The 57,671-nt window shown below is 41.8% G+C and carries 39 protein-coding genes (2 of these 39 cut by a window edge); 20 read left to right on the plus strand and 19 right to left on the minus strand.

Going from position 1 to position 57,671, the window contains the following annotated elements:
* The 7 genes from BW976_RS05935 to BW976_RS05965 form a co-directional block, all read left to right on the plus strand.
* Positions 1-541 carry the 3' portion of a site-specific integrase gene (locus BW976_RS05935; protein ID WP_076371389.1) on the plus strand. 683 nt of this gene lie to the left of the window's left edge, so the window shows 541 of its 1,224 coding nt (coding positions 684-1,224); its start codon lies beyond the left edge, outside the window; the stop codon is at positions 539-541.
* A 320-nt stretch (positions 542-861) separates the two neighbouring features.
* Positions 862-1,344, plus strand: a complete 483-nt coding sequence (locus tag BW976_RS05940) for a hypothetical protein (RefSeq protein ID WP_076371391.1) — start codon at positions 862-864, stop codon at positions 1,342-1,344.
* A 134-nt stretch (positions 1,345-1,478) separates the two neighbouring features.
* Entirely contained in the window at positions 1,479-2,384 is a 906-nt protein-coding gene (locus tag BW976_RS05945) for a hypothetical protein (protein ID WP_076371885.1), read from the plus strand.
* Entirely contained in the window at positions 2,375-3,130 is a 756-nt protein-coding gene (locus tag BW976_RS05950; RefSeq protein ID WP_076371393.1) for a potassium channel family protein, read from the plus strand. The genes BW976_RS05945 and BW976_RS05950 overlap by 10 nt, the downstream gene beginning before the upstream one ends.
* A gap of 210 nt (positions 3,131-3,340) precedes the next feature.
* The gene (locus BW976_RS05955) at positions 3,341-4,516 is read left to right on the plus strand and encodes a DNA cytosine methyltransferase (RefSeq protein ID WP_076371395.1); all 1,176 of its coding nucleotides are present in this window, start codon (positions 3,341-3,343) and stop codon (positions 4,514-4,516) included.
* On the plus strand, positions 4,480-5,463 hold the full coding sequence (locus tag BW976_RS05960) for an HNH endonuclease (RefSeq protein WP_076371397.1): 984 nt from the start codon (positions 4,480-4,482) through the stop codon (positions 5,461-5,463). The genes BW976_RS05955 and BW976_RS05960 overlap by 37 nt, the downstream gene beginning before the upstream one ends.
* A gap of 183 nt (positions 5,464-5,646) precedes the next feature.
* Positions 5,647-6,078: a very short patch repair endonuclease gene (locus BW976_RS05965; protein WP_076371399.1), complete on the plus strand. Its 432-nt coding sequence runs from the start codon at positions 5,647-5,649 to the stop codon at positions 6,076-6,078.
* Positions 6,079-6,111: 33 nt separating this feature from the next.
* On the opposite strand, the gene drmB is transcribed toward BW976_RS05965, so the two are convergent.
* The 6 genes from drmB to BW976_RS05995 are packed head-to-tail and all read right to left on the minus strand — an operon-like array spanning position 6,112 to position 20,164.
* Entirely contained in the window at positions 6,112-8,184 is a 2,073-nt protein-coding gene (drmB, locus tag BW976_RS05970; RefSeq protein WP_076371401.1) for a DUF1998 domain-containing protein, read from the minus strand.
* Entirely contained in the window at positions 8,185-11,961 is a 3,777-nt protein-coding gene (locus BW976_RS05975; protein ID WP_076371403.1) for a helicase-related protein, read from the minus strand.
* A 3-nt stretch (positions 11,962-11,964) separates the two neighbouring features.
* Positions 11,965-13,710: a nuclease-related domain-containing DEAD/DEAH box helicase gene (locus BW976_RS05980; protein WP_076371405.1), complete on the minus strand. Its 1,746-nt coding sequence runs from the start codon at positions 13,708-13,710 to the stop codon at positions 11,965-11,967.
* Position 13,711: 1 nt separating this feature from the next.
* A complete protein-coding gene (locus BW976_RS05985; RefSeq protein ID WP_076371407.1) occupies positions 13,712-16,279 on the minus strand; it encodes a hypothetical protein in 2,568 nt (855 codons plus the stop codon).
* On the minus strand, positions 16,269-17,849 hold the full coding sequence (locus tag BW976_RS05990) for a DNA cytosine methyltransferase (RefSeq protein ID WP_076371409.1): 1,581 nt from the start codon (positions 17,847-17,849) through the stop codon (positions 16,269-16,271). Before BW976_RS05990 ends, BW976_RS05985 begins: the two co-directional genes overlap by 11 nt.
* A gap of 38 nt (positions 17,850-17,887) precedes the next feature.
* Positions 17,888-20,164 carry a DUF262 domain-containing protein gene (locus BW976_RS05995; protein WP_076371411.1) on the minus strand — a complete coding sequence of 759 codons (2,277 nt, stop codon included), beginning with the start codon at positions 20,162-20,164 and terminating at the stop codon, positions 17,888-17,890.
* 747 nt (positions 20,165-20,911) lie between these two features.
* On the opposite strand from BW976_RS05995, the gene BW976_RS06005 reads away from it, so the two are divergent.
* Positions 20,912-24,325 (plus strand): ABC transporter permease, encoded by a 3,414-nt coding sequence (locus BW976_RS06005; protein WP_139332211.1) that lies wholly within the window; start codon positions 20,912-20,914, stop codon positions 24,323-24,325.
* 75 nt (positions 24,326-24,400) lie between these two features.
* Here the strand turns inward: BW976_RS06005 and BW976_RS06010 are convergent, their stop codons facing one another.
* Both BW976_RS06010 and BW976_RS06015 read right to left on the minus strand, forming a co-directional pair.
* A complete protein-coding gene (locus tag BW976_RS06010; RefSeq protein ID WP_076371413.1) occupies positions 24,401-24,898 on the minus strand; it encodes a hypothetical protein in 498 nt (165 codons plus the stop codon).
* A 167-nt stretch (positions 24,899-25,065) separates the two neighbouring features.
* Entirely contained in the window at positions 25,066-26,286 is a 1,221-nt protein-coding gene (locus BW976_RS06015) for a glycosyltransferase WbsX family protein (RefSeq protein ID WP_139332212.1), read from the minus strand.
* Between the two features lie 293 nt (positions 26,287-26,579).
* Here BW976_RS06015 and BW976_RS06020 point away from each other — a divergent pair, with 293 nt between their 5' ends.
* The 11 genes from BW976_RS06020 (at position 26,580) to BW976_RS06065 (ending at position 38,361) form a co-directional block, all read left to right on the plus strand.
* On the plus strand, positions 26,580-27,983 hold the full coding sequence (locus BW976_RS06020; protein WP_076371415.1) for a S41 family peptidase: 1,404 nt from the start codon (positions 26,580-26,582) through the stop codon (positions 27,981-27,983).
* Between the two features lie 76 nt (positions 27,984-28,059).
* The gene (locus BW976_RS06025) at positions 28,060-28,665 is read left to right on the plus strand and encodes an RNA polymerase sigma factor (protein WP_076371417.1); all 606 of its coding nucleotides are present in this window, start codon (positions 28,060-28,062) and stop codon (positions 28,663-28,665) included.
* A 481-nt stretch (positions 28,666-29,146) separates the two neighbouring features.
* Positions 29,147-30,175 (plus strand): FecR family protein, encoded by a 1,029-nt coding sequence (locus tag BW976_RS06030; RefSeq protein ID WP_139332213.1) that lies wholly within the window; start codon positions 29,147-29,149, stop codon positions 30,173-30,175.
* A 141-nt stretch (positions 30,176-30,316) separates the two neighbouring features.
* Positions 30,317-33,583: a TonB-dependent receptor domain-containing protein gene (locus BW976_RS06035; protein WP_076371421.1), complete on the plus strand. Its 3,267-nt coding sequence runs from the start codon at positions 30,317-30,319 to the stop codon at positions 33,581-33,583.
* 401 nt (positions 33,584-33,984) lie between these two features.
* Positions 33,985-35,316, plus strand: coding sequence for a hypothetical protein (locus tag BW976_RS06040; RefSeq protein ID WP_076371423.1), 1,332 nt, complete (start codon positions 33,985-33,987; stop codon positions 35,314-35,316).
* Between the two features lie 84 nt (positions 35,317-35,400).
* On the plus strand, positions 35,401-36,195 hold the full coding sequence (locus BW976_RS06045) for a hypothetical protein (RefSeq protein ID WP_076371425.1): 795 nt from the start codon (positions 35,401-35,403) through the stop codon (positions 36,193-36,195).
* 67 nt (positions 36,196-36,262) lie between these two features.
* The gene (locus tag BW976_RS29250) at positions 36,263-36,430 is read left to right on the plus strand and encodes a hypothetical protein (RefSeq protein ID WP_175614052.1); all 168 of its coding nucleotides are present in this window, start codon (positions 36,263-36,265) and stop codon (positions 36,428-36,430) included.
* A gap of 193 nt (positions 36,431-36,623) precedes the next feature.
* Positions 36,624-37,076 (plus strand): SRPBCC family protein, encoded by a 453-nt coding sequence (locus tag BW976_RS06050; RefSeq protein WP_076371427.1) that lies wholly within the window; start codon positions 36,624-36,626, stop codon positions 37,074-37,076.
* Positions 37,057-37,383, plus strand: coding sequence for an ArsR/SmtB family transcription factor (locus tag BW976_RS06055; RefSeq protein ID WP_076371429.1), 327 nt, complete (start codon positions 37,057-37,059; stop codon positions 37,381-37,383). The genes BW976_RS06050 and BW976_RS06055 overlap by 20 nt, the downstream gene beginning before the upstream one ends.
* Before the next feature lie 13 nt (positions 37,384-37,396).
* Positions 37,397-37,882 (plus strand): SRPBCC family protein, encoded by a 486-nt coding sequence (locus tag BW976_RS06060; protein WP_076371891.1) that lies wholly within the window; start codon positions 37,397-37,399, stop codon positions 37,880-37,882.
* 20 nt (positions 37,883-37,902) lie between these two features.
* Positions 37,903-38,361, plus strand: a complete 459-nt coding sequence (locus BW976_RS06065; protein ID WP_076371431.1) for an SRPBCC family protein — start codon at positions 37,903-37,905, stop codon at positions 38,359-38,361.
* 96 nt (positions 38,362-38,457) lie between these two features.
* Here BW976_RS06065 and BW976_RS06070 read toward each other — a convergent pair whose 3' ends face one another.
* From BW976_RS06070 to BW976_RS06120, 11 genes are all read right to left on the minus strand, one after another.
* On the minus strand, positions 38,458-40,284 hold the full coding sequence (locus BW976_RS06070) for a beta-N-acetylhexosaminidase (protein ID WP_076371433.1): 1,827 nt from the start codon (positions 40,282-40,284) through the stop codon (positions 38,458-38,460).
* Positions 40,285-40,361: 77 nt separating this feature from the next.
* Positions 40,362-41,864 (minus strand): alpha-L-fucosidase, encoded by a 1,503-nt coding sequence (locus BW976_RS06075; protein WP_076371435.1) that lies wholly within the window; start codon positions 41,862-41,864, stop codon positions 40,362-40,364.
* Between the two features lie 36 nt (positions 41,865-41,900).
* Complete coding sequence (locus BW976_RS06080; protein ID WP_076371437.1) at positions 41,901-43,763, minus strand: beta-N-acetylhexosaminidase; 1,863 nt, start codon at positions 43,761-43,763, stop codon at positions 41,901-41,903.
* Positions 43,760-45,322: a putative Ig domain-containing protein gene (locus tag BW976_RS06085; protein WP_076371439.1), complete on the minus strand. Its 1,563-nt coding sequence runs from the start codon at positions 45,320-45,322 to the stop codon at positions 43,760-43,762. The genes BW976_RS06080 and BW976_RS06085 overlap by 4 nt, the downstream gene beginning before the upstream one ends.
* A 155-nt stretch (positions 45,323-45,477) precedes the next feature.
* Positions 45,478-47,190, minus strand: coding sequence for an EndoS/ChiA family endoglycosidase (locus BW976_RS06090; RefSeq protein ID WP_076371441.1), 1,713 nt, complete (start codon positions 47,188-47,190; stop codon positions 45,478-45,480).
* A 172-nt stretch (positions 47,191-47,362) separates the two neighbouring features.
* Complete coding sequence (locus BW976_RS06095; RefSeq protein ID WP_076371443.1) at positions 47,363-49,132, minus strand: RagB/SusD family nutrient uptake outer membrane protein; 1,770 nt, start codon at positions 49,130-49,132, stop codon at positions 47,363-47,365.
* A 19-nt stretch (positions 49,133-49,151) separates the two neighbouring features.
* Positions 49,152-52,583, minus strand: coding sequence for a TonB-dependent receptor (locus BW976_RS06100; RefSeq protein ID WP_175614053.1), 3,432 nt, complete (start codon positions 52,581-52,583; stop codon positions 49,152-49,154).
* A gap of 276 nt (positions 52,584-52,859) precedes the next feature.
* Complete coding sequence (locus BW976_RS06105) at positions 52,860-54,035, minus strand: FecR family protein (RefSeq protein WP_076371447.1); 1,176 nt, start codon at positions 54,033-54,035, stop codon at positions 52,860-52,862.
* Positions 54,036-54,189: 154 nt separating this feature from the next.
* Positions 54,190-54,774 carry an RNA polymerase sigma factor gene (locus BW976_RS06110; protein WP_139332214.1) on the minus strand — a complete coding sequence of 195 codons (585 nt, stop codon included), beginning with the start codon at positions 54,772-54,774 and terminating at the stop codon, positions 54,190-54,192.
* Positions 54,775-55,117: 343 nt separating this feature from the next.
* Positions 55,118-56,320, minus strand: a complete 1,203-nt coding sequence (locus tag BW976_RS06115) for a DUF2252 domain-containing protein (protein ID WP_076371893.1) — start codon at positions 56,318-56,320, stop codon at positions 55,118-55,120.
* A gap of 63 nt (positions 56,321-56,383) precedes the next feature.
* A complete protein-coding gene (locus BW976_RS06120) occupies positions 56,384-57,046 on the minus strand; it encodes an MgtC/SapB family protein (protein WP_076371451.1) in 663 nt (220 codons plus the stop codon).
* A gap of 472 nt (positions 57,047-57,518) precedes the next feature.
* Between BW976_RS06120 and BW976_RS06125 the strand changes: the two genes are divergently transcribed.
* Positions 57,519-57,671, plus strand: the start of a protein-coding gene (locus BW976_RS06125; RefSeq protein WP_245834646.1) for a Pls/PosA family non-ribosomal peptide synthetase. It continues 3,831 nt past the right edge of the window; 153 of the gene's 3,984 nt are visible here — the first part of the coding sequence; the start codon lies at positions 57,519-57,521; its stop codon lies beyond the right edge, outside the window.

The raw sequence follows: 57,671 nt of genomic DNA on the forward strand, positions 1-57,671 counted from the left end.
GTTAGACAGAATCATCACCAGGGAAATAGAATCACAACGTGTGGAACAAGTTCGGGATATCTTCGTCTTTTGTTGTTATACAGGATTGTCTTATGCAGATGTGAAAAAGCTAAGCAGAAATGAGATCGTGCCTGGCATTGACGGAGAACAGTGGATAATGACCACCAGGAAAAAGACAGAGACCTCGTCAAAGATACCCTTATTAAAGCCAGCCTTAGTTATTATTGAAAAGTATAAAGATCACCCACGTTGTGAAAATGATGGTATTGTGCTACCGGTGTTAAGCAATCAAAAAATGAATAGCTATCTGAAGGAGATAGCTAAGGAATGCGACATCACTCAGAACCTTACTTTCCATCTCGCCCGGCATACCTTTGCAACAACAGTAACTTTAACAAATGGTGTTCCCATAGAAAGTGTGAGTAAAATGCTCGGGCATCTGGATATAAAAACTACGCAGCATTATGCTAAGGTTATTGATCTGAAAATAAGTAAGGATATGCAAGCACTTCGAAAAATACTTGACGAGCAAGTAGATTAATCAAACTCAACTATTTTACAAAATAGTTGAGTTTATAGGACTCATAATTCTTTTGGTACCTGGTTCGAGCCCAGGTGGGCGCACAAATTGGAAAGAGTAATCCTTTCCAAGCAAATAAGTCGTTTCTCCGGGAGGAGAGCGGCTTTTTTGTATCAAAAACGCAGTTTTTTTCTCGCGGCATCTGACGGGTGATTACCACAGGTTCAGTCAGATCTTACATAATATCTTGTTTAAAGATTTAAGTTATGGCAAGAGTCAGCGCCGTGATTCTTAAACACCACGAATTGAAGGACGGGGACCTTTAATGTCAAGATCCGAGGATGCGCCCTTATACGCCAAGCGGAAGAATGAGCCGAGGCACTGCCCCCACATATCAATCAGGCAGAATATTTTATGCCGGAATTTTCGCTGGAGATGAACTTGGAACATTATATAGACAATTTACTAAACCAGCATTTACAGGGAAAGGAAACGGCTTCATTCCGAAAAAAAATGGAAAAAGCGATGATCAATGGCATCGCATTCGGGATGCAGATGAATCATTTGGCCGTATAGCTTTCAAACGCCCGCTTGCCGAGATCCTTGGTCAGCCAAGCGGTATTAGCGCTATTCGTAATACGATCACTAACAAGGTATTGCCTGAGCTGACCGGCGGCGGCAAGATCCTGAATAATAATATTCCTGAAAAGATACTCATTGATGCCGGACTGAAACCGGACCAATATTTAAAACTCGACACACCAGATAATAACAAGCAAAGAAAACCTTGGGAAGGTGGCGATGAGCATCGGACAAGGGTTTGAAACTATGAGTTGCACCTTGGTTTGTCCGTTTATCCGTGCGAATCTTATGAGTTCTATAATTATAACAGGAAGATTTAATGATCCTTAATGATTACCGTAGTATAATACCTATTTTTAGTCAACAAACCTCAGTTATGTCACTTAGAAATATTATAGAAAGAAACCAAACTGATATTGCATTCATTGTCGGCAATGGTATCAATAGATTCCCTAATAATCCGGATGCAATTTCATGGGATCATCTTCTCCTTAAACTGTGGCAAAAGTTCGCACCTGATGTTTTCAAAGGGGACAGGGTTCCGAAGGGTATTACGTTAACAGAATTTTACGACCTCTTAGATCTTTCTAATGCCCAACTTGAACCTACACAAAATTATGCCATTCAAAAAGAAGCTGCATCGATAATGAATGACTGGAATTTTCGCCCGCATCACGGGGTGTTTATTTTAAAAGCCATTGAGCTTAACGCACCTGTGTTAACGACGAATTTTGATATGATATTGCCTGCCGCAGGCAACTTGGAGCAATATTATATGTCCAGTAAATCTTTTACAGACTTTTATCCCTGGACGACTTATTATGGTTTAGAACAGCATGCGTCACCGACTGACGGTTTCGGTGTCTGGTACATTAACGGGTTTGTAAAGTATTATCGCAGTATCAGATTAGGGTTGACACATTATATGGGATGTGTGGAACGGGCGCGTGAGTTTTTGCATAAGGGTGAAAACAATCCTTTCAATGGAAAAAATCAGCAGGAATGGCGGGGATTTAACACATGGCTCCATATTATTTTCAATAAGAACCTTTGCATTTTAGGGTTATCGCTGGAAGAGAACGAAGTTTTTATACGTTGGTTGCTTATTGAGCGAGCACGATACTTTAAGAAATTTCCTGACCGGGCTAAAAAAGGTTGGTACGTTGCATCGGCAAATCCTGACGATGCATTGGAAGGAAAAAAAATGTTTATGCGGAGCGTTGGGTTAGAATTTATAGAAACTGAGAACTATGACGAAATTTACGATACACCATGGAGATAAGAAAGCCTAACCCATTTCGTGAGAAGCAAAAAGAATATCGTGATGTTGTTTTTGACAACAAAAACCAGGTGGCGTTTGGTGTTGAATGGGTAATTCGTGTTATATTGATTTACACGCCATGGTGGTTTTTTCCTGGAAATTGGATCAAGGCAGCAACAGATCGCCCCCACATTTTTGTGCGCCGGATACTTATTGATATTTATGTAATTGCTAAAGTTGTAATTTCCTGGGGGCTTATTACGCATCAGTATGCCGACAACTGGTATGTGACACTAATACTCGTTTGGCTTGCAATAGAAACGATTTATGCTTTGCTGGGTGGTGTCTTTCTCCGGGACGTTTGGAGTGAGCCGTTCAGTTATCAGCGGAACCTGACCTTAATGTTGATCAACTATATTGAAATATGTCTGTGCTTTGCTGCGTTCTACACTTTTAAAGAACATCAGGTCAATAATGCAGGACGTTCTTTATTTGTGATTAATGACAGTTTGATCAGTGCAGACAAGCATTTGACATCGTCTCAGGCTATTTATTTCAGTTTTGTTACCGCAGCAACGATAGGATACGGAGATATCAGCCCTAAAGATGAATCCATTCAGCATATCGTAATCTTGCAGATCATGCTTTCGTTGTCTTTTATTGTAATGTTCATCGCTAATGTTTCAGGAAAACTAGGAACAGGGGCTTTTGCAGCTGCATCCCAAAATGCCAGCCAAACTACTCCAACCGAAGGCCCCGACGGTTAATTAATGAAATTTTCAACACAAATTATTTATGTCAATAAATTACTAAAATAATTAGTATTTTCGTGCGTTTATCTTGAATTGTATTTGCCTCAGACATGCAAGGCATTAATGCTTTTCAAAGCATTTCAATGAAATAGTTGTATAGTATTTGGGGTCTTTTAGCCGATTATAATCGGATTTGTTTAGTTTTGATTTGGGATAAAGAGGTTTATGAAACTTAAAATTATCGATTTATTTGCAGGTGCAGGAGGTTTTACCCTTGGGTTTAAACAGTTTAAGGCTGGAGATAAAGCAGTGTTCGATTCCGTATGGGCCAACGACTTTAATAAAGATGCGACGGAGACCTATAACGCCAATTTTGGCGTACATTGTACGCATGGTGATATTGTCAGCATTCTGGAAGACCCTGAAACGGTTATTCCTCAGGCTGATGTGGTTATAGGAGGGCCGCCCTGCCAGGGATTCAGCTTGCTAAACCGTAACCGCGAACTTGATCCGAGAAAAGCTTTATGGCTGCCTTTTATGGATATTGTACAGCGGTCAGGAGCTTCTGTCTTCATTATGGAGAATGTACCGGAGTTGCTTACTTCAGAAGAATTTAAGGAAATAGAAAGAGTTGCTAACGATCTTGGATTTACAATCAGAGCATCAAAACTGATCGCGGCTAATTACGGCGTTGCCCAGGTCAGGACAAGAGCTTTTATCATGGGGTCAAAATTAGCTGACCCTGAGAATGTGTTCCCGCCTTTGCGCACGCACCGTGATCCCCGGGATAAAAAGGCGCTGGATCTGAAATTATATAAACCGAATGCGCAGCCGTGGACGACATTACGCGAGGCCATTGGTGACCTTGATCAGCCTGTTGGGACGGAGATTAGAGGTGAAAAAGGCACAAATGTACTACATTTCGGAAGAAATCCGACTCCGATGAGCATCCAGCGGTATAAAGCCATACCGGAACAGGGAATGAACAGGTTTGACCTATTCCGTCTTGCTCCGGAATTAACACCTCAGTGCTGGATCAATAAAAAAAGTGGGGGTACCGATCTTTTCGGCAGATTATGGTGGGACAGACCATCGGTAACGATACGGACAGAATTTTTTAAACCGGAAAAAGGAAGATATTTACATCCTGAACAGAACCGGCCTATCACACACCGCGAAGCGGCCAGGATACAGGCTTTTCCGGATGATTTTGTATTTAAGGGAAGTAAAACCGAAATTGCAAGACAAATCGGTAATGCAGTTGCTGTCGGTATGGCAAAAACAATTGCAGCTACCGTATACGAACACTTTTTATTAACACAACCGGAACAAACACCTGTCACAAATAAAAGACTTAACTGCGAATGGCAAAAAAGAAACCATCAGCCTTTGATCTCCTGAAAACTAAAGAAGAACTTACTTCTTTGTTGGATAATTTTTCTGATCTGGTATCGTCAGGTACCGCCGACGTAAGGGCACAGGTGCTGGAACTTATTCCTGCTTTCTATTTATTAAGAAAACTTGGAACAAATATTCTTCCTGAAGGCGATGCTGTGGGTGCCAGGGAGCGGATACTGATATATCTGCAGAGATATCCGGAAAAGATTATCAGCAGCGATGAGCTGCTGGTCGTTTCAGGTATAACAGATTATCAGCGACGAATCAGAGAGTTGCGCTCGGAAATGGGGTGGCCGGTGTTGAGCGGTAATACTATCAAAAGTATGCTGAAGGAAGGTGACTGGGATAATGTAGTGGCAGACGTATCCGCTATTAAACCGGCTCAATACATTTTCCTGAAATCCGGTCAGGATAAGGAAGCGGCTTACCGCTGGAAACTGAGCAACGTGATTCGCAGAAAGAACATTTCCATCAAAGATAAATTACTGGAGTTTTTCAAAAATAATATAGGCCGAAGCATTACAGGTGAAGAGTTGAGTTACCTGGCAAAAGATGCTACAGAGTGGGCTCGGCGGGTTCGAGAACTCAGGACGGAAGAAGGTTGGCCGGTTAAAACAAGGAATACAGGACGGCCGGAATTGCCGGTCGGTGTATATGTTTTCGAAGAAGATAAGCAGGCTGAGCAGCATGACCGTAAGATTGAAGACAGTACAAGAATAAAAGTACTGGAAAGGGATCATTTCAGTTGCCGTAAATGCGGCTGGAATCTGAATATGATCAGGCAGGAAGATCCGCGTCAGTTCCTGGAACTGCATCATCTGGAATACCATGCTCATAAGGGAGAAAATTCAGAAGAGAATCTGATCACGATTTGTAATGTGCACCATGACTATATTCATAAACACAAAATGAAGAAGGATCAGGTGCTGGAATGGGTGGAAGAAAAATAGAAACTGTTCACTTTTAAATTACATGATTGTCTTCTCCCTGTCCTAAAAGTATTTCCAAGCTCCTTAAGGATTGTTCATTAGCGTGATGCAGGAAATATTTCTTGTATAAACAGGGGTGGATAAATATATACCATCGCCTTAGCTGGTGTAGTATTCTGGCACACAGGTTGCAGCTTATTTTTTATGGCAGACGTCCACTCGAAGCAAACAAGAAGTTACAATATGTCGCGGATCCGCGGCAAGGATACCAAGCCGGAAATGCTCGTCCGCAAATATTTATTTTCACGTGGCTTCCGCTTTCGTCTGCATGTTAAAGATCTTGCCGGTAAACCTGATATTGTTCTGCCAAAATATAAAACCGTCGTATTTATTCATGGCTGTTTCTGGCATGGCCATGAAGGATGCCGTTATTATACTATCCCAAAAACGAGAACTGAATGGTGGCTTAATAAGATTACCGGAAATACAGTTAATGATAACAAGGCATTCGCTACGTTGACAGAAAAAGGCTGGAGAATAATAACAGTATGGGAGTGTGAGCTTAAAAAGCAGGTAATTGAAAATACCATGACTGAGTTAGAACAGCTTATTCTAAATAGCCACCGATTATCCTAGTGATGATAACGGATGGTCTGAGCAAGTATATTGTTAGTGATTGAACAAGCCGATTTCTTCCTGCGTAAGTGTCCCTACAATAGCTGCTCTGTCCAAATATTGATTCATTCGCTCGCAACTCGTTTCAGGGAGTAGAACACACGAATAACAAGCCGCCAGATTCAGGCCCATAAAGCCCTGCCCACTGTCAGCTGATATGCAAAGTGGATCTGATGAACACCAACGGGCTTTATCGACTCCTTTAACCATAATATCCCTCAGATTTTCGGGCAGACCCTTTTCGACGAGGCCACCGAGCGAGCCTTCAGCGTCAGATGTGGTTGTATATATGAGAATGCCATTCATTTCTTCATTTGTCCCGATTTTCGCATCCTCACTGCAATAGATAATTTCTGCCAGTGACGAAAGACTATATCCACAGTCTTCTGACAATTCTTTTAGCAAAATGTGCGAAAGCGTATGAAGAAACAGATAACGTTTGCTGGTCATTTTTTTGTTTTGACCGAAATCGGCATTCGCCTGTCGCTGATTGTTATTAATCACATCCAGGCGCCTGTCGGGATATGCTTTTGTCCACTCATTCAGCAAAGTATCACTGAACCTAATAAGTATTCCTTCGCCTTTAACTTCAAATGCAGGTAACTCCCTGGTGTGAACAGGATCTTTTCTTGAATCCTGAATCCGCTCAAATTCCTCAAGTTGCTTGCCCTGTAGGTTGTCGGCCAAGTCTGCGAAAACAAGCTCTTCACCCATCAAAGGTTTAACTCTTGTAAATCCCCGATAGACTTTCAGTGCCGAAATCTTTTCAAGGAGAACCACTTCGGAAAGCATTGCTGAAGGCAAGCCACTATTATATACTGCACCATTGATCGCTCTCTTTTTGAACCATACCTTTTCGTCATCGTTTATTTCACCGGTGAAGGCTTTGAACTCCTGGAGACGTAGTAACTCAGAGCGTTCAGCCGCGCGTTCAGCCGGGGAGTCACCAAAGAAATTGGAAATAAATTGTATGATCTGTGCCAAAGAATATCCTAACCGAAGTAACCCGTGGTTGGGGTTTCGATTCACCACTTTTAAAATATAAGTTTTCCACTCCTCGTTGATCATTGACGCGTATTCATCAGGCGCATCATCAATCCTTTCGGTCATAAGAGTCTGTATTTTTTGCTGTACTTCAGGCGGGCATTGCTGGTCATAAGTGGATTCAGGCAATAATATTCCGCTATAAACTATCGGAAATATAACATTTCCGGCACCTTTTTGAAGTGTCCTAGGGAATCGTCGTTTAGCAGTATCAGTTAATTCGTCTCCGTTCCAGATTGTGCTTTCATCCGGAACCGTCACCACTTCTGAGATAAAGGAGTTATCATTGTGCCATCCTTTCCATGGTTTAGGCAGAAAGCCATTTACGTATTGAAGATAATTACCCTCGCCCGCTGTTCTTTCCGCAAAAATCTCCTGATCAAAAATTTTGCTCAGGTCCCGCACGGCGACGAAGGTATTGTCTTCCTTCCTGCTTTCAATCTGTATATCCGCCAAGCTGGCAGAACCACCCTTTGACTTATAGTAAAGCTTATTTCCCTTATTACGTTCATCCGGTTTGTTTTTGTGAACATACCAATCCCAAGGAAAATCGTCAAGAAATCCTTCTTCCGTAGCTATAACAAATCTCATGGGAATAACGGCGGGACCTTTGGAAGTCTGATGGTTAAAGCATGCCGGACAATGAACCGGTTTCATTTCTGTATTATAACTTCTACCCCGTGGCGTTGGCATCATTCCTGATGTCCTGTTAGTCAGATGCATAAGGCCACACTGTGGACAGTAATTCATTCTCGGAAAACGGATAGCCCAGGTACTGAGCGCGCTGATGCCATCCCTCGCAGGAGGAAGAATAAAAGCATCAACCTTAAATGCTTCTGCCAGTCTGGCGTCATTTACAGTGTTTCTGGAATTTGGCTGATTTTGTCCTGCCGGGTCCGGATTTCCCCAGTCATTGTACTGATGATCATGATTGAGCATAATCAATGATAACTGTGGAAAGTCAATCATTGAACCGGCAGGCCAGGTATGTATAACTTGAGATTGTCTGATATCGTAACTCATTTATTGATTTTTAATAGATACAGCGGAAGACACTTCAACATTTCTAAGGGTTTGCATTGTCGGTATGTGGTCAGACAGAACACTTTCAACAAACTGTGCTGGGGCATTGTATACTGCGGTATGATGTTGCAGTGTCGGCATAAATCCACCCCCAAGCGGGTCCGGTTGAAGAAAATCCATGTACTTTGCGAGTCTTCTGTTTCCCTGAAGATCTTCTGTTTTGCCGAGAAACTCCTCTTTGATGTCGTTAACAGTGCGCGCGATTTCCGGTCCCGCGGCCTGACCGTATATCCCGGTTCCCCGGTTAATAATATCCAGCATGATGTCATCAACAAAAGCACGAAAATCGCTTCCTGAACCATCAAAGATGCCGTCATTACCATCCAAAAAGAGACTTTTGGTCAGCGCAATTAATACCGTAGGTAAGACCTTTTCCAGCGCCGGGCGTGAAAAAGGGGTTACCGAACTTGATTCTACATATGAATAATAGGCCTGATGGAAGGCTTTGAATTTTTCATAATGAGATCTGTCCCTGTTTTTTGTCGGTGAAAGAAAAGTAAAAACGATACCAGGCCTTTCTCTTCCCACACGTGAACTTGCCTGAATGTATTCCGCGGAAGTTTTTGGTTGCCCATTGATAATCATTGTATTAAGCCTTGGTATGTCCATGCCAACAGAAATCATGTTGGTGGCGGGAGCGATCTGAACTGGTTCGTCTTCTCCCGGCATAAGCCTAGTAACCAACGCCATTAACTCACTGTAGTTTTTCTTGCTGTCATCCGTAAATTCCAAGCCTATATCCTTGAAAAACTTTTCTGTCAATAATTCATCGTTCCAGCGCGAACCTTTTGCAGACCGTAGTGCGGGAAAACTACGAATACCGGATCTATAAAGAAATTGAACAAGTGGATGATTCTGATCGGCTCCCCCCGGGAGTGTGGTTTTTTCCAGTTTATCAAGGCCTGTGGTAATTTCGTCAGAGGTCATTACACTTGACAATTCACACAGCATATGCTGATCAAAAGGCCTGATAAACGTTTTGAATTCGTTTGCAAGTAATTTCCTGTAAGCGACAATGTCATCTGTTAGAAAAGTCCGGAATCTGCCAAGCTCCTTTAATGCGTTAAAATATACAATTAGCGTATAGTAATTATCCAGATCTTTATTTGATTCGGGAATGGCGGGAATTCTTTCCATAAGCACAGACACAAGACGAATGAGAGCGGTACTGGTTGTAGTTCCTGATGGCATCAGGCCTATATATAGTCTGTTCTTTGGATCATCCCCCTTGATTTTTTTGGCGTAGAAAGAGTCGTCAGCATCAGTACCCGGGGGCGGGAACTGCATGAATCCTTTCCGACCGTAAAGGCGGTGGCACTGTTGCGCCGCATTTCTTACGGTTGCAGTTGCTCCGACTACTTTTGCAATATTTCCTCCTGCTTCACGACACATGCGGTCAACCACTATTTCGTAGACACCGTAAATTGTTCCCAGCGCCGAACTGATAAGATGTAGTTCATCCTGAATAATCAAATCGGGTGACGGGTAAATCCGCTGAATGTTGCCGTTTGTAAAAGCAGTGTTAAAAATGTTAAAGCAGGTGCTATTCCATGCTAACTGGACGAATTTATCTACAGTTGAAAATAACAGGGATGGTCTTTCTTCGTAAATGACCTCATCCACTTCGTATACAGGAAGCGTATGATCAGCTCTGGAGTTCAGAGTAGAACTACTCACATGAAAGTGGCACAGGGTATTCGTACACCCAATAAGATATGCCCCGGTTTCTACGTTTCTGGAATTTTTCTTTCTGAAATACCCCCATCTGCCGGTGACGCTCCCTGCTAAGTTTTCTTTGACAAGCCGGTTCCCGCAGCAGGGGCAGGAAAGAAGTGGCGGAGATGTCCGGTGGCCATCCGGTAAACGGCCGCTATTGATCTGTGTGATAAAATTCCCGTAATCACTAACCTGAGTCGCAATCTTGTTAGGTGTCATCGAACTGCCCATCCATATGCCATTCGAAATCCTTTTGGAGCCATAATTTTCTGGCTCATTTCTTCTGATCAGGTCGCAGGCGCAAATCATAATTGAGGCCCTTTCAAATTGTTGCTTGTTGAGCAAACGAAGGGTATAACGCATGAGTACGGAAACACCTGCGCCATGATTGGGATTCGTTTTTTTGAACTTTAATCTCCTGTAAAAGATCGTGAACGCAGTAAGGCCGAGGTAGGCTTCGGTTTTGCCGCCTCCTGTAGGAAACCATATCAGGTCAACAGTATCGCGATCAGCCGACTGGATGTCTGTGATTCCTTCAATTTGTGATAGTAGAAACGCCAGCTGGAAAGGTCGCCATCTCGCGAGAGTTCCTTTTCTTGCCGTATCTGCATTAACATCCAGTGCACCACTATTCCATATTGACCCGGCGGTGGCATCAAACGGAATGAGGCGATAGTCAGGCATCGCGTCATCCTGCTCAGGTTTATTGTGTTGCACACGTTTCATTTCGCGGCGGTGTCTGCTGAAGTCAGCCATTACCCGTTGTATAAACATTGCACGGTTAGCATCCTGAAAAGCCTTTTCTGCTTCAGGATCATTGAACAACAGATTTATACCGTTGTTCATTCTTTCAGCAAGTGTTGAACATGACTTCAGATTGACAAGCGCTTGCGCACGTAATTCCTCAGGCAGAGTCGAATCGTTATTAGTCATATTATACTGGTTTTCAATCCAGCTTTGATACAACTTTACAAATTCTTCAAGTTCGCCCTTTATCACATCACGACTATAGCCCGCTTCTTCTGATTTTCCGGCCAACCTTTTAATATAAAGTACATTTCTTTCATGAAAAACCTCAGGATTCAGGTCAACGCCATTTACTTTTTCTGCCGGCATCACTGCTGTTCTTACACTTTTCACTGAACTTTCATATTCATCCCATTCTACCGAGATACCGTGACCAAGTGCCCATGTTTTGTAATTCCGGTACAAAAGTTTGAGATTAAGATCTTCCTTACTTAGTAGTTTCAGGTTGGTGAGATCTTCAAAGCCTTCAAAACCAGCGGCATTATCAGCTGTTATTTCCGGTTGAAAAAGACAATCTTCCGTTTTCTTCTGCTGCCGGAAATTTGGCGAGTTTCGTTTGTTGATAAGTGTAAAAGTTTTAATTTCAAGATCGGGTGTATGCCGGTAAGGTCTCGTAACTATAGAAAGTAAGGCTCTGTCACCCAGTGGGATCGTACTGATTTTTCCCTTTGAGTCTGATTCCGTCGCTCCTTCTGTTATTCCATTTGTTATAATAATCTGCTGGCTGTGATGCTGATGTTTCCAAATGATTTTTTTTATAGCATGTCCGTTGGCTTCTGTTTTATCCGATTGTTTTTTAGTATAGAACCCAAATTGGACATTAAGTGTCAGACTGGGGTTTTTCTTAGTAAGCACAGAAATTCCGGCAGCTGAGGGTCTGAATTTTGTGGTGAGTTCAAGTTCATCGGGTTCAGAGGATCCACTGTTCTCCAGAGAACTTCTCATTCTTTTTCCTGAATCACTTTCGGGAAGATCCTGTGCATCAAAACTTTCTTCTTTATCAACATCCGGTGCTGTTGTAAATTCAGGAAGATCATCGTCAAAGTCCGGTGTTTGTTGTAACCTCGGATAAAGGATTCCCATGGTATAAAAATCCAGTGGATTTTTGTCGAGTTCCTCTCCCGGTCCATATATCGGACCCGAAAGCAGATCACTGACTTCACTGGCTATTTTTGCGCGGATATCTGTTTTCATGTACTATAAGTTTGAGTCCTCTCTGTCTTCAATAATTGTTTTAAATCTTCTGTCCAGAAAAAATATACTTTGAGCGGTAGCTCTTGTGTTTGCTATATAGATCAGACTCATTTGAATATGATTATTAGTATCGTAGTTCTCCGGACCTGCGATCAGAATAAATTCATTTTCCAGACCTTTATAGGAATGGATGGTGCAGATATTAACCTTGCCGGCTATATGAAAGGCGCACTCTGCAAAAGATCCATTTCCGCTTTCCATCAGCTGTGTGAGCTGTTTTTTTTCAGTACAGAGTATGGTGATATATTCTTTTTTTATGCCTTCTTTTTCCAGTTTAAGGAGAATTTCGTTTATTCGGTTGAACAGGTCCGGTCCGGGGTTGTAATACCTGATTTCGCTGTTCCAGGTCTGGGATATTCTGAGACAGGCCATTTCGGGTAATCCGGTTTGTACTGCTGCTCTTTTGATTGTGGAACGTGTATTTCTGCAATTCAGCTGCAAAAGAGTAACAACCGATGGATATGCTTCTCTGAAATATTGATAATATTCTTCAGCGTCGTCGTTGTAAATATTCTGATATTGCTTATCCAGAAATACTGTCCAGTTACCCGATTCAAATCCCCCTTTAAGAAGTTTCCCTAAAGCCTCCATCTGATATTCATTGAGAATATCCTGCCCCTCATCGATGATGAGGTAATCATAACAGCCGGTCTTCGAATCTTTAATATTTCTGTTAAAATAAAGTGGAAGATCACGGGACCAGTAAACCTGATCGCCGGTTACGGGTGTGGACCTGCCATTAAGATAAGTTTCGTCTTTAAGCAGTTCATGGAGGTTTCTGATTTCATAACTTTTGTTAATCCCACCTTCAACCGCTTTGCGGTTCAAATGGTCTGACAGATTTTTGTTAAAACAGACCAGCAGGGTTTTCTTTGATTCTGTTGCTGATCGCTTTAGCAACTCAAGTGCAAGAATGGTTTTGCCGGTCCCGGGGCCACCCATGATAAGACCACCCTTGCCGGGATTATATTTTAAATTGTCAAGCACATACATTTGCATACCCGTAAGCCTGCCCAGCTCGTGGTGACCTTTGGCCAGTAAATCCGATATAGGTAAGGTAAAATGTAGTTCCTGTCGGAAATATTTACTGATCGTAGTAAGTTCTTTATGACTGATGCCCGACCGGTTTCTGAATTGTAAATGATCGGACCAGTAAGATTTTATTTTCTTTATATAATCCATCAATCCGCCGGGAGACTTATGATTATTATAATCATACAGTAGTTGTGGGTCAAATTCCATAGCCCCGTTGGTGGACTTATGAAATTCGGATGGCCTGAGGCAATCAGGAAATATAACACCAATACCAAAAACAAGCCTCTCTGTAACCGAACGGCTATTAAAAAGTTTGGGCAAGAGAAAGTCTCTTGTCCGGAAAAGAGAATCATAGGCTTGTTTAAATGGGTTTCCTTTTTCAGTTCCCCCTAAAACATACCATTCGTTTTGTAAAGAATCATATTTGATCTGACCACCTTTCACCTCGAAAAACAAAATGCAGTCCTTATCCAGATAAACAAAATCTATTTCTCCTTTTATTTTTTTACTTCCGGTATCGGCCAGATCAAGTGAATGAAAAAAATAGTGGTCACTATTATTGAAATAGCCACTGTTATTTGCAGCCAGATAAATTTTCTTTTCTGCCTCTGAGCTGAATTCGTATCCGTTGAGAGTAGCTGGACTGATCGGCATATTACTTGATATAAATTCCTAAAACCGGTTTGATATCGACATGATCGACGAAAGCATTGAGCAGCTTTTCATCGAAGATTCCATCCTCCCCATAATTGATACCTTTCAAATTGAAAATCAGCTTTCGCACAGCACTTCTTACAAACATGATTTTGTGTCTTTTTAAAGTTTTGTTTTCAGTCAGATAACGTTCCTTCATTTCGTCCTGTATCACCGCCATTTTGATAAGGGTAAGCAGTAGCTTTTTGAAATTATGCGGCTGTATTGTTTCGCCATCTATCCAGTTTCTGATCGTTCCGGAGCTGATATTGAAGTCGTTTTCTATAAGCTGATCCCTAAATTTGTCTATTTCCTGATAATCTGTAGTGATACAGTTATTGATTTTGTTTCGCCATTCTTCGTCATACTTCAGGGAAGACGCCATTTTTTCATCCTGAGACAAAGCATTTTTCAGAATAAGTTTCATTTCCGCCCTGTTTTTCGGTAAAAGCACGAGATCACCGGTCGCAAGATGCTGGACTTCTTTCTGCACGGAATCTTTCTCTCCTTCAGCGTGATCTTCAAAATAAAAAACTGATTTATTTTCAGGCCATTCCACATGAGTGCCGTCCTCAAAAAAAACAAAATAGGTCTTTACACCTTTTTTTTTGGTTTTTGCAGTGTCATTATTAAAGAAATTTAAGACCTCGTGAACGTAATCTGAAATATCTTCAATATCTGCGGATTCGTCAGTTTCGGCAACAATTTCTGCTTCATCTCCTAAAGCGATTAAACCGTTATCCTGTTTGTCCGAAGTTTCCGGTGGTGGTTCAAGATTAAGGAGATTATATTTAATATCTGTACCGCTTATTCCTGCAAGACCCGCAACTGATTTATCAAAATGATTAGTAATTATTCTGCTGCTTTTTTTGTTAACAAGGAACACCTGTTTATTGCTTAGTAGATTGACAAGTGCATTGTTCAGTACATCCTTGTTCCAACTGAGATATATGATGAGATCCGGCAGATCATTATTCGTCTCTCTTATCTGCAAAAACTCCTTCGCTGTGCAAAAGGATATATTTGTCTCTTTTAAAATTACAGCAAGTTCGGATTCAAAAAAACTGCGGTCGTCTTTATCGGTGTTATTGGTTACAAACACAATCTTTTTTAAGATAGTATTATTTTGTGCAATAATATGGCGTATATCCGTAAGATTACCGCCCGAAATGTTTAGTGAAGCAAGAAAATCCCTTGTTTGCTGAATCAGCCCTTCATCCTGGTTGTTACTAAACCATACCCGCTGATATTCATCTAATTCCAGATCTATGGCCTTATTCAGTTTAAGAAAGGTTTCTGGTTTATAAAATGATAATAACTTATCACGTAAATTATATAGATGACCGATTTGTCTGATGGTTTGTCCGTTGCAGAAATTGTTCCGGCCCAATTCTTTCCATTGGTGCAAAAGGTGCTCTGCACGGGCCTGTATGGACTCCAGCATTTTGTCGGTTATTCTTTTTACCGAAATGCCAGGTTCACGCATATCAATGCCATCAAGTAAGATTTTTTCCCTTGGTGTAACCTGCCAGGCCTCCGATCTGATCTCGTATTTTGCCATCCATTCGTGAACGGAGAAATTTCTGTTTTTACAGATCAGGTAAATGTCTTTCAGTACTGTTCCGAGGCGGTCGAAATAAATCTCTTTTAATTCGCTTATTCTCTCATCCAGTACGCCCGATCTTTCCCATACTTTAAGCAGTTCATCAAAATCATCAATGATTACTGTATTCAGATGGTCGATTTTGTTTTTGCCAGCCTCAATTATATCATTAAATGCCATCACACTATCGTTTCTCGCTACAAGAATGGTTACTGGCTGATTTTTTGTTCTGGGCGCAGAAATCAGATTAAGTTTAATGGCATCTTCGGCAAAAGATGCTATCTGAATGTTTAAATGCTGACGCAGATCGTGTCCGGCTACCCGCAGGTTCCGAAGGAGTGTTGAAAATTTAGAAACGCTAGAAAAAAGAATAACGCCTTCGTGGTTCCGACCACCGTCAAGCAAAGGTAATGTGAATATGTTCTGCTGACTCGCATTATCCAATTGGGCGAATGCGCTCAGCCGCTCACGTATATCAGCCGAATTTTTATAGCTATCCCATTTAAGTTTATAGTCCTCCTCGAAGGACAATTCATGTTCACTTATTCCGGAACGCAGCTGGATCGTGCGGCTGATAAAATTGATCCCTGTAATGGAACAGATACTGGAATTGTACCTGACTGATTTTTTGCCAGGCGCGAATTTTTCAGTGTTGAAACGCTGCGCAGTAAGTGCTTTATTGACAGCTTTTCTGTAGAAACCTACAGCAACATAAAAGGGTAGAAAGTGAATGCTGGCTGAATTCTCCTGTAAATACAACTCAATTATCCGGTTTTTTGAATCAACCGTGTTCTGGTAAATCAGGAAAGGTAATAAGGTGTTTTCACTGAAAGCAGAAACTTCAGCGTCATTAAGGTTGAATCCCGTGTTTTTAAGATCCGGGAATTCTGTTGAAATATAATCAGCTATGTATTTTTTATTCAGCATAATTTATTTCAGAATCTGCATTTGTTAACTCTTCGTGCTTTGCCAGTACCCCTTTCACGATATTCCCTATCTGAAAAGCAAGATAAGGCGGCACGGCATTACCCACCTGATGGAATTGCTGGGTCTTAGGACCACAAAAGAAATAATTGTCCGGAAATGTCTGTATCCGAGCGGCCTCTCTTACCGTCAGGCTTCGGCATTGTTGCGGATCATAATGGATAAAGTAGTGTCCGTCTTTTGAAATATGACTCGTTACAGTCGTTGCTGGTTCATCCGGTAGCTGCACGCGGAATCTGTCATTAAATTTTCCGGATTCAACATTTTCATGGTCGGGAACAAGATCATCTCCGAATTCCCTGTAATCCTGCATTCTAGGAAATTTACCGTAAACCTCGCTGTAAAGTGCCGCGAACAGATATCTTTTCAGATCCAGTGATAAATGAGCACGGGATGCGTGCTGAACTACACCTTCTGTTTTTTTATCACTATACCAGCTATAAAGCGGATGATCTGTGCTGAGTGTGCCTTTAACATAAGGACGATATTCTAAACCTGTGTCAAGTGGAAATCTGTTGCTGCCTGCGTTACCGTCCGGAAAATGAGATGAAAGGTCCGATGCGTATTTACTGACTCTGCCGGACCAGTTCTCAAAAGAGTCTTTGACCGGCAGGTAATGTCGTTTCTTTTTTAATAGTCCATTAGTGAAAACCTCCTCTGTATGTGAATAATCGCGGTATACCCCGCTTCTTACCTTAGGCAGCATTCCGATAACAGAACTGAGGTTCACCTTTGGTGATTTCGTGAGTATTCCAGGTTCTGCCTTAATGCCCTCCCTTATGCCCAGTAATATTACCCGATGCCTTTTCTGCGGAACACCGTAGTTTTCAGACCGTATAAGAAAATCGCTGTCTGTTTTAACCTGATTGGTAACCAGAGAATGTATTTTATATTTTGAGGAAACGTGTTCCGGAAAAACGGAGGATGGATCGGAAAGGTCAGCCAGTATCCGTGGAAATATTTTTTCTCCGTTCAATTCAGCGGACAATAATCCCTTAACATTTTCCATAACAAATACCGCGGGCTGATGTGCTGCGATAATCCGAAGGTATTCCTTGTAAAGGTGAACCCGATGATCATCCTCATGAACTCCGCCAACACGCGATCTGCCGACAAGGGAGTAAGCCTGGCAGGGCGGCCCGCCGATCAGCACCCAGTTTGTTTGATGCTCAAGTGCCTCTGATATCCGGGAATCCATTTCTTCTGAAGATGTCGCCCCCAGTGTGGCCTGCCAAGCTTCCTTAATCGCGTCCTGCCAGGCATCCGGGTACCGGTCATACAGTTCGGCCTGCGTAATTTTCTGCTGAAGAAAGTCGTAATACTCCGCTGGCAGGGCGTTCACCGGAAACTGGCGGAGAAAAGACCGCAATGTGAGCGTCTGATGTGCAAAAGCATCTTTTTCAACGGACAGTTTTATTTTAAAAACCCGGTCGCCCTGAGTATCCACAAGAGTACTAAAGCCTTCGGCTAAACCGCCGGGGCCGGCAAACAGATCAATGATAGGAACAGGCATCTACAGAAATTAATTATTAAATATAAAGCTAATGTATTTTAATTTAGGGATTGATTTTCTATTATATTCAGGAGAATTTTGTTTTCCTGTTGCGGCTCCTCAATACGCCAGTCTTTAAATTGCAAAGTATTATAAAATATCAGGTATAAATATTTTATACGGTCTTCCACCGCGGACTGCCATGCTTTGCGCCGTCTGTCGGGCCATTTGGCAGGATTGCCAGTGCAGCCGTACCACGAATCCCTGTTATCAGTATTTATACAGGATGCTTCAGTAAAATCTTTTTCTGTGGCATATTTAAGTTGACGTGCAACTTTATCCTCACGGAAGTCTGTCATATCCATGCGGAGTTTTTCAGCCGGACAAATATTGCCGTCAGAGCGGTTAGCCCACAACGGCCAGATCCTGTAGTTTCCGATTGACCCGAGATATAGTCCGCGGCGTTCTCTGAATGCATTTTCCTGGTCAGGTGTCGCGTCCGGAAGATTGTTTCGTGCCCCCTGTCCGAAAATGTGCGAGGCAGGGAGTATGTGGTCATAGTCATAAGGGGTATCACTGGCATCTTCGCTCATGGGATTATAACCGGGAAACCACACCGGAATATCAGATCGCTGAAACCAGAGTAACAGCTCTTTTTTCCACCAGAAAGAATGTCGGAAGGCATGAAACGGATCGGTTTCTTCTCCGAGCAGGGCATCCCAATGTCGCAGGTAGCCATCAGCAGGCTCATTTCCGAATGAAAAGATCTGATCCGGCTCCGGCATAACCTTAGCCAGATCATTTTCAAGGCATTCGAGATATATTTCCCGATCCGGAAAAATGGTGTTATTTGTCGAAGTTATAACTCTTACCGCTACTTTCGATGCTTTGTCAGGGTCGTCGAATCCGACAAGAGAATAAGATAAATATCTGAGGATACCTTTTCTGCTGATCTCAAGATCTGTTTCCTGATCCAGTTGCCGGTCTATCCAGATAAGAACAGGATGTATCAGAGATGCCCGCAGATGAAGTAACAGAGTTCGAGGTAACCCCGGATCGCCTGAAGGGCCATTCTCACGAAATATTGCCAGCTGACAAAAATGACTTAGAATGCGAGTAAAGCGGGATACCTGCAAATCATCCGGTAACATGAGTTTCTTCATTTCATTAAGAAAAAATGATTGATCATTGTCGCTTCTTTCCGCTATCCATTGTCTGAATTTTGTAACATTGGGCTTTGGATCATCATTTTTCTTCGCCCGATGCGCTGCAAGCCTTGATGCGGCCATGACCAGCTTGGTAGGTGTGAAAAGATAGCCTATCTCAGGATTATTTAAAATCTGGGAAACGAGATTATAGGCTTCATCCCACGATGATTTCAGAAGGGAATAAGCCATTTCTTCCCCCTCAAGCGGAGTACCATTAGCGTTTACACGTGTAAAAAGTACTTCCAGGGGGTCTATGTTTTTCGAGATGTTTTGTGATACCTCTTCTTCTGTGTGAAGCAAAAGTGAAATATGCCGTTGCCTGGCTGCTTCTTTGCTTAAAAGATTTCGCATGCTTTTAAGTACGTCTTTGAAACAGTCGGTTGGTTCTGCTGTCCTGTTCGATTTATATTGCTCTGGAACATACTCCATAATACAATTCCAGTCAGCTTCGCAGAAATTGCCGGAATAGCCACCGCAAGCTTCAATTAGGATATCAACGGGTACGGGTAGTTGTGACTGTATGGGCCAGGGGCTGAGTCCATTGAGGCGCTGATAATCATCAAGCACGGTTTCATGATTGATTTTTAACTGATAATCATAGTGAAGATTGCTTCTCGTCAGTAATTTCCTCGCATTCTGCTTTTCCGGATCGGAGAGTTTTCTTACCGGAGTCTCTTTGTTCATTCCCCATGGCTGATAGTTGGTCAGTAATCTGAATATAAACTTCCTGTCGTTATCCTCGGGGTTGTGGAAAGGTAAATGAGGATCAAGATCTATATATAGTCTTGCGGAATTGGTTGCCTTAAATCCCAATAACAGCGCACGTGTCCTTTGCTGGCCGTCTAGCAGGAAATAGCCGTTTCCCGGCTGCTCCTTTTGAATGCCGTCAAGCACCGATCTGGCAACAGTTTTTTGTTTTCTCTCGGAAAGATAAAAGCTTCCAATGGGGAAGCCCCGTAATAATGAATCCCAAAGCCGTTCAATCTGAGCGACATTCCACACAGAATTTCGCTGAATAGGCGGTAATTGAATACAGTCGAACTCGGCATGATTTTTATTCAAAAACAACTCGGCATAGTGAATAAAAGAAATGTGGCTAATATCAGTTGATTGGAAAAGGTCTGGCATTTGGTAAATATAGTTGATTCGTGGTATAGTGTTTTTATACTTTCACTCAAATGAGATTAATGATTATATAAGAGGCTTAATAGTAAGTATTTTGATGTTTGGTCAATAATATATCACATTTAATTTATTGTTGACCCGGTCTGAATAACAAACGAAATCTTGGCTGGAACGCAGGCCCATTGGCTTCCTCCTTTTCTGGGCAAGTACGGTTTAAAGAGTGCCCTGCCTGATATTTTCAACCGAGTCTTCGCGCACATCCACCAGAAGCCATTTCGGATTGCCAATTGTTTCTGCAACTGTGCGCAATGTCAGTGGATAATCGATGATGTCGAGTTCTTTTGGTCCGTTCAACAGAAAAAAAGGACTGTCTTTTTATAAATTTTAGGATAATTTTATCTATTTTAGCATAACAGTTTACAGCTACAACAGACAAAAATGGTTGCGGTGAGTAATTTAGTGAGTCAAGACATTTAAGCTTAATAAAATATTGATAACCAATTGGTTATAGCTAAAAGTTAGCTAACCCTACGGGCTACCAAGCCGCTTTACGAAAGTAGAGCGGCTTTTTTGTTTGGTATACTTATTCGCAACGATATAACAAACCGGTGAAACGAATGCCGCCTACCCATCCCAAAACCGAACGCCCTATGTTCGCTTCTATTACAGCAAAACATATTTATCATCGTATAATTTTGTATATATCAATATGTTGTAAATTTGGAACAGCGTTTGGGCTATCTAAATTACTTGAATCCTGATATATTCCATATTAACCTGTACCATGTGGCTGCCATGGCAACCCTGTTTTCGGGGTTTACACTTGCGCTGCTTTTAGCATTCGCAAAAAGGGAAGGCCAAGCAGCCAACCTGTTTTTAAGTGCCGCTTTAGCTGTAATTGTACTGAAGACTGTTGGGCTTTCGCCGCTTCTTTTACCCGTGCTGGGGCCGTTGTTGTATTTTTATGTGCGGCGGATGACGGCACCAAACCTACAATTTGGCCGAAAGGATGTTCTGCATTTTTGCCCTTTGCTGGTTGCGTATTGGATGCCGCACTGGTTAGTTTTAATTTTGGTTATTGCTTATTTATACCTGTCGCACCGGTTGATACAGCATTTTTATAACCGCTTGCAGCCGGTGCTAATGGATAGGCCGCGCTTTGCTTTCCGCCGGTTGGATAAGGCCTTGCACCTGCTCGCGTTGCTCTGCGTATTGTGGCTGTTTAATGATGTCTTGAGTTTTACCGTTGCTTTTGTGCTTATTGGCGTGGCTGCCGAAGTAATGTTAAAATTGGATAGCAGCACGCAACTGGTCACGTCGATAACGGATAGATACGATGCAAAGGAAAAAAGCCGCAGGCTAAAGGAAGCCGTAGCCGCAAACCGTTTTTACGAGGATACCGAACTGACATTGACTTCCCTGGCAGTAAAGCTGAATATCCATCCGCACGATTTATCGCGGATTATTAATGTTGGGATGGAAAAGAACTTCAGCGACTTTATTAATGAGTTCAGGGTTCGTGAAACTGCCCGGAAGATGCAGGACCCGGCCCACGACCGGCTCACGCTGCTGGGGATCGCCTACGAGTCGGGGTTTAATTCCCAAAGAACTTTCAACCGTGTTTTCAAAGAGATGACCGGCAAAACCCCGGTAGAATACAAAAACGGTCTGAAAAAAGAGTTGCCAAATGATAAGTTGGCCATCCCATCACACTTACCGTCGGTAATATTGCGTTCAGGAAGCCTGATAAGTTGGGCTCCTGTAAAATTAAACCGCAATTATATGTTTAAAAATTATTTCAAAATTGCCTGGCGTAACCTTATTAAAAATAAAGTATTGTCGCTTATTAATATCGGCGGACTTGCAGTGGGTATGGCAGTGGTAATGCTAATCAGTTTGTGGGTTTTGGATGAAGTATCATTTGATAAGTATCACCGTAATTATCACCATATAGCCCGGGTAATACAAAATGTGACCAATAATGGCGAAGTGAAAACCTCCTTCCAGGTACCATACCCTTTGGCAACCGAGCTACGCAAAAGCTATGGCAACGATTTTAAGTCTGTGGTAATGTCGACAAGGCCGAGGGATTTTATTCTGGCTTCAGGTGACAAAAAATTGAACGAGCAAGGCTGCTTTATGGAAACCGGCGGTCCGAACCTGTTCACACTAAATATGCTCCGGGGCAGGCGCGATGCTATAAAGGATCCGTCATCTATATTAATATCCGAGTCGACAGCTAAGGCGCTTTTCGGGAATGAGGCCCCGATGGGAAAAGTATTGAAGCTGAACAACCTGGAGAACCTGAAAGTTGCCGGCGTTTATTCAGATCTGCCTGAAAATACCACGCTTACCGGTATGGCTTTTATTGGTTGCTGGGACCGCTATGCAACAGATTACAGACTGAGCGGAATGCGCAACCCATGGGGGAACGGCATTGTTAATTTATATGTTCAATTAGCTGATAATGCCGACCTTGAGAAAGTGTCTTTAAAGATTAGGGATGAACAGCTGCGGCATTTAAAACCGGTTTCAGCTAAAGCGAAACCGGCGCTGTTCCTGCAGCCAATGAGTAAATGGCATTTGTACAGCGAGTTTAAGGACGGAAAAAATATCGATGGCAAAATACAATATGTGTGGCTTTTTGGTATTGTTGGTGTATTTGTACTGCTGCTGGCCTGTATTAATTTTATGAATTTAAGTACCGCCAGATCTGAGAAACGCGCGCGCGAAGTAGGTATTCGCAAGGCAGTTGGTTCATCCCGCAGCCAATTGATACACCAGTTTTACACTGAATCGTTACTTTGCGTATTGATGGCTTTTTTGGTCTCGATACTATTGGTGGAGTTAAGCCTTTCTGCCTTCGATCAGCTAACCGCTAAACAAATAATTATTCCCTGGAACGGCCCTGCGTTTTGGCTCGCCGGTATTGGCCTCAGCTTTATCACCGCTATTATCACCGGCAGCTATCCGGCACTCTACCTGTCGTCATTTAAGCCCGTGAAGGTATTGAAGGGGGTGTTCCGCGTCGGGCGGCTGGCTTCGGCCCCGCGTAAAGTACTGGTGGTACTTCAGTTTACAGTTTCTATCGTGCTCATCATCGGTACTCTGGTCGTTATCCGGCAGATACTTTTTGCCAAAGACCGCCCAATAGGTTATAGTCAGGACAGATTGGTTGCCATTCCGGTCCGAACTATTGAACTCCATCAACATTTTGATGTGATCAAACAGGCCCTTGCGAGCAATGGCACAATAACGGAAATGGCCGAAGCAGATGCTCCACCTAACAAAGTTGCTGGTACTACCAGCGGCGTCGCATGGTCTGGAAAAGACCCCAATCTGGATGTCAGTTTCAGCCAGGACGATATTTCATACGATTATGGCAAAACCATTGGCTGGGAATTTAGCGCAGGCCGCGACTTCTCACGATCATTCCTTTCCGATTCATCAGCGGTGATCATCAACCAGGCAGCAGCTGATTTTATGACCATGAAAAAACCGACAGAAAACTATATAACCTTTTATGGCAAACGGTTTAAGATCATAGGCGTAACTAAAGACATCATTAACCGTTCGCCTTATGGACAGGTGCCACCTATGGTTGATTTTTTAGCGACAGGGCCTGGAGGCTGTTTACTGCTAAAGATAAGTCCGAAAATGAGCGGTAGTAAAGCCATTAGTAACATCGCTTCGGTATTAAAAATCTTTAATCCGGAACAGCCATTTGAATACCACTTCGTTGATCAGGAATATGAAAAAGAATTCGGTGATGAAGAACGAATAGGTAAGCTGGCTACTGTTTTCGCCGGCCTGGCTATATTTATCAGCTGTCTCGGGCTCTTTGGTATGGCATCATTCATGGCCGAACAGCGCGTTAAAGAAATAGGTGTACGCAAGGTGCTTGGCGCTTCAGTGTTCGTCCTGTGGCAATTGTTATCGAAAGATTTTGCCATACTGGTGGCTATTTCAATAATTATAGCCTCGCCTGTGGCTTATTATTTTATGCACAACTGGCTGCATAACTATCAGTACCATACTGATGTTGCCTGGTGGATATTTATTATTACAGCTATTGGCGCTATATTCGTCACATTAATAACGGTAAGCTTCCAGGCCATAAAAGCCGCATTAGCAAACCCGATAAAAAGTTTGAAGACAGAATAACAAGCTATGTCTGCCGACTTTTTTATTGTGGGAATACGCGAAATGAGCGGACGAGTATTTACGCATAATCTTACCTTATAACTTGGCTTTAAGTTTTTTCTCCCAGATTCTAATCAGGTTTATCATCTGCGAATCTGTAAGTTGCTGAGACCAAATCAAAGTTCTGATCCCGTATTCTATCACCATAGAGGCCTTCCCAGCTTCGATAAAATATCTAAACACAGTCCCATTTTGGAGTTGAAGGGTTCCAAAGACATAGTTATACTTTTCAAGCTTAAACTGCAAAGGCGGTGTGTTTTGTATTGCGCTTGTCATGTCTCCAATATTCTCAATGTCATTTTCTTTGGTAACAATGCGCCGGGTCGTCAGTAAACTGTAGTTGTCAGCATCGATAACGGTTGAGCAAATGATTAATTCATTTTCTTCTACGTCTAATTGTATCTCTGGGTAGAGGTGTACAAAATCGGAATTGTTTTCATGAAACTTTGCCCATTTAAAGTCGTATGGTTTAAAAGTAGCCCTTTTTATCTCATAAATAGCAAAGCTGTGTATTACCTGATCTGATTTTGTCACGTTAGATTTGCGTTAACTGCGTTAAAATAAATTTTTATAAAGCTAATTAAAGAAGCAGGCAACAACAAATCGACTAAAAAAGGTTCGAGATCTGTCCTCTACGGGCTTTTTACTGGAAATACCTGAAAAACCCGGAACATCTTTACTCTCCGTGATGTTTTATGTTTTTACTCTTGCTTATCAACAAATACTTGTTTAATAGCTTCCAGATATCCAATTTTATTTAAAGTATCAGGTTCTAAATAACTACCCTCGGTCCATTCATTCCATGAATTAATAGTCAGGATTTTAGTTTTAGTGAGGTGATTATCCATGAAATCTTTCGCTTCTATCAATGCATTCTTAAAGGCCATAGGTGTATTGCCAATGATAATTGGTGTATAAGGATATCCAAAATTTCCCCATAAATTTTCCTGGTTAGTACGCGGAGATGAGTCCCAACCCATAGATACATTAGGATAATATGGTACGTTGAATTTTTCGCTTGCACTTAAAGCGTATTTAAAATATACATTCTTTACAGAATCATATGCGTTGGTTGGAAAGTTACTTAATACAACATGATGTATCCACACGTAATCTGTTACCGAATTGAACCCTAAATTTTTAATCAAAACGTCTGGAGAAATAATTGTTTTTTCGCCAGGAAGTATCGTATTACCCCATACAACTGCATTGATATTTAAATCTTTAAAACCTGCTTTTTTTGTTTTAGCACGAAAATCAGCAATGGCTCTCGCCGCTGCCTCTTGACTCCCAAAGCTATCAAGGAAATTCCCAAGGTCATAAATCGAAAAATAGGGGCATCCATCTATTTTCCAATAGGACGGGTGTTTAAAATATTTTGTAATGATATAGTCTGTCATTTTATCCCAGGTTTCGGGTGTGATTTTACCTGGATACATCAGCTTTTGAGCTTGCCCATGAGTAGAGGGGTGAAGGTCGAGCCAATCGTGGTTGGCCCACATTAAACTAAATTTCATCAGGCGATTATTCTTAGCCTTCATAAAACCATCTTCTAGTCCTCTTTGCAAAAACGGTCCATCATTATAATAATACCAGTCGAAAATGAAGGCATTAATTCCGTGCGTAGAGGCCGCCTGTATTTTTTGAGCCATATATACTGGGTTGGCCTCATCGGTATATCCCCATAAAGGAACTTTAGGTTGATGATGCCCTTCAAAACGTGGTTTTGCTTTTTTAACAAGTTCCCATTCCGTCCAGTTCTTTCCGCGGTATGCTTCATTCCGTTTATCAACATGATAATCCGGGAAGTAATAAACAGCAATTTGATATTTCCCATTTGATATTTTTTTTTGCTGACTATATACGCTTGTGGATACGCACAACAATAAAAACATAGTTGATACAATATTTTTCCTGCTCATAAGATTTACTTTTTGTAAAGCTGCTGTGGTTACACGTTAGGTATAAAAGAAACAGCGGATAACTGGTTTATTAAAGCAGTAAGTTAAGAACATCCGGACTCCTAACCGTCATGCACTGTCGTATCGAAAAATCACAACGCCTGGATCAATATTATCCAGCTAGTTTTTCGATAGATATGGCAATCCAGTTCCTGAAGTAATAAAACTTAACACTGATAAGAGTTGAAACTTAATCCTACATTAATAATGGAGAAGTATATTTGTCAATAGACAAGTATACTTTTAATAGTATTATGCAGCCATTTTTTAACTTTTATAAACAAAGCCGCTACGTCCTGATTTGTCTGATATCTATCCTCCTTTTACAAATTTCCTGTAAGAAGGATGATACTCCCCCCAATTATCCCATCGGAAGTAACGAAAATATAAACACCTGGATATTGGATAGCCTGAAGCGTTATTATTATTGGAGCGATGGGCTGCCTGCTAAACCTGGTCTTAACCGGGCTCCGCTGAATTTTTTTTCCGCTATACGCAATCTCAACGATCGCTTTTCTTACATTTTATTACCTGATGATCCATCAACGGTTACTCCTACCAACAAAAGCCAATATGGATTTGATTATACAACAATCAAAGAAAAAAATACAGGTTTAGTTTTTGGAGTAGTTAAATTGGTTTTAAACGATTCCCCCGCATCCAGGTCTGGCTTGAAACGTGGCGATTACATCAGTAAAATTAACGGTAAAACTATAACCCAGGAAAATGCCGCAGCTTTACAACAGGAATTGCTTTCGGGCACCCAGGTTAAAATCACTTTTGCCGAAGTAAATGGTAATGAATTAAAAGATATTGGTTCTGCTGAATTAACGGCTGGTTTTACTTTTGAACAACCATCGGTAAGCAATATCACCAATAGCAACGGCACTAAAATTGCTTATTTATATATATATGATTTTAGCGCCGGATTAGCTACCTCGCTTTACAATACTTTTATGGGGTTTAAAAACGCGGGTATAACAGAGCTTATTCTGGATCTTCGTTATAACTCAGGGGGACAGGTTGCAGAAGCCGCCGGACTTTGTACTATGATTGCATCCGGAGTAAATTATACCACTCCTTTTATCACTTATAAAGGGAATAAAAACGGTGGCACCAGATCCGAATCTTTAGGAGACGCTGCTTCCTTTGATCATACGTTAAATTTTAATACGCTTTTGCAATCTAACCTGAACTTAAAAAGAGTATTTATTTTAGGAACAGGTGCCACCGCTTCCGCTTCGGAAGTGATGATCAATAACTTAAAACCGTATTTGCAGGTTGTGCTGATTGGCGAAAAAACAAGAGGAAAAGACGAAGCGTCATTTAAAATTTATGACGCAAGGATACCTAAGCAAGTGGAATGGGAAATGCACCCCATTGTTTATAAGCTGTTTAACGCAACAGGAAATGGAGGGTATAGTGCTGGCATAGATCCTGATATTGGTGTTACAGAACTGAATGATCTTCCTTTACAACCTTTTGGAGCATGGGAAGACCCTTTAGTTAAGGCTGCTCTGTATCGAATTTCCGGTAAGAATACCTTAGCAATTTCACATCTAAAAGAATCCAACAAGATGAGTCTTGCAGCCGGTAACGTACTGGCCGACTCCCGCATACTAACTACTTCTGCAAGTACCGTAATTACTCATCGGTGAGCTGGTAAAGCTTCTCTTACAGTTAACATTAACTTCAAATTACCCGCTTAACTTGCAATGCTTAACCTCCTGCTATATGAAACATTTGGACAACTTATCTATCAAGGAACTTTTGTGCCTTATCCAAACCGGAGACACCGATGCTTTCGCTGAAGTTTATAAATTATATAGAAGAAAAGTATATTGTTTTGCCTACCGTTTTGTACGTTGTGCTGAAGACGCCAGTGAGCTAACCCAGGATGTATTTGTTCGGTTATGGGAAAACAGGATGAAAATTAATCCGGATAAAAATTTTGAAGCTTACCTGTTTAGCATGGTCCGCAGTAATTTTTTGGATGCGCTAAAAAAGCAAGCCAGAATGTCTGTTTATCGGACAGCAAACGCAGAGGAACCAGCTTTTAATTCAACGGAGAGTTATATGGATTTTACAGAGTGCAGGCAGATAGCCATGAATGCCATTGAAACACTTTCACCCCAAGCTAAAGTAGCTTACTTATTAAGCAGGGAAGATGGTTGCTCGCATGAAGATATCTCCAGGCAAATGGGCCTTTCAAAAAATACGGTAAATAACCACATTAAAAAATCCTTAACCCACATCCGTACCCGCATCCGTTACTTGTCTCCGGATACTGTTCTTCCTTTTGTGCTGTTCATGCTGGTGTCTTTTCCTGAAATAGGTTAGCGTTATTCCTTTCTTAATACTATTATTTAAGTTATTGCCCGGAAGGGCAATTATTGTTTTGCAACGTCAGCAGCAAAACTGTTTGGTCCTGAGTAACCCCAGAGCATACGGGCCATTTTGTTATAAAAGTGGGTTTACATGGTTTACACAATTTACGGTTAACATGCATATATATTATTGATAATCAATTAATTGTGTAATTTTATACTAAATTTGTGTTAACCGACTTTACAGAGCTTTTTGTGCTTCTCAGTAGCATAATAATTTCGCTGCCGGAAATTAAAAAATCATTATTTGATATAATTTTCCTTATTAAAGGTTTCCTGGTAGGGTTTTTATAAAAAAAACATAATAAATTATTGTACTGATTATGAGCTATTTAAATTGGGTTGTAAAATATATCACCTGATCATATAGCTATTAAACCCTCCCCGATCTTATATACATATATAAGTAGTTATAAAATACCGGGATTATAAAGGTGGAACATCAAGAGGAAATCAGAAGATTGTTTAAAATGTACCTGGAGGGCAAAACAAACGCCAGTCAGAATACCATTTTGTTTCACTATTTAAACGATAATAAAAATGCAGAACAGGAATTATCTGATTTGATGAATGATACCTGGGAGCAGGAACCTGCGACCAGGGACGACTCGGTTGAAGCGAATGAGGGCCTTGAGCAGTTATGGACAAAAATTGACCATAAGAAACAAAAAACGATTCAACGTTTCCAATTGCTTAAATATGCGGCCTCATTAGTGATGATCTGCTCCGCCGTATTTGTATACAAAGCCAATCAGAAAAAACAACCCGAAAGTGCCAAATCAATTGCCTTTATCACTAAAACAACCGCAAGCGGAGAAAAAGTAAAAATGCTGCTGCCAGATAGCTCGGTTGTTTACCTGGGTAGCCGGAGCAGGATCTCCTGGCCCGAACATTTTGAAAAAGGGAAAGTTAGAAATGTTTCTCTCGAGGGTGAAGCTTTTTTCGAAGTGAAACATGATGCTGCCAGTCCTTTTATTATCCGTTCTGGAAAAATGGAAACCCAGGTTCTGGGTACCTCATTTAATATTTATGCTTATCCGGAAGATAAAATATTTACCGTATCAGTAAGAACGGGTAAAGTAGGTGTAACTGAAAAAAGCGCGGGAGTCCGTAAGATGCTATCACTTTTAACACCTGGGATGAAAATAGCCTATAATAAGGATAATGGAAAGTTCAGGATTAATGTTGGGCAGTTTAATGAAGCAGATAGCTGGACAAACAATCGTTTTGTATTTCACGATGAAAATTTAAGCTCAATCCTGGTTAAGCTTGAAAGGTATTACAATGTTCATTTTGAAGTAAGGAGCTCTAAGCTAAAAGCGTGCAGGTTTAACGCCACTTTTTCAAATATAAATATTAACGAAGTGATGACACAGTTACGAATTATGAGCAGTGGTCATATCAAATATAAAATTAGTGACGACAAAACAACAATAGCCTTGTGGGGGGAGGCTTGTGAATGAAAATTTAACCTCGGGCTAAAATCCGTATGCAAAAGCTTGCACAAAGAAATAGTATTAACAATAAGAAACCGCCCTGCGTCAACAGAACGGTTTCAAAGAAATAGTTTTTAACTCGTGAAAATTAAAAATCGTCGTAAACTTATGAATATAAGCTTTTACAAAAAAGTAATTAAACATTTTTCCAGATTTAGCTGCAGGGTAATCCTGTTCATATTCTTGTTATTTTGCCATGTTTCCGGCAACACATTTGGCTCGGCTCCAGAGCAGGTAAAAGCTGCGGGCAACATCAGCCTGAAATTAGTAGCCGTAAGTATCCCTCAAGGACTGGCCGTATTAGAAAATAAGGCAGGTTGTGTAATCAATTATAACAAATCTATTTTCAATGAAAGCAGTCGTATCAATATCGATGTAAAAGATGTATCCCTAACCCAGGTATTAAAACAAATGCTGGCCGGTACTCACGTAGGGTTCAAATTTGCCGATGAACATACCGTACTCCTGTACAAGCTGCCCGCACCGGTAAAACCAGGTAAGATCAGTGGGAAAGTGCTGGATGAAAAAGGGGAAACTCTTCCCGGAGCCTCTGTAAGGATAATTGAAACCGGGAATGGTACGCAAACTAGTGTAGATGGCGAATATATACTAAGTGTTGCCCCCGGTACTTACACACTGGAGGTCACTTATATCTCTTACCAAACCATGCGCATTAATGGGGTGGTGGTAACCGAGGATAAGAACACTCCTTTAAATATTGCGTTAAAACCGGCAAGTTCGGCATTAAAAGAGGTAGTTGTTACCGCCAGTTATCGCAAGGCATCAGTAGATGGACTGCTTACCCGTCAGAAAAATGCTTCGGAAATTAGTAACGGCATCAGTGCCGAGCAGCTTGCCCGCACCCCCGACAAAAATATTGGCGAAAGCTTAAAAAGGATTAGTGGGGTGAGTACAATTGATAATAAGTTTGTACTGGTAAGGGGTATTGGTGAACGCTACAATACAGCCATGTTGGATGGAACGATACTGCCAAGTACCGAGGCACAGAGCCGGAACTTTTCTTTTGATATGATCCCCGCAAGCCTGGTGGATAACGTGGTGGTGAGTAAAACCATTACACCCGATATGAATGCCAGCTTTGGTGGCGGCCTCATCCAAATTAATACCAAGGATATCCCGAATGAAAACTTTATGAGTTTTACTGCCGGTGCATCATACAACGACCAAAGCACCGGCAAAGATTTCCTGAGCCACAAACGCGGAAAATATGACTACTTCGGTTTTGACGACGGCCGGAGGGATTTTCCCAAGGATCTGGTTCATACCAACAGAAATACCGATCCTAATCGTGCGCTTTCTGACGCGGAATATCAAAAAAAGGTAGTTGATCAAAGTAAAAGGTTTACGAATGACAACTTTACCATGTATAAGTATAAAACGGCCCCTTCGCAAAACTACCAGTTTTCTATAGGCCGTTTATTAACATTGGATACTGCAAACAATAATAAGTTAGGTTTTACAGGAGCCATAAGTTATCGTAATACGCAAAATATTAATGTTATAGATGATCAATCCAGGGGCGACTGGAATATTCAACGACCCGACTTGAATACCGGCGCGGCCTACGTATTTAACACCACTTTGGGTGCATTGTTAAATGTGGGTTTGCAACTGGGTAATAACCGTTTTAGCTTACGCAACACCTATACTCATGTGTATGATAATACATTGACAAGGATAGCGGGGTACGATCTCGTGAATGGTGATGGTGCTTTGAAGGCCAACCAACCGCCAAACAGGGTTTTGGAGGCAGATGACCCAACTTATACCACTTTGTTGCAAAATAAACTAAGCGGACAGCATCAATTGGGAAAAGTAAAAATTGAATGGGATGCTGCCAGAACTTCGGTAAGCAGAGAGGAAAAAGACGCGGGTATTGCCTCGAGTCGCCCTGTTTTGGTAGGTGACAGCTATCAGTATTTTTATTATGGCAGCAAAATTACGGAACCCAGGATATCAGAAACTTCCCGTCAGCATGCTTTTAATAAAGAAAGTCACTATTCCTGGAACCTGTCGGGTACCCTGCCATTTACATTTGCAGGCATCCGTAGCAGTGTAAAAGCAGGCTATTTCGGCAATCAAAAAAATGCGGAATTTAACTGGCAGATAGCGGCTTTGGCAACCACCGAAAAATATGCGGATAGCGTGGGGTACAAGCCTATAGGGCAATTGATTAGCCCCGAAAATATTGCTTATGATAAATATATATATGCTATAGATCCCTCCTTTGTAGATAGTTACAAAGGCAAAAGCCAAATACATGCTGGTTATGTGATGTTGGATAACCGCATATTTGATAAACTCAGGCTGGTTTGGGGTTTACGTGGCGAGTATTATAAATATACCGAGATTAAACAAGGCGCAATTATTAAAGGAGGCGCAGAAAATATATTTTCAGTAAAGCCCGATAAGCGCTGGCAATGGCTCCCTTCGGCTAATTTAACCTACAGCCCTATACAATCCCTGAATATCAGGGGGGCTGTTTCCAGCAGTGTGGTAAGGCCCGAGTTGATGGATAATAATCCATTTCTGAGGTATAGCCCTACATTAGATGCTTTATATGGTAACAAGGGCTTGTATAGCACCCGTATCAACAGTTATGATCTTAAAACTGAATGGTTCCCTGGTTTAGGTGAAATTATCTCTGTAGGGGGTTTTTATAAGCGGTTTGATAAACCTGTAGAATTGAACGCCATTATGGTGAATGGTAATCCTAATTATTACCTCCAAAATGCGGACTGGGCAAATGTATATGGCCTTGAATTTGAATTGCGTAAAAACTTCGGCTTTATAGCTGACGAGGGGATCCTCAAAAATATAACTGCTTATGGCAACCTTACCTTACAAAAATCAACTGTACAAAATACCTATACTGTAGACCCCGGAAGCGGCAAACCATACATACAAGTTCCCACTCAACAAAAACGATCCCTGTATGGGCAATCGCCTTACCTGTATAATCTGGGGCTTCAATACATCGGCAGCCACCTGGGTTTTAATGCGGCTTATAATAAATCGGGGCGTAAAACCTATATCGTTAGTGACGACCCTACTTTCATTGAATATGAAAGGCCAAGGGATCAGCTGGATATTCAAATTAGCTACCGTTTCCTGAAAAATAAGATGGAAGTTAAATTCAACATGGCTAACCTTACTAATAATATATTCAATGTTTACCGCAACACAGCCAGTTACGAAAAAATTCCCGGGTATACGGGTGAACCTGGTAGCGACAAGAGTAAAGGATTACGCCTGAAATCCGGATTCAGTAATAATTACGAAAAAGGTGACCAGGTGATGTTTCAACAAAGATTCGGGCGCACCTACAGCACATCACTTACTTATAATTTTTAACAATGAGAATACATCATGAATGTAGATATATAATGGTTAAACAATAAAAAATGGAGGAAAAAATAAAATCCTGTTGTGCCATAAAAATAAAACGAAGGGTGCTCGACAACCCTTCGTTTAAAAACCGAATAGTTTGCTTGCTATCGGCACAACCAGGATATGAACCCTGAAAGTAATATAAAAGTTCCCGAAAGGATGCCTGTTACTAAGCCTGGGGCTTAGCCAGAAGATCGATACAGGTGAATTTTGTTCGACTGTAAAGATAATAAAAAAACTAAGTCTGAAAATAGCTTCTCCTTAAAGTTGAGATGCTATTGTTCTGAACTACAGGAAATTCCAAGTAAACCGAATAATTGGGGGTTAAAAATTAACTACCTCCCTGAAAAACAAAAAACAACAAAATGAAAAAGTTATCTTTAGTAGCCCTGTGCCTTGCTGCCGGGATTTTAGTAACATCTTGTAAAAAAGGAGCCAATGAAGGTGCTTCATTTGATAACCGCAGCACTGCTGCTGCTGATTACAGCGCTTCATCACTGCCGGTAACTACCGTAAGTGGCGACATTACCACTAACACTACCTGGGATGCTGGTCATGTTTGGGAAATCAGTGGTGTTGTTACCGTTAGAAGCGGTGCTACACTGACTATCAATGCAGGTACTTTTATCAAATCAACCGTAAATACTCCGAACGTTCAAAACGGTGTATTGGTAATTGCAAAAGGCGCTAAAATTAATGCTGTTGGTACTGCTACCAGCCCTATCGTATTTACCAGCCGTTACCTGTTAGATGGTAATGCCAGCACTGTTGGAAAACCTGGTGATTTTGGTGGTGTTATTCTTTTAGGTAACGCTGTAATCAATGTAGGCGATAAATTAATTGAAGGTTTGGCTGATGATCCTAAATTTCACTATGGTGGCACAAATGATGCTGATAACAGCGGAACAATTCAGTATGCCCGTATTGAATATGCCGGTTACGTGTTAGCTCCAAACGTTGAAGTGAACTCTTTAACTTTAGGTGGTGTTGGTAGCGGTACTACTATCGATCACGTACAGGCTTCTTATGGTCTTGATGATGGATTTGAGTTTTTTGGTGGTAAAGTGAGCCCTAAGTTCCTGGTTTCATTTGCAAATGATGATGATCAGTTTGACTTTGATAACGGCTTTAGCGGTAATATCCAATACGCTATCGCTGTAGTTGATGCTTATTCAACTCATAGCGCCAGCAGCGGTGCCAGCGATTCAAATGGTATTGAGTCTGATAATAACGCTCCTGCTGAAGATGGAACTTTTAGCTTATTGCCAAAAACTCACCCAACCTTAGCTAACTTTACTGTAGTAGGTACTTCTGCCGCTACTTTAACTCCGGCAATTACTGCTCCTGGTCTTAAATGGGCTTTCCGTAACCGTCGTGGTGCCGAGGCTGCAGTAAGTAATTCATTATTTACCGGTTATCCATCAGGTATCGTAGCCGACGTTGATGCAAACGCTTCACTGGTAACATTAACTAACGTTTCTGTTCATGGCTTTACTGCTGCAACTTCAGTGTTGGGTTCTGGCGCATTTAGCTCAACTGGTTTATTAACTTCAACAGCAGCTGCTGCTCCTACCTGGGGTATAACTCAGCCGTTCTATAATTCAGGTGCGGTTAATTTTGGCCCGGCACAAACTCGTGGTGCCATTACTTCAGCTTCTGGTAACTGGGTAGCCAACTGGACTAAATTTACTTTCTAAAACTTAGCATAAGTTTTTTTATTACAACCGGGGCATCATTGGATGCTCCGGTTTTTAAAAAATATTACATATTAACAAAAATTCATGATCAAATTAAAATACTTACCCTTGGTCTTCGCGCTGTTTTTACTGGCGTGTAAAAAAGAACAGTTGCTCAATCCTAACCCGCCCCAAACCGTTAACCTCACAATCAAAGGTTACATAACAACAAAAGATACCCTGGAGTTTGTGCTTAATAATAAGGTATTAGGGCAAGGCTTTGATGCTAAAATCACCTTAAACGCTACTCTTTTCAACGCCGGCGATAAGATCCAGATCCGTAAAAAAGCAGATAGTAAAATAATCGGAAATATTGACGTTGCGGCAAGCCCTTTTAATCAGGTTAAAAAGATATTTTATGATGGTACCACCTTATCAAATAACATCGAACTGACACCGGTGACAAATCCCGAAAATATGGGCATACGGTTAAGGTTCAGTACAACTGCCACTGATTTTTATGGCGGACCGGTTGATATTGAAATTTTTGAATACTCATCTAATAACGAAACATATGAAAGTACTTATCGCTCCATAAAAGAAGCGAAAAATGTAACCGGGGCATTTGGAGATTTTATCGAATTAGAACCGCTTACCAGTACAGAGCTCTTTACTAAAGGATATAAGATAAAAGTATATAAGGCCGGGACAAAGGAGTTACCCTATACCAGTATGGATCACGTTTTTCTTGATGACCCGGATAATAATTACAGTGATGTCATAAGCTTTACTGCAGGGGAAAGCAAATTGCTTTCAGTTTCCCCCAGTCATTATGAAGAAGCTCCGGGTGATGTAGTTAGTGGTTACCAAATTGAGGATATTTCATTTAATTTTAAATAATAAGATTTTTTTCATTTTAAAGCTTTTAACTGACTCAATCAATTATATAAAAAAGTAGCAGGTAAACATGTTCGTGAAAGACAAACTAAAACAACAACCTTCTTTAGAGGATTTTTCCGAACATTGTTCGTCAAATAGTAACCCTTATCTGCTCATCACCGGGAGCCTTACGGCGCTGGGTGGTTTAATCATATTTTCGCTGATCATCTGGTTAGGACGCGTGTGTATCCAGTAAGAGCATACACACGCGTCCTAACCATATTCAGCGTTACCACTTATACTCCAAATCACCTGCTGCATTATTTCCTGAAGATGCGAGGCATTAGCTCCTTTTGCCTTAAAAAATAAATTTTTAGAAAAAAGTTGAAAATAAATTTGCGTAACTCAGAAGTTACATATACATTTGAGTAACTTAAAAGTTACGCATTATGGCAAAGATCATTCAACACCAATTTTTTTACCCAAATCCGCCAGAGGTGGTTTGGGAGTATCTGACAAAACCTGAGTTAATTGCTCAATGGTTGATGAAAAACGATTTTCAGCCCACCGTGGGGCATGAATTTAATTTCCATGCCAGTCCCATGCCCGATATGGATTTCGATGGCGTTTTTCATTGCAAAGTTTTAGAGATCACTCCTTTCAAAAAGCTTTCCTATTCCTGGAATTTCGGACCCGGCGATGGATCGCTAACCACCTCCGTAGTGAACTGGACACTTACTGAGAAAGACAATGGCACCGAGCTTTTACTGATACATCGCGGATTCGAAGGCACAAATAACTTCCTGTCAATGTTCAACTCTATGGAAAAAGGCTGGTTAGAACTGATCCAAAAACTTTTGAAAGTAATCAACAACACAGCAAATGGAACAACACAGGCTTGATGCATTCCAGGTAATTGCCGACCCGAGCCGGAGACAAATGTTATACCTGCTCTCGAAAGATAGTTTAACCATTAATTCACTGGCCGACAACTTTGATATGAGCCGCCCTGCCGTATCCAAACATATTAAAGTATTATACAACGCCGGTTTTATTTCTATACAGGATATAGGCAGGGAACGGCACTGTATTTTGAAGCAGGAGGGTTTTAACGAATTACATAAATGGTTAGAATATTTTGACGCATTCTGGGGTAGCAAATTGAAAAATTTAGAAGCCCTGTTAAATGAAAGAACAAACAAAAAATAAAACAATAGAAATCATGAAAAATCAAAGTTTCAACGCTGCCATTTTGGTAGACCAAACCCCAAAACAAGCTTTCGATGCCATCAATAATGTTCGTGGATGGTGGTCGGAAGAAACTAAAGGAGATACTGATCAATTAGGCGCGGTATTTTACTATCATTATCAGGATGTGCATACCTGCACCTTCCAGATCACTGAATTGGAGCCTGGTAAAAAAGTTGTTTGGCATGTGCTGCAAAATCATTTTAATTTTATTAAAGACCAGACTGAATGGGTGGATACAGACGTTGTATTTGAAATTGCCAGTAAAGGCGACAAAACAGAGATCAACTTTACGCATGTTGGACTTGTACCGGCATATGAGTGTTACGATATTTGTTTTAACGCCTGGGGTACATACATTACCAAAAGTTTGTATGACCTTATTACCAAAGGCGAAGGCCAGCCCAACCCGATAGAAGAGTCAGTTAAAAAAGCTCAGGAAATGAGGGCGGAGTTATAAATAAATAGAAAGGGTAAAAAATGAGAGATCAGAGTTATACCACCGTTTTTACGGTTGACCAATCCCCGGAGAACGTTTTTGATGCTATCAACAATGTTCAAGGATGGTGGACAGAAAACATGGAAGGCAGTGCACAAAAACTAAGCGATGAATTTGAGGTTCGGTTTGGAGATGTGCATTATTCCAAACAAAAATTGATAGACGTGATCCCCGATAAAAAAATTGTTTGGTTCGTTACCGATAGCAAGCTCAATTTTGTGAAAGACAAAAGCGAGTGGACGGGCACCCAAATTATTTTTGAAATTGCCGAATATGGCAGCAAAACGGAGTTGCGCTTTACACACGTAGGTTTAACGCCTCAATATGAATGTTATCGTGCCTGTTCAAGTGTCTGGTGCGATTATATCAATAACAGCTTAAAGGAGTTGATCACCACGGGTATAGGACAACCCGCAGGAAAAGAAGAGATGAGTTTTTGACAAGCAATCCGAAATTCAGACCCCTAAAGGTGCTATAAAGCCCCCAGTTTTCGCTGGAGGCTTTTGGTTTGTGTGGTTAATAGGTGTGCTGAGATACTATTTAATATCAACACTAAATTCATTACTCGTTTTGTTCTCACGGGTAACTATAATATACTTTAAAGTTAGAGGCTTGCCATTGGTCATTGGCGATAGTATTGGATTTGAATACAGATCAGCAGTATTATCGGCCTTATGTCCATCTACGGTATAGTATACTTTGCTGTCAGCAACAAAAGGTGTAATGGTTATTCTTTTTCCTTTGGTTGCCGCGTCATCAGTAATTATCACATTAGCTTCCGGGATGCGGTAGTTTATGCCCGACTTTTCTATAGATTCTAAAACTAGCGGCAGCCTTTTGCTGGTAAAATCTTCATAATTCTTATTCTCGGTTTTTGTCCAGCCAACTTCTGCCAGTGCAATAGCACGTGGAAACAGCATATATTCTAATTTGTTGTTGGTAGATATATACTCCGTCCACATATTGGCCTGCACACCCAAAATGTGTTTTTGCTGATCGGCGTCTAATGCCGCTGGCCGCGGGTTATAATTATAAACCACATCTAAGGGTAGGAAACCTCCAATAGCCAAAGGTTCTGTTTTAGCATCTTTAGCCTGGGCATGATCTATATACATATTGCTATTGGGCGACATGATTACGTTATGCCCTTCTTTGGCTGCCTGTATACCACCTGCCTCGCCTCTCCAGCTCATTACAGTTGCATTGGGCGTTAGTCCGCCTTCCAGTATTTCGTCCCAGCCAATTAAGCTTTTGCCGTTTTTATTTAAAAACTTTTCTATACGATTAATAAACCAGCTTTGCAGTTCGTGCTCGTCTTTCAGCTTATTTTCATGGATGATCTTTTGTGCCAGCGCCGAAGTTTTCCACTCATCCTTAGGAACCTCATCACCACCAATGTGGATATACTTACTCGGGAAAATGGCCATCACTTCGGTTAAAACATCCTGTAAAAATTGAAAAGTGGGCTCGCCGGGATTGTAAATGGTATTATGTACTCCCCAGTAACCCGGTACTTTGTACGGACCGGTTCCATTACCTAATTCGGGATAGGCAGTCAATACAGCAGTACAATGGCCAGGCATTTCAATTTCGGGTATTACCTCAATATTTCTTTCGGTCGCGTATTTTACAATTTCACGGGCCTGCTCCTGGGTATAAAAGCCGCCGCTCTTTTTGCCATCATAAATAAATGGCTTGAAATCATAATATTGACCAATAATGGTCGAATCGCGCCAGGCACTGATGGTGGTTAGCTTCGGATATTTTTTTATTTCCAAACGCCAGCCCTGGTCGTCTGTTAAGTGCCAGTGCAGGGTATTGAGCTTTAGGGATGCCATTACATCAAGGATTTTTTTGATCTCGTTGGCATCAAAAAAATGACGGCCAACATCCAGCATCAGGCCGCGGTATGAAAAATTGGGCTCATCATTAATGTTCACCACGGGCACCAATAATTGCTTATCCTTTTGCTGGATAAGTTGTAATAATGACTGAACGCCGTAAAACACACCAGCTCGGTTTCCCACGATATTAACGCCCTTATTGGTTACTTTAAGCTGATAACCTTCATTTGAAGTTTTTGCAGATGCCGAGGTATTTAAAACAATAGTATTTGCAATGGCTGCATTATTAATATTTAAGGTAAAACCGTACCTTTTTTTAAAAAAGTAATTGAACATACCGGCCACTTTTTGGGCATCAGATTCTTTGGCTACGATACTGGTATGCTGACTAATGATAAACTGACCGACACCTTTTTCGGCAAATGCAGGCTTGGGCACAATGGTTACTTCGTCGGCTTGTTGGGCAAATGTGGTCCGTCCGACTAAAATCAGGAGGAATAAGAAGAGATTTTTTTTCATAATTAATTTAGAGCAGGGTCATCCAGCATTTTTGTGCCAGATGGGTTATTTGATATTTGTAGTTTAAGTATGCGATTTTAAAGCCCGGTAAATTGTTTATATAAACCCATAGCCGTTAAAGTAGGATTTAACCTGGACGATGTGATGTTTAGCCTTACCTTTTGAGCGGTTACGGGTTTAAAGCGGATCAATCTTTTGGCACCAATAGTAGTGCCTTCGGCTATTTGTTCCCAGGTTGTTCCATTAAAATATTCCAGGTTGAATTTTTCGATACGCTGACCGATAGTGATGTTTTCCTGCAGGCTCAATACATCAAAAGTTTGAGGTTTTGGCAGGCTGAATTCTATTACTGACGTGGTGTCGCTGCCTTTAGTAGTCCAGTAGTTATGGATACTGCCGCTTAACAAAGCTTTGGTATTAATACCGTTTGATGAGTTGATCTTCGCTCCTTTCAGCAGGTTGGTTTTAAATGTTTGATCGATGATGTTTTTCCATGCCATCAAATTTTTCTGATCGTGCTCGTTAATCAAACCTCTTTTGTCTGGCGGAATATTGAGCAGCAAAACTGAATTACGCCCTACAGAACTATAATAGATATCCAACAGTTTTTCGGGAGATTTTACCTGGTTATCTTCCGTTTCATGATAAAACCATCCCGGTCTTATAGATACATCTGTTTCGGCAGGATACCATACCAGGGCTTTCGCCTTGCTTATTTTTTCACGGTTTCCCAGATCACTCCCGGTCATATCTCCTTTAGGTTTAAAAGCGATATCTTTTTGCGAATCTTTTTCTGTACCCGCATTATTTTGCTGATCGATAGGGATAACGCTCCATTCAGATACACGGCCATAACCGCTCTCGGTACCCACCCAGCGTACGTCAGGCCCCATAATGGCTATTACGGCCCCGGGTTGAAGTTTCCGAATCAAACTGTACCAGGCATCAAAATGGTACACCGGTTTCTTACCATTCGGGCCTTCGCCGTTGGCCCCGTCAAACCAAACTTCATCAACCCGGCCATAATTGCTCAGCAATTCGGTGAGCTGGTTCATGAAATAAGCATTGTACTTTTCGGTATCGCCATAATCGGGATTGTTCCGATCCCATGGTGATAGGTAAACACCAAAACCAACGCCTTGTGCATGACAAGCATCGGCCACTTCTTTTACTACGTCTCCCTGACCGTTTTTCCAGGGGCTGTTTTTTATAGAGTGCTCGGTGTACTTACTCGGCCACAGGCAAAAACCGTCATGGTGTTTGGCTGTGATGATCACCTGTTTTATCCCGGCCTGTTTGCAGGTGCGTACCCATTGGGCGGCGTCTAACGCGGTTGGATTAAACAGTTTGGCATCTTCTTTACCCTCGCCCCATTCCCGGTTGGTAAAGGTATTCATGCCGAAATGTAAAAACGCGGTAAACTCCAACTGCTGCCAGCGTAATTGCCGTGGCGAAGGTGTAATATGCGCTGCTTTATTTACAATTTCCTGTTGGGAGTCTGTGGGGCTGACCGCCGTGTAATTTTGTGCAAAAGCCGACGAGCAAAAGCCTATGGCTATTAAGGATAATATAGTTTTCATTTATTTAGTTTACATTTTCTGAAACCGGACGATTTATCACCGGGCCCTTTTTTCTAATTCTTCAAGTGGAACGATCAACAATTTTCCTGCGGGGGCATTTCCTCTAAATGATTGCGCCCTTAATTGGTAGATGCCCTTGGGGATAACTATTGGAGTACTGCCATAACGGGCGCTGGATGTATCGGGGTTGGTATTGTCCAGGGTATAGTAAATTTCCAGGCCGTCAATATCTGTGCTCAAAGAAGCCACTAGCTGTTTTTGCTCATCGAGTTTTGAAGTCGCAAGTACATCAAAGGCAGCTGTGGCATAATTGATGTGCGCGGCATCTAAAACTTTAAATTGAGGCTCTAGTTTTTTTTGAAAATTAGCCCAGTTTTGTTTTGCCCGTGGCGACCAAAAAACTTCGGATAATGCCAGGGAACGTGGCCATGTCATGTATTCGGCATGCCGCCCGGTAGGTACAGCTTCCGACCATAAATTACCCTGTCCTCCCAAAACCAATGTACTGTCTATCCCTGCCGGAATGGGGTTCCATTGATAAGCTGTTTTTAAACGCAGCATATCGTATGTGGAAGGTTCTAATTGCGGATCGCCCTGGTAAAGATCTAAGTAGGTATTGCTGCTGGGGGTAAAAATAACCTGATGCCCTTGTTTGGCGGCCTCTATCCCTCCCTGCATACCTTGCCAGCTCATCACCGTTGCTTCGGGAGCCAGCCCGCCTTCCAGAATTTCATTCCACCCAATTATTTTTTTCTTCTTTTTTTTCAGGATTTTTTCCACTCTTTTTATAAAATAGCTTTGCAGCTCGTGCTCGGTCTTTATCCCCTGTTTTTTCATGAAATCCTGTACCACGGCCGACTGTTGCCAGAAGTACTTTGTAGCTTCGTCACCGCCGATATGGATATACTCTCCAGGAAACAAAGCAGCTACTTCCGTAAAAACTTTATCCAGAAAGGTGTACACGCGTTCGTCTGCTGGGTTTAAGGTGTTGTCGTCGATATTATAAAATTTACTTCCGGGGTTTACGGAATAGATATATCCTGTTGCGGATAAATAAGGGTAAGCAGCAATAGCTGCCAGCGAATGGCCGGGAACATCAATTTCGGGTACAATGGTTATATGTCTTTCGGTAGCGTAGGCTATAACCTCTTTTATATCCTGCTGGGTATAATATCCGCCATAAGTAGCCTTTTCATTTCTTTGAGGTGGATCATAAGACCACCATCCTCCTGTTCTGGGTACACGCCAGGCGCCTACTTCTGTTAATCGGGGAAGTGATTTTATTTCGATGCGCCATCCCTGATCGTCTGTTAAATGCCAGTGAAAAACATTGAATTTATAGCGGGCCATGTCATCAATATATTTTTTCACAAAGTCTTTTGAAAAGAAATGCCTGCTTACATCCAGCATTAATCCGCGCCATTTTAACCGGGGATAATCAACAATTTCTACAACAGGAAGGCTACGCGGCTGCTTATTGGCTTCGTCTGAGAGGGAAAGCAGTTGTCGTAGGGTTTGTAAACCATAAAATATACCCGCCGTTTTACGTGCCTGCAGTTTTACTTCACTTTCTGTAATGGAAAGCTCATAGCCTTCGTCATTACCGGGATTGTTTAATGTCGGATTTAACAATAGTCTGATGGAGTGCTCCGGTGCCGTTGTTTTGTTTTTTACAGGCAATGTAATACCTGTTACTGTATTTATCCATTCATTAGTACGGTTGCCCAACGCGGTAAGTTCCGGGCTACCAGAGGGGATGATTAAAGTGGTATGGTTGTCGATAACAAACCTGCCTTTACCTTGAACCAATGATACCGGTTCGGGGATAATGGCCGTATTGTTTTGTGCATAAGCTACAGAGCAAAAGCCTATGGCAATTAGGGATAGTATATGTTTCATTTACTTAAGTTGCATTTTAATATCATCACGCCATGTGATGGGATACTGATAGATATATCCCCTTCCGGAAACCGAATGGGTTGCTTTGTCCATAGGTCGGTTATCGTAACAGGAAGGAGAGGTAATTCAAAGTTTAATATATTGATGTTGGAGGCGATCGTGTTATCTGAAGCGTTAAGGAGTGCGATGATAAACGATCCATCCTCCATCGGTTTTTGCCAAACCTCCAGCTGGTTATCCATCAATTTTAATCTTTTAGCCGCTTTACCTAAGGCATCCTGATCAACAGTAATCATCTCTTTATTTTTGAGTAGCCGAAGTGTAGCATCATCAATATATTCCATATTAGCACCTATCAGCAGCGGGGCGCTCAGCATGCACCACATGCTAAAGTGTGTTTTTTGTTCTTCTGCACTCAGGTGGTTTACCCGCTTTTTACCATCCTCATCGTTGCCGCCAATAGTGCCGATCTGCAAAATATCCGGATCGTTCCAATTACCTGGTTTTACATAAGCGGCTTTATCAGCCAGTTTTTTCATCGCGTTATGAATGGAGCTCCAATTATCGCGGATATCTTGTTCTGTTCGCCAAAGCTGTCCTCCGGCCTCGTTTCCCCACTCCCAAACATTACCCATACCATACTGACACAAGGAAAAAATAATATCACGCTGCTGTTGATGTAAAGCACCGGCCATTATTTTATAAGGTTTCATATACTCGGCGCGGGAAGTATCTTTAGCAAAAGCACCATAGCTGCACCAGTCGTATTTGAGATAATCAAAACCCATATCCGACCAATATTTAGCATCCAAAAGTTCGTGCTGATAACTTCCTGCTGCCCCTCCGCAGGTTAAAGGACCGGGAGATGAATATATACCAGCCTTAAAGCCCTGGCGGTGCAGTGTTTCGGTCATTCCTTTCATATCGGGAAAGAAAGAATTGGGTACAATGTTGCCGCTGCCATCTCTTGGAGCGCCTTGTCGGGTGGTTAAATTGTCGGGGCCCTCATAATAGCGGTAAACTTTATTGTCTGGCTGAGTCTTGAGTTCGGTCCAAACCGGGTTGTTTTTAACCGGCTGATTGGCCCAGGGGTCATCTAGCTCCAACAGGCTCCACCCCAATTGCTGCAAGCCTTTTTCTTTCATCAGTTTGGCCGTCAGTTCAATTTGTTTTTGGGTTACATTTCGCCCGTAACTATACCAGCTGCTCCAGCCCATAGGCGGTGTTAATGCCAGCCGCGGTCCTATGACCAATGAAAATACGCGGGTAGTTTTTCCAAATTTATTTTTGGCCGTTAGTTTAATGGGATAGGTTCCGGCGGTATGAATTTTACCGGTGATTATTCCTGTATGCGCATCAAACTGTACCGTTGAGGGTAAGCCTTTTGCTGCCATCAGGATAGGCTGGGCGCCAGAAACCGGGACCGGGTAAATAAAAACTTTATCCGGGCGTGCGCCAAATAACCGTGGTCCATTAATCTGGGGAATTGAATCCTGTTGTGCATAACAATACCCGCATAGCAATACATGGGTTATTACAGTAAAAAATTTCTTTACCATTTTTTGATAAATATGATCGGTGTTTATAGGTTTTCCGTTTTCACAATATAGCTCTTTTGTTTTCAGGTTGATACAGTTTTTGTTTTAAATAGAGTCTCAATAAATAGCTTCCGGCTATTAACCGGAAGCTTTGTAATAGATATAGGGTTTGTTAATTATGGGCATCCGCTGGCTGTACTGGCCTGGGTACTTGCCGTATAAACACCATTGGTGATAGTCCCGGCGTAGGTAGTACCCAAGGAGGCAACGGCAGTAGTGTTAATTGCTGCATTGTCCAGTTGCCAGTATAGTTTTAAGTTGGAAGCATTGGGGTGGCAGGTTCCCAGGCTTTTGTTCATCCAGGCAGATATAGTTGACTGATTGAGCGCTGCATTCCAAACTCTTATTTCATCTATTTTCCCGCTCAGATAGGTGTTGGTAGATGTGGTAGTCTCCGACCCGGCCAGAAATGCTGCGGTATTAGTGCTGCTTGTTGATGCTGGTATAGTGCCCGAAAAAGTAAGCGTTTGCAAGGTGCCGTTGATATACAATTTAAGCTTTGACGCATTGGTGCTTTGTGTGCCGTCAAATACGACTGCAACATGGTACCATTGACCTGCGGAAACTGCATTGGCCGCTGTATAGCCATAGCTATTACTGCCGTTACCTAAAATTACATACAGGGAATTGTCGCCGCCGCCTGTTTGTAGGGCAATCCGGTCGGTACTGGTATTGCTTTTGGCTAAAATGTTATTCCATGAGCCAATAGCGTTAAAGTACACCCATGATTCGAGGGTAAAAGCAGCGGCACTTTTAAGCTGTGTAACATCACCGGCAGATATTTTTCCGGAAGAAAGTGAAACCGCGTTAGTGCTTGAAGTTGTTTGCGGCGGGTTCATCATTTGAATGGCCTGGCGGGTATAAATATTATGAACGCCGTTGGCTATTTGATAATACTCGTTGTCGATACCGTATGAGCCAACGCCTCCTTTAGTGCCTTGTGTAGGCTGCCAGCTGGCATATTGATAAATTTGTACCGGGTTATAAACATAGCTGGAGTTTTGCCCATCGCCAGAGCCATCTTCAAAATCAACAATAGGTATAAACTGATTTGGCCTGATGTAAGCAGAATAAGTATTAAAAGTGCCGGTTAATGAACTGGTTTGGCGCCAATAAGCTTGTTGATACAAATAGCTGATAAAAGTAGAAACTTGTCTGAAAAAACTGCTGGTGCCATCTTCATTGGTATCTAAAATCAAGAGCTTTCCGGTTGTTGCTTTCGGGCCAAAGTACTGGCTTAAGGCACTCATCAAGCCCACATCGGCGGTTAGCGTTGCGCCCGACGGAATACTCTCTACATCCAGATCGATTCCATCATAGCCCGTGGCGTTGTAGCTGTTGTAAGTAGCCAATGCCCATGCCGCGTAACCCGTGCTATTATTAGTATAGTGATTGGTATAGGAGGTATCAGATGTGGTATTGGGCAAACCTTGTGTATTTACAATTTTTGTTCCCTTGGCATGTAATGCAGGTATGTAAGTATTTTTTAAAGCAGGCCAATAAGGCGAGCTGGGAGGTGTATAGTCGGTAAAGTTGGAGATGATATCTACACTATCCGGCATATCGGTCATGGCCGGGCCATTAACATCTCCGGATACGGTTTTATCGCCCCAGGTACGGTAATAACCAACCATGAGCTGGTGAGCGCTGTTTTTGTAAGCGATCAGATCGGCATTGGTGGAGGTAACGTTTAAATGACTTGCTACCGAATTAACTGCCGGTTGTTTTGTGCCATTGTGGATATCCTTTTTACAGGACGTAACACCTGCAATAACGCAGGGGCACAGCATGAACAGCCATGTCTTAACTACAAAGATGTTTTTTTTCATAATAGGTTTTTAAAAGGTTATAAATGAAGACGAAAACTTGTTAGCGATAGACTGTTTGGCGGATAAGGTTTGTGAGTGATGATGTTTTGAAAAGAACCCTTCCGAAGAAGGGTTCTTATAACCAACTAATCAACTATGCCGGTACTCACTCCGGCGATAGCAGTATTTTTAATTACCAACCTGGGTTTTGTTTAATGGCCGGATTTACTACCGTTTCCTGCACCGGAATTGGCAAAAGATAATCACGGTTTACATTAAACTGGTACCCACTTGTCATGCTGCTTACATTACCATATGGCGCGATGTAGCCATCAGCATTAACAAACAGATTACTGCCTATTTTAATGGCTGGTATAACCGTTAAAAACTGATTGGCTTTAGCGCCCAGGGGAGATTTACCCACTATAACAGTTGGCGCCGCGGCCCATCTTAATACGTCATTAAGCCGGTAACCTTCGCAGGCTAATTCTATCCGGCGCTCACGGCGTACCTCGTTAATAACCGGTGAAAGAGAAGGGAAAAGCCAGTTAGGATCGGTAGATATAGATGCGATGTTTAGATGTGGCATCTTTACCCGATCGCGGAGTTTGTTGATGGTTATATCCACATCTCCCTGGGTTATTAAACCTAACTCTGCACGGGCCTCGGCATATATCAACAATATTTCTGCATAACGCATGTAGATTACTCCATCGGTACCACCGGGGCCATTGTGGCTATCCTGGAAATAATCGGTATTGAGCCCTTTTCTGATCTGAAAACCTGTGGTGCATGGAGTTCCGGAAACAAGCCCTGGATAAGTGAACAGTTTAAGTGGAGAGCCCCCTGGTATATTAGATATAACGGTATCTCCATATAAAAACACACTCTGCCTTAACCGCGGATCACGGTTCTTCAGTTGGTGAGCAAGAGAATCGTTCCCTTTGTATAATGGGCTCAAGCTTATCGGTTTACCATCTGTGCACAGGTAGTCATCAACCAAGCTTTTTGATAAGCCATCGGAGTTGGTACCGCCGGATCCAAACTGGTAATAATTTTGCCAGTAGGTAGTAATTCCGGCCTGCTGGTTATATGCTCCCCAAAACATGACCTCTTTACTGCTGGTGTAATCAGTTTGGTTAAATAAATTGAAGTAGCCATTGGATACACCCACATTATCTAATTGATACACACCCGAAGATATTACCGTATTGGCCGCATCCGCTGCCATTTGTAAATAATTGGCCCCGTTTTGGCCGCTAACACCAAAAGCATCACCGGCATGATATTTTTCCCAGGTGCCTTCAAATAAGCATACTCTTGCTTTAAAGCCTTGTGCGTATTCCTTATATAAACGCTGTGTTTGAGCTTTACCCTTTGCCGGAAGATTAGTAATGGCGCGGTTAAGGTCATTCAAAATAGAATCCACTACTACATTGCGTGGCAATCTTGGTGCATTTAAAGCGGTTATCTCATCAACATTTAAAGCTTTGGTAATAAAAGGTACTCCGCCCACGTTTTGAACGGCCTGGAAATATAACATCGCCCTGAAAAAATAAGCCTCACCTACGTAAGGTGCAATATCACCGGCCGCGCCGCTAACCTTTGAATAATTAGCCAGGAAATAATTAACATCACGGATATTGGCCCAATCGGCATAACTGGAATTATTTATGGTCAGCTGCCCGCTTAAGCGGCTATCAAGAGATTGCGGAGTCATGTTATCGCTATTGTCATCAACACTGTATATGCCCAAACTTCCATAGTTACGGTAATGCGGAAAAATATTATCCTTTCCATATAAATTGTTCATGTAGTTCTGCAAATCACTGGGGGTATGCCAGTAGGATGCCTCGGTAAGACTGGTAGGTGGTGCCTGATTTAGTAAGCCATCTTTTTTACAGGATGATATAGCCAATAAGCCCAGTATGGTATATATGTATATAATTTGTTTCGGTTTCATGTTTTAAATATTTGTGTTATTATTTAATATTCATTTGCAAACCAAAGGAATAGGTGCGCTGTAGTGGATATATTTTCTCGTCGCTTTGCAACAATTCCGGATCTACGTACTGGTGTTTAAATACTCCGGTAATGGTGGCCAGGTTGTCAACACTGCCATACAATCGTAGCTGGTAAACGTGAAGTTTTTGAGTAAACTTGTCGGGAACGGTATAACCTAACTGCACGTTTTTCAAACGCATATAGGCGGCATTTAACAAATAGCCCGATTGGGTGACCTGGTTTTTACCCGGACCGTTGTTAATGTCCAGTCTTGGGAAATAGCCATTGGTATTGGTTGGTGTCCACCGATCGGCCATTTTAGGAGTTACAGTACTTTGATATTCGGAGGTTACGCCCCAAAAGTAGTTATTGCCGGGTACATAATCCGTGTGCCCCTGCCCTTGTATAAATATACCTATGTCAATTCCTTTCCAGCCTACGTTGGCATTAAAGCCATATAAATACTTGGGAGTAGTGTTACCTATAATAGCTTGATCACCAGGATCGCCAACTGTTTTGCTGCCGTAAGTAATCTTTCCATCCCCGTTCAGGTCAGCATATTGAATATCTCCGGGTTTATAGCCACTTCCGTTGATAGCGGTTTGATCTGGAGAACTGTTAACCTGTGCTTGTGTTTGAAATTTACCAACCGTTTTAAATCCCCATATAGCGCCCATTGGTTCACCCGCATATGGCTGGTTGATTAGCTTTGCCGGGTTTCCATCGTATTTGGTTATCGTACCTGTGTAATGGCCCATGTTGGCCCTGAGCATCACCCGTACCTGATTAAACTGGTGTTTCCATGAAAGTGTAGCATCCCAGCCTTTGGTAGTTGATGCCGCGGCATTTACCGTCGGAGCCGAAACCCCCAAGGTAGCCGGAGGAGTAGTGGAGGGCGCGAATTGATCTTTTATTGTTTTGTTATACCAATCGGCAGTGAGGCTAAAATCAGTCAAGAAATCTACGTCGATACCAATGTCCAGCATGGATGGTTTTGCCCAGGTAATAGTAGGGCTGGGCAGGTTTCCTGGATTGGAAACGGAAGGCAGGCGGCCACCGCTGGATGGTGTAAATATCCATTGACTATTATTAGCCTGGTTAACCTGTAAATTGCTTAGGTAAGGATAAAAACTATTCTGCGTTAAAAGTGAAGAAATATCACCTAAGCCACCATAGGAAGCACGGAATTTAAGGTTGGCGATATGATTGCGTAAGGGCTCAAAGAAACTTTCTTTGGAAACATTCCATCCTGCAGATACCGAGGTAAACCAATGATAGCGGGTATTCTGCGGAAATAAGGAAGTGCCCATATAGCTGGCATTACCCTCTATCAGATACTTTTCCTTGTAATTATAATTAAACCTCCCGATACTGCTACTGGTAGCCCAGCTATAAGGGGGAACACTATTAATATTATTGGCTCCATCTGTTACAATAGGAGTTGTGCCGCTGGTAAGGGCAAGTGAAGGCAGACTGGTACTGTACAGGTACTGGTTATAGCCGTATAAATTTGAATAGGTTTTTTGTTCAGTTTGCTGACCCACCAATACCTTAAAATAATGACCGCCTATTTGCTTTTCGTAACTGGTAAAATAGTTGTAATTATAGTAGCTGGTGAGCCCGTAATTTTGAGCTACAGACGATATGGTATTACTTAATGTTTGCGGATTGTTGGGTGTTGAATAGTAGTAAGGTAAAACGGTACTTGTTTGGTTATAACTTTGGTAGTTATAAGTGTACTGACCGGTAATATTCCAGCCAGGCAATGGCTTTATGATGATGTCGCCGCCTATCCTGCTATTATTTGTACGACTTTTATTGCTGCCGCCTTGTTGTATCTGGGGAATATAAGAGGTTGGGTCATATCCGCCATTAGGATCAATCAAGGGCAGATTTGGCCAAAGACGCGCTATCTGATGGAAAAAATTACTCCCGGTATTGCTGCCTCCGTTATATGGCGATACATTATTCTCCTGCGAAAATGCCGTCTTTACGCTAAAGGTGACATATTTATTAAGATCGGCGGTGAGGTTAGCCCGTAGGTTATTGCGTTTGTAACTATCATTAAAATAGTTAAAAAGCCCGTTTTGGTTAGTTGCTCCAAAGCCTACAAAATAAGTTATTTTGTCGCTGCCGCCATCTACACTAAAATTGTGCTGCTGGCTTGTTGATGTTTTTTTCAGGTAAATTTTAAACCAATCGTTATTGGCATTTCCAAACACCGGATCATAGCTGGCCCATTGGTTAGAGCCAGGAATAGGTATAGTATTAGGGATTGCATTAGGGTTTTGCACGTAAGTGGTTATCCTGCTGATGGCATCATCGGTAAACAGCGGTGGTTGCCCTGCATTGGCAAAAGCCTCGTTCATGGTGTTAGCAAAAACAAGCGAATTGGACATTTGCGGCACATTTAGCGGTTTAGCATAGGCGAAATTATTGGAATAGCTAAAGCGGGCAGGTTGATTTTTTTTACCTTGCTTGGTGGTAATCAATAATACACCATTAGGTGCCCTTGAACCATAAACGGCCGATGACGCCGCATCCTTAAGCAAACTAATGTTTTCAATATCATTAACATTGATAGAGTTGATATCCGTTTCTAATCCGTCAACCAAAATAAGCGGTCCGGCAAGCTGTCCATTAAAACCGGTAAAGCCGCGTACATTAATAGTTTTAGCAGAACCTGGAGCTCCGCCACCATAATTGGTGGTTACATTTAAACCGGCCATTACACCTTGTAAGGCACTGCCTACATTGGGTACGGGACGATTTTGCAGATCTTTGCCGCTTACCTGGTCAACGGCACCGGTAAGGTCTACTTTTTTCTGGGTACCAAAAGCCACTACAACTACTTCACTAAGGTCGCTCTTGAGGAGTACTAACTGAATATTGATTTCAGCGCGGCCATTAATTTCTACTTCGCTTGTCTGGTAACCCACAAAGCTAAAGGTTAATATGCCATGGGCGTCGGGTATCGAGAGCGCGTAATTGCCCTTGCTATCGGTAGCCATGGATGTAGATGATCCTTTTAGTTTTACGGTTACTCCGGGCAATGGCAGGCCATTCTCGTCACTTACCTGCCCTTTAACAGTTACATTTACTGCAGGTGCCTGTGCGTTCCTTTTTTGAACCACAATGGTTTTATCCACAATGGTATAAGTTAAAGGCTGGCCTTTAAAGCAATCTGTAAGCGCCTGTTGCAAAGTGGCATGATCCAGTGCAATATCAATGTTGTGTGTGCCGCGTAATACTTCGTCTTCGTACCAAATAATATAGTTGGTTTGCTTTTGTATGGCAGTAAAAACCTTTTTTATGGAAATGTTTTTTTCTGAAAGCGTTACTTGCTGCGCATACCCTGTAGCTGATGCCTGTAAACAGGCCAATGTCATAAAAAAAACTACAAATTTCATAACCATGAAAATTTTAATGAGCGGCCTCTGCTTAAAAAACAAAGGCTTAAAAAGAGTATAAAAATTCATACTTTAGGAGTTAGGTTAACTGAATAGATTGTCTGAAACTGGATTTTTTATCCCGATGTAATCGGGAAGGGGTTAACCAGATACTACCCGGCGGTGTTGGTAGCACTGCCGGATTTTTTTCTTGGTAACCGCATGGTGGGTTTAAAGTATTTCTTACGCCATATTTGTTATTTTTTAGGGTGATTAATCAATTAAGTTTAATAAGGTTTAGGGAGTTACTATTAGTTTTTTGCCGGCCATCTTAAAATGTATCTTATTTAATTCCAATACTTTTAATAAAATGGATAGGTTTGATTCGCGCGAAATACCACCGGTAAATAGCCTGGTGGGCATCTCGCCCTGATACTCAACATCTATATCATACCATCGGGATATTTGCCGCATAATTGTTTTTATATCTTCATTTACAAATAAGGTTTGCCCGTTTTTCCAGGCCATCACCGCGTTGATATCCGCATCATCTGTAACAGATAATTTTCCATCAGTTGTAAGTTGTGCCTGCTGCCCGGGCTTTAGCATGCTCGTAAGTTTGTCTTTTACAATTTTCACCGATCCTTCTAACAAGGTGGTTTTCACCGCGGCCTCGTCACTGTAAGCCATGATGTTAAAGTGGGTTCCTAAAACCTGCACCTCTTCCTGGCCGTTTACATTAATTTTAAAGGGCATTTCTTTATTTTTTGCTACTTCAAAATAAGCTTCACCGGTAATGGTTACCCTGCGCTCAGTTCCGGAAAAAGCGATAGGGTAAGTGATCGATGACGATGCGTTGAGCCATACTTTGGTACCGTCGGACAATTGCAGATCATACTTGCCTCCGCGGGGTGTTGTCATGGTATTATATATGGCTGTAGTATTGCCCTTAGCTGTTTGGTCATAATTGATATGCCCATTGGCTGATTTTACAATTTTGGTATTTCCCTGATGCGCAAGCAGTCCATTTTGGGCCGAGTCTAAAACTATTTTGGAACCATCGCCAAGGGTTAATATGGCTTTGTTGCCGCCCGGTTGTACATCAATTTGCTTTGGTTTATTTATAGCGGATAATGCTGCCAGCTTTGGGTTGTTATTTTTAAGAAAATATATCCCGGGTAAAACAAACAGGAGTATAGCTGCAGCCAGCTTTACCCAGCCCGGTACCCGGTGCTTAAACTTTTTTGCAGGTAACGATTGATGGTTAAAAATGCGGTCAAGAATAAGTTGCTGCCGGTTATCTGGTAAAGCACGCTCTTCGGGTTCTTGAATTAAAGTATCCCCAAGTACTTCTTTTACCTGTTGCGCATTCAGCGGATCATTGATATAATCAAAAAGCTCATGGGTCTCCACCGCCGAAGCTTCTTTGTTCATATACCGTTCCAATAAACTTAAGAGTTGTTGTTTATTCATGCTACAGGAGGGTCTATCTATGGGAAAGCAGATCGCGTATTTAGCCCTTTATATACACTGACACACGGCAAGAACGGAAGGGTGAGTTGAAATGATGATTTTTTTGAAATTTATTTAAATAACAGATAATCAATCAAGTAAAATATTGCTTTGGCTATTTAAAAAGCAGATAAAATAGGATGAGGGTATTGATCTGAACAAAATAAGTCCGGATAAATTTGAGGGCCAGTTTCATATGTGTATGAACGGTTGACGACGAAATATTTAAACGCCCGGCCACTTCGCTGTACTTTAAGCCTTCCTGGTGGCATAAGGTATAAATCAATTTTTGCTGAGGTGTAAGGCAGCTGATAGCCTGGTTAAGCGAATGTTCCAGATCGCGGTAAATAACCGCATCTTCGGTGTCATTTACTTCCTCTGTCATTTGTTTGCTTAACTCAAAGGCGATCAGGTTTTCATGAGCTATGCGTCGTAATACATTGTAGGCGTAATTGCGGGTCATGCGGTTCACGTAGGCTCCAAAATTTTCAATCTCGGGCAAATTTTGGCGGTTGATCCAGATCTTTAGAAAAATCTCCTGCAAAATTTCTTCAGCCAACTCTTCAGAGCGGGTGAGTTTTAAAGCAAAGGGATACACCGTTTTTGAATAATGCTCAAAAAGCATAGTGAACGACTTTTGATCGCCAGTGGCTATCAGGTGCAAAAGCATTCGTTCGGTATCTATTGATCTATTTTGCAATGCGTTATAAAAAAACAGGGTTATCAATTTGGTTTACTTCTGTGGAGTGAATGTATCTTAAAAAGATATAATTCGCCTATTTTATGACCACGCAAACGTTTGTTTGGAATTAAGGGCTTTTGGTGAAATATAAATGATAATAACCTGTCAGATGCAGTAAAATAGGCTATTTGTCAAGGAGTGGTTTGAGAAAGGAATGATCCTGAAAACAGAGACCAGATACATCAATAATTGTTTACGCAAACGCTTGCGTAAACAATTAAAAATAAGGAGCTTAAATAGTGTGTGAGTTTCTTGTTTTGTAGATTTGGGCAGGCCCTAATTGTGGATTATAAATTCTTAATCATTTGGTTTTGATGGATTTATAACCAGCCATATACTGCTTGTAATCTTTTTTAACCTGGTTGGCATAATTTTTTGCATAACTAATGAGTGGTTTTTGCCAGGTATTATCATGGGCAAAAGAGGTTAACACATCATTAATGGCAGAGCCCTGTATACCGCAGCTTCGTAGCTGAGCCGATGCGGTTAAAGTAGCCATATCCAGTAATACACATTGCATATCCTTCAAATTCTCCGCTAAAAGATCTAAATTGATCTTATCGGCAAAGGGTTGCATTTCCTGTAATACATAGGTGTCTTCTTTAAAAACCGTAGTGCTCAGTAGTGCTGGTGATATATTCTGCATCCGGTATTTGGTGGTAATTATCCGCTCAGCATCTGAGACCCATTTAGGTTGGCGGGTTGGGTTATAAGGGGCCAGGGATGAGTGCGCGCTTTCTTTAATCTCCAATAGTAAAAAATCGCCTTTGGTTTTTGTGCTCTGTAATAAGAACATATAGCGTTTTAGCCCAATACTCCCGGTGCCTGCCACCCTAAAGGCAGCATCTTTAACCTCGTAATTATTGGGCCAAGCGGTAGTTTTTTCGAGGATGCTGCTCAGGTGCTTTATTAATTCGGTCTTTAAGGGTTTTTGAATATCAAAATGGGTTTGATTATCTATCTTAATGCGTAGTTGTTTATGAACCGGAGCGGCAATTTTTTTGATGATGTCCTTCTCTTTCCGCTTTTTAACTTTAATTAAAAAATCGCTTACAATGCCACCAGCAGTTCTGGGGTCAATATAATAGGCCTTGCCCGATTGCAGTACCTCGGTATATTTCTTCAGGAAAAGCTTAACCATTTCGTCGGCTGCGGTTTTGGTTAGTTTCAGGGTATCAAAGGCCACGTAAATGCTGGTGAGCACCCGGGCCAGTTCCCAGTTTAAAGGAGCCAGCATCGATTCGTCAAAATCATTCAGGTCAAAGTAAACCAGGCGGTTGTTGCCTTTAAAGCTGCCAAAATTTTCCAGGTGAAGGTCGCCGCAAACCCATACTTGTGGTGAAACCGGGAAGTCTCTCACCTTGCACAGATCTTCATAAAACAGATGGCAGGTGCCCCTGAAAAACCTGAAGGGGCTTTCGGTCATTGCCTTATATTTTAGTTGAACTTTGTCTGGCAACAGGGGGGCATTAAATTTTTTAATTCTTTCGATAATAGTATCCATGATGTACAGCATTTAAAAGGTAAAATATAATGCAGGGTGGATGAAAAGGTTTTTAGAGATTGGTCACCATTCAAAGGATTGGACAATATTTTGGTCCAGCAGCCAATCATTAAACAGCTCCAGTTGCTTGCCTTTGCCAGATACCAGCACTTCCAGGATCACCTGCTCGCCGGAGCGTAATAGTTTGGAATTGGTAACTTGCAGGTTTAAGCTTTCTATTTGCTGTTGAATGGCGCCCGAAGGATATTTATCCTTAAACGTAATTTTATAATCGCGGTGTTGAAAACGAAAATCTATTTGGAACTGGATAAAATCAAGGGCGTAAAGTATAAATAAGGACAACACCAGCGACAGGGCGGCTAGCACATACTCGCCAATGCCTATCAGCATGCCTATGGCGGCCGCTATCCAGATGGAGGCTGCGGTGGTAATGCCCGAAACGCTCACATTATTGCGGAATATAACCCCGGCTCCTAAAAAGCCCACACCGGTAATAATGTTAGCGGCTATCCGGTCGCGGTTGGAATCGACACCTAAAAGATAAGAGCAAATGGTGAATACCGTTGAACCAAAACAGATGAGCGCCAGCGTACGGAACCCCGCTGATTTACCCCGGATCTCCCGCTCAAACCCCAGGATACTGCCGGCTATAACCGATAAAGTTATTTTTAATATTTCATCGCCATTGATAGCATGGGGGGTGTTGATAACTGAACTAAGCAACATTTTAGGTTTAACATTTATATTTTTCGAATAGCAGGTTTCGTAAATATAAATAAAATAAAGCGATGGATGATAGTCGGACCGGTGTAATTCAAATTGTTTGGCGGTGCCGACTCATCCAGTCATCGCTGTGTTCGACATACATCTCTTTTATTTTTGTCATCCTGAGCGGTAGCGAAGGATCTTCTTCAGTATGCCTGGTTCACAATAGATGCTTCACTCCGTTCAGCATGACAAGTCTGTTTTCCCAATCTCGCGGTAGCGTAAATGAGCTAGACATAAAAAAAACACTGCTTTAAACGTTTACACCTAAACAAAGTCATACGTACGTCTGTTAACGACGGGATGAAAAATGAATAATATATTGCTGTTAAATCATGCGTTATTAAATTATTCAACCCGACATTTTTAATACATTTGGTTGGCAACTGTTTGCATTACCAATTTGCAGACAAAAACTATTTTAGGCCTAACCATGATGATGATAGCCAAGAGCTTACTAAAAGGTACTGAACGACCTGACTTTATTAAACACGAAACCATTGCCGACATTTTCAGAGCGTCGGCATCACAATATGCCCAGAATACCGCCCTCATTTTTGGCGACAGGCAGCTGAATTACGCCCAG

It is taken from the genome of Mucilaginibacter lappiensis, from assembly GCF_900155965.1.
Classification (GTDB): domain Bacteria; phylum Bacteroidota; class Bacteroidia; order Sphingobacteriales; family Sphingobacteriaceae; genus Mucilaginibacter; species Mucilaginibacter lappiensis.

Bases quoted from the DNA above. Each gene is read 5' to 3' on its own strand.
- BW976_RS06060 (WP_076371891.1), top strand. From the start codon at position 37,397: ATGAAAAATCAAAGTTTCAACGCTGCCATTTTGGTAGACCAAACCCCA.
- BW976_RS05980 (WP_076371405.1), bottom strand. From the start codon at position 13,710: ATGCCGATCAGTCCAGCTACTCTCAACGGATACGAATTCAGCTCAGAG.
- BW976_RS06015 (WP_139332212.1), bottom strand. From the start codon at position 26,286: ATGAGCAGGAAAAATATTGTATCAACTATGTTTTTATTGTTGTGCGTA.
- BW976_RS06080 (WP_076371437.1), bottom strand. From the start codon at position 43,763: ATGAAACATATACTATCCCTAATTGCCATAGGCTTTTGCTCTGTAGCT.
- BW976_RS06050 (WP_076371427.1), top strand. From the start codon at position 36,624: ATGGCAAAGATCATTCAACACCAATTTTTTTACCCAAATCCGCCAGAG.
- BW976_RS29250 (WP_175614052.1), top strand. From the start codon at position 36,263: ATGTTCGTGAAAGACAAACTAAAACAACAACCTTCTTTAGAGGATTTT.
- BW976_RS06025 (WP_076371417.1), top strand. From the start codon at position 28,060: ATGAAACATTTGGACAACTTATCTATCAAGGAACTTTTGTGCCTTATC.
- BW976_RS06105 (WP_076371447.1), bottom strand. From the start codon at position 54,035: ATGAATAAACAACAACTCTTAAGTTTATTGGAACGGTATATGAACAAA.
- BW976_RS05990 (WP_076371409.1), bottom strand. From the start codon at position 17,849: ATGCCTGTTCCTATCATTGATCTGTTTGCCGGCCCCGGCGGTTTAGCC.
- BW976_RS06055 (WP_076371429.1), top strand. From the start codon at position 37,057: ATGGAACAACACAGGCTTGATGCATTCCAGGTAATTGCCGACCCGAGC.
- BW976_RS05965 (WP_076371399.1), top strand. From the start codon at position 5,647: ATGGCAGACGTCCACTCGAAGCAAACAAGAAGTTACAATATGTCGCGG.
- BW976_RS05975 (WP_076371403.1), bottom strand. From the start codon at position 11,961: ATGAAAACAGATATCCGCGCAAAAATAGCCAGTGAAGTCAGTGATCTG.
- BW976_RS06020 (WP_076371415.1), top strand. From the start codon at position 26,580: ATGCAGCCATTTTTTAACTTTTATAAACAAAGCCGCTACGTCCTGATT.
- BW976_RS06095 (WP_076371443.1), bottom strand. From the start codon at position 49,132: ATGAAACCGAAACAAATTATATACATATATACCATACTGGGCTTATTG.
- BW976_RS05985 (WP_076371407.1), bottom strand. From the start codon at position 16,279: ATGCTGAATAAAAAATACATAGCTGATTATATTTCAACAGAATTCCCG.
- BW976_RS06120 (WP_076371451.1), bottom strand. From the start codon at position 57,046: ATGTTGCTTAGTTCAGTTATCAACACCCCCCATGCTATCAATGGCGAT.
- BW976_RS06090 (WP_076371441.1), bottom strand. From the start codon at position 47,190: ATGAAAAAAAACATCTTTGTAGTTAAGACATGGCTGTTCATGCTGTGC.
- drmB (WP_076371401.1), bottom strand. From the start codon at position 8,184: ATGAGTTACGATATCAGACAATCTCAAGTTATACATACCTGGCCTGCC.
- BW976_RS05955 (WP_076371395.1), top strand. From the start codon at position 3,341: ATGAAACTTAAAATTATCGATTTATTTGCAGGTGCAGGAGGTTTTACC.
- BW976_RS06075 (WP_076371435.1), bottom strand. From the start codon at position 41,864: ATGAAAACTATATTATCCTTAATAGCCATAGGCTTTTGCTCGTCGGCT.
- BW976_RS06115 (WP_076371893.1), bottom strand. From the start codon at position 56,320: ATGGATACTATTATCGAAAGAATTAAAAAATTTAATGCCCCCCTGTTG.
- BW976_RS05950 (WP_076371393.1), top strand. From the start codon at position 2,375: ATGGAGATAAGAAAGCCTAACCCATTTCGTGAGAAGCAAAAAGAATAT.
- BW976_RS05945 (WP_076371885.1), top strand. From the start codon at position 1,479: ATGTCACTTAGAAATATTATAGAAAGAAACCAAACTGATATTGCATTC.
- BW976_RS06065 (WP_076371431.1), top strand. From the start codon at position 37,903: ATGAGAGATCAGAGTTATACCACCGTTTTTACGGTTGACCAATCCCCG.
- BW976_RS05940 (WP_076371391.1), top strand. From the start codon at position 862: ATGCGCCCTTATACGCCAAGCGGAAGAATGAGCCGAGGCACTGCCCCC.
- BW976_RS05960 (WP_076371397.1), top strand. From the start codon at position 4,480: ATGGCAAAAAAGAAACCATCAGCCTTTGATCTCCTGAAAACTAAAGAA.
- BW976_RS06035 (WP_076371421.1), top strand. From the start codon at position 30,317: ATGAATATAAGCTTTTACAAAAAAGTAATTAAACATTTTTCCAGATTT.
- BW976_RS06085 (WP_076371439.1), bottom strand. From the start codon at position 45,322: ATGGTAAAGAAATTTTTTACTGTAATAACCCATGTATTGCTATGCGGG.
- BW976_RS06100 (WP_175614053.1), bottom strand. From the start codon at position 52,583: ATGAAATTTGTAGTTTTTTTTATGACATTGGCCTGTTTACAGGCATCA.
- BW976_RS05995 (WP_076371411.1), bottom strand. From the start codon at position 20,164: ATGCCAGACCTTTTCCAATCAACTGATATTAGCCACATTTCTTTTATT.
- BW976_RS06070 (WP_076371433.1), bottom strand. From the start codon at position 40,284: ATGAAAAAAAATCTCTTCTTATTCCTCCTGATTTTAGTCGGACGGACC.
- BW976_RS06040 (WP_076371423.1), top strand. From the start codon at position 33,985: ATGAAAAAGTTATCTTTAGTAGCCCTGTGCCTTGCTGCCGGGATTTTA.
- BW976_RS06045 (WP_076371425.1), top strand. From the start codon at position 35,401: ATGATCAAATTAAAATACTTACCCTTGGTCTTCGCGCTGTTTTTACTG.